The sequence below is a fragment of the Sphingobium sp. DC-2 genome (assembly GCF_000722555.1).
GTDB lineage: Bacteria > Pseudomonadota > Alphaproteobacteria > Sphingomonadales > Sphingomonadaceae > Sphingobium > Sphingobium quisquiliarum.
Window position 1 is genome coordinate 110,974 of the sequence record NZ_JNAC01000165.1, and the last position, 56,001, is coordinate 166,974.

At 65.0% G+C, this 56,001-nt stretch carries 55 protein-coding genes (2 of these 55 cut by a window edge); 30 read left to right on the forward strand and 25 right to left on the reverse strand.

The features are described from left to right. Positions 1-873, forward strand: partial view of a thioredoxin-disulfide reductase gene (trxB, locus tag ET21_RS0124540; RefSeq protein ID WP_030541730.1) — the 3' portion only. Its footprint begins 90 nt before the window's first position; 873 of the gene's 963 nt are visible here — the last part of the coding sequence; its start codon lies off the left edge, out of view; the stop codon is at positions 871-873. Between the two features lie 214 nt (positions 874-1,087). On the opposite strand, the gene ET21_RS0124545 is transcribed toward trxB, so the two are convergent. Together ET21_RS0124545 and ET21_RS0124550 are read right to left on the reverse strand one after the other, a co-directional pair. After that, positions 1,088-1,375: an acyl carrier protein gene (locus ET21_RS0124545; RefSeq protein WP_030541731.1), complete on the reverse strand. Its 288-nt coding sequence runs from the start codon at positions 1,373-1,375 to the stop codon at positions 1,088-1,090. 28 nt (positions 1,376-1,403) lie between these two features. Further along, the gene (locus tag ET21_RS0124550; RefSeq protein WP_030541732.1) at positions 1,404-2,411 is read right to left on the reverse strand and encodes a GNAT family N-acetyltransferase; all 1,008 of its coding nucleotides are present in this window, start codon (positions 2,409-2,411) and stop codon (positions 1,404-1,406) included. A gap of 47 nt (positions 2,412-2,458) precedes the next feature. On the opposite strand from ET21_RS0124550, the gene ET21_RS0124555 reads away from it, so the two are divergent. From ET21_RS0124555 to ET21_RS0124645, 19 genes are all read left to right on the forward strand, one after another. Next, positions 2,459-4,003: an acyl-CoA ligase (AMP-forming), exosortase A system-associated gene (locus ET21_RS0124555; RefSeq protein WP_051768320.1), complete on the forward strand. Its 1,545-nt coding sequence runs from the start codon at positions 2,459-2,461 to the stop codon at positions 4,001-4,003. Beyond that, entirely contained in the window at positions 4,000-5,232 is a 1,233-nt protein-coding gene (locus ET21_RS0124560; RefSeq protein ID WP_030541734.1) for a pyridoxal-dependent decarboxylase, exosortase A system-associated, read from the forward strand. Before ET21_RS0124555 ends, ET21_RS0124560 begins: the two co-directional genes overlap by 4 nt. A 130-nt stretch (positions 5,233-5,362) precedes the next feature. Further along, entirely contained in the window at positions 5,363-6,007 is a 645-nt protein-coding gene (locus ET21_RS0124565) for an XrtA/PEP-CTERM system exopolysaccharide export protein (RefSeq protein WP_021236889.1), read from the forward strand. Position 6,008: 1 nt separating this feature from the next. Next, a complete protein-coding gene (locus ET21_RS0124570) occupies positions 6,009-7,523 on the forward strand; it encodes an XrtA system polysaccharide chain length determinant (protein WP_030541735.1) in 1,515 nt (504 codons plus the stop codon). Between the two features lie 13 nt (positions 7,524-7,536). After that, entirely contained in the window at positions 7,537-8,457 is a 921-nt protein-coding gene (locus ET21_RS0124575; protein WP_030541736.1) for a P-loop NTPase, read from the forward strand. Further along, positions 8,454-10,031: a hypothetical protein gene (locus ET21_RS0124580; RefSeq protein WP_030541737.1), complete on the forward strand. Its 1,578-nt coding sequence runs from the start codon at positions 8,454-8,456 to the stop codon at positions 10,029-10,031. Before ET21_RS0124575 ends, ET21_RS0124580 begins: the two co-directional genes overlap by 4 nt. Positions 10,032-10,053: 22 nt before the next feature. Then, positions 10,054-11,274 (forward strand): XrtA/PEP-CTERM system-associated ATPase, encoded by a 1,221-nt coding sequence (locus tag ET21_RS0124585; RefSeq protein ID WP_030541738.1) that lies wholly within the window; start codon positions 10,054-10,056, stop codon positions 11,272-11,274. Between the two features lie 13 nt (positions 11,275-11,287). Then, complete coding sequence (locus ET21_RS0124590; RefSeq protein WP_193378996.1) at positions 11,288-12,136, forward strand: XrtA system polysaccharide deacetylase; 849 nt, start codon at positions 11,288-11,290, stop codon at positions 12,134-12,136. Continuing rightward, positions 12,133-13,194 (forward strand): FemAB family XrtA/PEP-CTERM system-associated protein, encoded by a 1,062-nt coding sequence (locus ET21_RS0124595; RefSeq protein ID WP_030541740.1) that lies wholly within the window; start codon positions 12,133-12,135, stop codon positions 13,192-13,194. The genes ET21_RS0124590 and ET21_RS0124595 overlap by 4 nt, the downstream gene beginning before the upstream one ends. Beyond that, on the forward strand, positions 13,191-14,417 hold the full coding sequence (locus ET21_RS0124600) for a TIGR03087 family PEP-CTERM/XrtA system glycosyltransferase (RefSeq protein ID WP_030541741.1): 1,227 nt from the start codon (positions 13,191-13,193) through the stop codon (positions 14,415-14,417). Before ET21_RS0124595 ends, ET21_RS0124600 begins: the two co-directional genes overlap by 4 nt. Beyond that, positions 14,414-15,949, forward strand: coding sequence for an exosortase A (xrtA, locus tag ET21_RS0124605; RefSeq protein ID WP_030541742.1), 1,536 nt, complete (start codon positions 14,414-14,416; stop codon positions 15,947-15,949). Before ET21_RS0124600 ends, xrtA begins: the two co-directional genes overlap by 4 nt. An 11-nt stretch (positions 15,950-15,960) precedes the next feature. Next, positions 15,961-17,856 (forward strand): XrtA/PEP-CTERM system amidotransferase, encoded by a 1,896-nt coding sequence (locus ET21_RS0124610; protein ID WP_030541743.1) that lies wholly within the window; start codon positions 15,961-15,963, stop codon positions 17,854-17,856. 70 nt (positions 17,857-17,926) lie between these two features. After that, positions 17,927-19,276, forward strand: coding sequence for an exopolysaccharide biosynthesis polyprenyl glycosylphosphotransferase (locus ET21_RS0124615; RefSeq protein ID WP_030541744.1), 1,350 nt, complete (start codon positions 17,927-17,929; stop codon positions 19,274-19,276). Continuing rightward, positions 19,276-20,409: a glycosyltransferase family 2 protein gene (locus ET21_RS0124620; RefSeq protein WP_030541745.1), complete on the forward strand. Its 1,134-nt coding sequence runs from the start codon at positions 19,276-19,278 to the stop codon at positions 20,407-20,409. Before ET21_RS0124615 ends, ET21_RS0124620 begins: the two co-directional genes overlap by 1 nt. A gap of 65 nt (positions 20,410-20,474) precedes the next feature. Next, positions 20,475-21,221: a methyltransferase domain-containing protein gene (locus ET21_RS0124625; protein ID WP_030541746.1), complete on the forward strand. Its 747-nt coding sequence runs from the start codon at positions 20,475-20,477 to the stop codon at positions 21,219-21,221. A gap of 53 nt (positions 21,222-21,274) precedes the next feature. Continuing rightward, positions 21,275-22,537: a hypothetical protein gene (locus ET21_RS0124630; protein WP_037471856.1), complete on the forward strand. Its 1,263-nt coding sequence runs from the start codon at positions 21,275-21,277 to the stop codon at positions 22,535-22,537. Continuing rightward, on the forward strand, positions 22,537-23,682 hold the full coding sequence (locus ET21_RS0124635) for a glycosyltransferase family 4 protein (RefSeq protein ID WP_030541748.1): 1,146 nt from the start codon (positions 22,537-22,539) through the stop codon (positions 23,680-23,682). The genes ET21_RS0124630 and ET21_RS0124635 overlap by 1 nt, the downstream gene beginning before the upstream one ends. Beyond that, entirely contained in the window at positions 23,679-24,431 is a 753-nt protein-coding gene (locus ET21_RS0124640; protein ID WP_030541749.1) for an FkbM family methyltransferase, read from the forward strand. Before ET21_RS0124635 ends, ET21_RS0124640 begins: the two co-directional genes overlap by 4 nt. Next, a complete protein-coding gene (locus ET21_RS0124645; protein WP_030541750.1) occupies positions 24,431-26,170 on the forward strand; it encodes a hypothetical protein in 1,740 nt (579 codons plus the stop codon). The genes ET21_RS0124640 and ET21_RS0124645 overlap by 1 nt, the downstream gene beginning before the upstream one ends. Positions 26,171-26,233: 63 nt before the next feature. Here ET21_RS0124645 and ET21_RS0124650 read toward each other — a convergent pair whose 3' ends face one another. After that, positions 26,234-27,928 (reverse strand): amidohydrolase, encoded by a 1,695-nt coding sequence (locus ET21_RS0124650; protein WP_030541751.1) that lies wholly within the window; start codon positions 27,926-27,928, stop codon positions 26,234-26,236. Beyond that, on the reverse strand, positions 27,925-28,794 hold the full coding sequence (locus ET21_RS0124655) for an NAD(P)-dependent oxidoreductase (RefSeq protein WP_021237288.1): 870 nt from the start codon (positions 28,792-28,794) through the stop codon (positions 27,925-27,927). The genes ET21_RS0124650 and ET21_RS0124655 overlap by 4 nt, the downstream gene beginning before the upstream one ends. A 98-nt stretch (positions 28,795-28,892) precedes the next feature. Between ET21_RS0124655 and ET21_RS0124660 the strand changes: the two genes are divergently transcribed. Further along, positions 28,893-30,140 (forward strand): threonine ammonia-lyase, encoded by a 1,248-nt coding sequence (locus tag ET21_RS0124660; RefSeq protein ID WP_030541752.1) that lies wholly within the window; start codon positions 28,893-28,895, stop codon positions 30,138-30,140. A gap of 118 nt (positions 30,141-30,258) precedes the next feature. Then, a complete protein-coding gene (locus ET21_RS0124665; RefSeq protein ID WP_030541753.1) occupies positions 30,259-31,077 on the forward strand; it encodes an arginyltransferase in 819 nt (272 codons plus the stop codon). Between the two features lie 262 nt (positions 31,078-31,339). On the opposite strand, the gene ET21_RS0124670 is transcribed toward ET21_RS0124665, so the two are convergent. The 5 genes from ET21_RS0124670 to ET21_RS0124690 all read right to left on the reverse strand — a co-directional run bounded on the left by ET21_RS0124670 (position 31,340) and on the right by ET21_RS0124690 (position 34,462). Beyond that, positions 31,340-31,717 carry a VOC family protein gene (locus ET21_RS0124670; protein ID WP_030541754.1) on the reverse strand — a complete coding sequence of 126 codons (378 nt, stop codon included), beginning with the start codon at positions 31,715-31,717 and terminating at the stop codon, positions 31,340-31,342. A gap of 73 nt (positions 31,718-31,790) precedes the next feature. Then, positions 31,791-32,615, reverse strand: a complete 825-nt coding sequence (locus tag ET21_RS0124675) for an RcnB family protein (protein ID WP_030541755.1) — start codon at positions 32,613-32,615, stop codon at positions 31,791-31,793. Between the two features lie 126 nt (positions 32,616-32,741). Then, positions 32,742-33,227 (reverse strand): GAF domain-containing protein, encoded by a 486-nt coding sequence (locus tag ET21_RS0124680; RefSeq protein WP_030541756.1) that lies wholly within the window; start codon positions 33,225-33,227, stop codon positions 32,742-32,744. Positions 33,228-33,352: 125 nt separating this feature from the next. After that, positions 33,353-33,778 carry an alternative ribosome rescue aminoacyl-tRNA hydrolase ArfB gene (gene arfB, locus ET21_RS0124685; RefSeq protein ID WP_030541757.1) on the reverse strand — a complete coding sequence of 142 codons (426 nt, stop codon included), beginning with the start codon at positions 33,776-33,778 and terminating at the stop codon, positions 33,353-33,355. A gap of 6 nt (positions 33,779-33,784) precedes the next feature. Next, a complete protein-coding gene (locus ET21_RS0124690; protein WP_030541758.1) occupies positions 33,785-34,462 on the reverse strand; it encodes an RluA family pseudouridine synthase in 678 nt (225 codons plus the stop codon). Between the two features lie 86 nt (positions 34,463-34,548). Here ET21_RS0124690 and ET21_RS0124695 point away from each other — a divergent pair, with 86 nt between their 5' ends. Beyond that, positions 34,549-35,517 (forward strand): acyltransferase family protein, encoded by a 969-nt coding sequence (locus ET21_RS0124695; protein ID WP_223308062.1) that lies wholly within the window; start codon positions 34,549-34,551, stop codon positions 35,515-35,517. A 105-nt stretch (positions 35,518-35,622) separates the two neighbouring features. Here the strand turns inward: ET21_RS0124695 and wrbA are convergent, their stop codons facing one another. Both wrbA and ET21_RS0124705 read right to left on the reverse strand, forming a co-directional pair. Continuing rightward, positions 35,623-36,222 carry an NAD(P)H:quinone oxidoreductase gene (gene wrbA / locus ET21_RS0124700; protein ID WP_030541760.1) on the reverse strand — a complete coding sequence of 200 codons (600 nt, stop codon included), beginning with the start codon at positions 36,220-36,222 and terminating at the stop codon, positions 35,623-35,625. A gap of 124 nt (positions 36,223-36,346) precedes the next feature. Then, positions 36,347-37,066: a pirin family protein gene (locus ET21_RS0124705; RefSeq protein WP_030541761.1), complete on the reverse strand. Its 720-nt coding sequence runs from the start codon at positions 37,064-37,066 to the stop codon at positions 36,347-36,349. A 107-nt stretch (positions 37,067-37,173) separates the two neighbouring features. On the opposite strand from ET21_RS0124705, the gene ET21_RS0124710 reads away from it, so the two are divergent. Both ET21_RS0124710 and ctrA read left to right on the forward strand, forming a co-directional pair. Next, entirely contained in the window at positions 37,174-38,067 is an 894-nt protein-coding gene (locus ET21_RS0124710) for a LysR family transcriptional regulator (protein WP_030541762.1), read from the forward strand. 205 nt (positions 38,068-38,272) lie between these two features. Then, positions 38,273-38,980 carry a response regulator transcription factor CtrA gene (gene ctrA / locus ET21_RS0124715; RefSeq protein ID WP_021237218.1) on the forward strand — a complete coding sequence of 236 codons (708 nt, stop codon included), beginning with the start codon at positions 38,273-38,275 and terminating at the stop codon, positions 38,978-38,980. 11 nt (positions 38,981-38,991) lie between these two features. Here the strand turns inward: ctrA and ET21_RS0124720 are convergent, their stop codons facing one another. The 5 genes from ET21_RS0124720 to ET21_RS0124740 form a co-directional block, all read right to left on the reverse strand. Continuing rightward, positions 38,992-39,807, reverse strand: coding sequence for a metallophosphoesterase (locus tag ET21_RS0124720; protein WP_081856864.1), 816 nt, complete (start codon positions 39,805-39,807; stop codon positions 38,992-38,994). A gap of 42 nt (positions 39,808-39,849) precedes the next feature. After that, positions 39,850-40,404: a dCTP deaminase gene (dcd, locus tag ET21_RS0124725; protein WP_021237220.1), complete on the reverse strand. Its 555-nt coding sequence runs from the start codon at positions 40,402-40,404 to the stop codon at positions 39,850-39,852. A gap of 6 nt (positions 40,405-40,410) precedes the next feature. Further along, a complete protein-coding gene (gene cdd / locus ET21_RS0124730; protein WP_030541764.1) occupies positions 40,411-40,872 on the reverse strand; it encodes a cytidine deaminase in 462 nt (153 codons plus the stop codon). After that, on the reverse strand, positions 40,869-41,489 hold the full coding sequence (locus ET21_RS0124735) for a GH25 family lysozyme (protein WP_021237222.1): 621 nt from the start codon (positions 41,487-41,489) through the stop codon (positions 40,869-40,871). The genes cdd and ET21_RS0124735 overlap by 4 nt, the downstream gene beginning before the upstream one ends. Positions 41,490-41,572: 83 nt before the next feature. After that, a complete protein-coding gene (locus tag ET21_RS0124740; RefSeq protein WP_021237223.1) occupies positions 41,573-42,055 on the reverse strand; it encodes a UPF0262 family protein in 483 nt (160 codons plus the stop codon). A 119-nt stretch (positions 42,056-42,174) separates the two neighbouring features. Here ET21_RS0124740 and ET21_RS0124745 point away from each other — a divergent pair, with 119 nt between their 5' ends. Beyond that, the gene (locus ET21_RS0124745) at positions 42,175-43,659 is read left to right on the forward strand and encodes a replicative DNA helicase (RefSeq protein ID WP_030541766.1); all 1,485 of its coding nucleotides are present in this window, start codon (positions 42,175-42,177) and stop codon (positions 43,657-43,659) included. 21 nt (positions 43,660-43,680) lie between these two features. Here ET21_RS0124745 and ET21_RS0124750 read toward each other — a convergent pair whose 3' ends face one another. The 7 genes from ET21_RS0124750 to astD all read right to left on the reverse strand — a co-directional run bounded on the left by ET21_RS0124750 (position 43,681) and on the right by astD (position 49,819). Then, a complete protein-coding gene (locus ET21_RS0124750) occupies positions 43,681-44,076 on the reverse strand; it encodes an MAPEG family protein (protein ID WP_030541767.1) in 396 nt (131 codons plus the stop codon). 246 nt (positions 44,077-44,322) lie between these two features. Continuing rightward, positions 44,323-45,114, reverse strand: a complete 792-nt coding sequence (locus tag ET21_RS0124755; protein ID WP_030541768.1) for a phosphoadenylyl-sulfate reductase — start codon at positions 45,112-45,114, stop codon at positions 44,323-44,325. After that, on the reverse strand, positions 45,107-45,547 hold the full coding sequence (locus ET21_RS0124760; RefSeq protein WP_021237227.1) for a DUF934 domain-containing protein: 441 nt from the start codon (positions 45,545-45,547) through the stop codon (positions 45,107-45,109). The genes ET21_RS0124755 and ET21_RS0124760 overlap by 8 nt, the downstream gene beginning before the upstream one ends. Next, positions 45,540-47,171 (reverse strand): nitrite/sulfite reductase, encoded by a 1,632-nt coding sequence (locus tag ET21_RS0124765; RefSeq protein ID WP_030541769.1) that lies wholly within the window; start codon positions 47,169-47,171, stop codon positions 45,540-45,542. Before ET21_RS0124765 ends, ET21_RS0124760 begins: the two co-directional genes overlap by 8 nt. 1 nt (position 47,172) lies before the next feature. Further along, entirely contained in the window at positions 47,173-47,469 is a 297-nt protein-coding gene (locus ET21_RS0124770) for a DUF2849 domain-containing protein (RefSeq protein ID WP_021237229.1), read from the reverse strand. After that, positions 47,466-48,254 carry a uroporphyrinogen-III C-methyltransferase gene (cobA, locus tag ET21_RS0124775; protein WP_030541770.1) on the reverse strand — a complete coding sequence of 263 codons (789 nt, stop codon included), beginning with the start codon at positions 48,252-48,254 and terminating at the stop codon, positions 47,466-47,468. Before cobA ends, ET21_RS0124770 begins: the two co-directional genes overlap by 4 nt. Positions 48,255-48,385: 131 nt before the next feature. After that, the gene (gene astD / locus ET21_RS0124780) at positions 48,386-49,819 is read right to left on the reverse strand and encodes a succinylglutamate-semialdehyde dehydrogenase (RefSeq protein ID WP_030541771.1); all 1,434 of its coding nucleotides are present in this window, start codon (positions 49,817-49,819) and stop codon (positions 48,386-48,388) included. A gap of 179 nt (positions 49,820-49,998) precedes the next feature. Here astD and ET21_RS0124785 point away from each other — a divergent pair, with 179 nt between their 5' ends. From ET21_RS0124785 to ET21_RS0124800, 4 genes are all read left to right on the forward strand, one after another. Beyond that, entirely contained in the window at positions 49,999-50,868 is an 870-nt protein-coding gene (locus ET21_RS0124785) for an alpha/beta fold hydrolase (protein ID WP_030541772.1), read from the forward strand. Further along, complete coding sequence (locus tag ET21_RS0124790) at positions 50,861-52,003, forward strand: glycosyltransferase family 4 protein (RefSeq protein ID WP_030541773.1); 1,143 nt, start codon at positions 50,861-50,863, stop codon at positions 52,001-52,003. Before ET21_RS0124785 ends, ET21_RS0124790 begins: the two co-directional genes overlap by 8 nt. Before the next feature lie 94 nt (positions 52,004-52,097). Beyond that, entirely contained in the window at positions 52,098-53,501 is a 1,404-nt protein-coding gene (locus ET21_RS0124795) for a nitronate monooxygenase family protein (protein WP_030541774.1), read from the forward strand. Then, positions 53,501-53,710, forward strand: a complete 210-nt coding sequence (locus ET21_RS0124800; RefSeq protein ID WP_021237235.1) for a DUF2093 domain-containing protein — start codon at positions 53,501-53,503, stop codon at positions 53,708-53,710. Before ET21_RS0124795 ends, ET21_RS0124800 begins: the two co-directional genes overlap by 1 nt. 922 nt (positions 53,711-54,632) lie before the next feature. On the opposite strand, the gene purU is transcribed toward ET21_RS0124800, so the two are convergent. Together purU and ET21_RS0124820 are read right to left on the reverse strand one after the other, a co-directional pair. Beyond that, complete coding sequence (gene purU, locus ET21_RS0124815; RefSeq protein WP_030541775.1) at positions 54,633-55,499, reverse strand: formyltetrahydrofolate deformylase; 867 nt, start codon at positions 55,497-55,499, stop codon at positions 54,633-54,635. A gap of 60 nt (positions 55,500-55,559) precedes the next feature. Next, positions 55,560-56,001: the end of a DUF1338 domain-containing protein gene (locus tag ET21_RS0124820; RefSeq protein WP_030541776.1), read on the reverse strand. Its footprint extends 578 nt past the window's final position; only the last 442 of its 1,020 coding nucleotides appear in the window; its start codon lies off the right edge, out of view — the gene reads right to left on this strand; it ends in the stop codon at positions 55,560-55,562.

A 56,001-nucleotide genomic window follows, 5' to 3' on the forward strand; every position in this document is an offset into this window, starting at 1 on the left:
GCGCCGATCGTGGTGCAGGGGATGCAGCCGGGCGGGCAGTTGACCATCACCACGGACGTGGAAAATTATCCGGGCTTTCGCGACGTCATCCAGGGACCATGGCTGATGGAGCAGATGCAGGCGCAGGCCGAGCATGTCGGCGCGAAGATGATGTACGACCAGATTGTCGACGTCGATCTTTCCGATCGTCCGTTCAAGCTGAAGGGCGACAGCGGCACCGTCTATTATGCCGACAGCCTGGTGATCGCGACCGGAGCGCAGGCGAAATGGCTGGGCGCGGAGGGAGAGCAGTTGTTGCAGGGCAAGGGCGTGTCGGCCTGCGCCACGTGCGATGGCTTCTTTTATCGCGGCAAGAAGGTGGTGGTGATCGGCGGCGGCAATACCGCTGTTGAAGAGGCGCTGTACCTCACCAACCACAGTCATGACGTCACGCTGATCCACCGCCGCGATTCGCTGAGGGCGGAGAAGATCTTGCAGCAGCGGCTGTTCGCGCATCCGAACATCAAGGTGCTGTGGAACCAGAAGATCGAGCGCTTCGTCGGCGGCGGCAATCCCGAAGGACTGGTGGGCGTGGACCTGATCGACACGGTCACGGGCAAAGCGTCCCATATCGAGACAGACGGCGCGTTCGTCGCCATCGGCCACCAGCCCGCGACCGAGCTGTTCGCGGGGAAGCTGCCGATGGATGAAGGCTATCTGGTGGTGGAGCCGGGGACGACCCGGACCTCGATTCCGGGCGTGTTCGCCGCCGGGGATGTCACGGACAAGATCTACCGGCAGGCGGTGACGGCGGCGGGCATGGGCTGCATGGCGGCGCTGGATGTCGAGAAGTTCCTGGCCGAGGCGGATTTCGAGGCTCTGGCGGCGGAGTAGGTCTGACGGGGGAGCCTGCGAAGGCAGGAATCCGGTTCTGGCGTTTCAACTGGGCTCCTGCCTGCGCAGGAGCTCGTAGAGCCAGCTTGTAGGCACTGCGCTCGCAGGAGTGAGGTCGCCCTTTGCCGGCGCGCGATGGTGGTGTTCCTGCCCACCCAGCAACATAGCTGGGCGCTCAACCCGCTTACTGTTCATGCGTCAGCGCTGACGCCGCTCAGGCCACCTTCGTTTCGGCAAAGGCGACGAGGGTGCCAAAGGTTTCGAAGGTTTCGCCGTCGATGTCGTCATCCTCGATCAGGATGCCGAGGCGATCTTCCATTTCGGTGAGCAGGCTGGCGACGGCCATGGAGTCCAGTTCGGGAAGCGCGCCGAAAAGCGGCGTATCGGCGTCGAACGCGTCGGCCCGCTCCTGCGGCAACGCCAGCACGTCGCGCAGAAGGGCACGTACTATCGCTGCAATATCGCTTGTCCGGTCGACCGGCATTGACTGTCCCGCCCGCATGATGGGGGCCTACCTAATGGCTCCGCATCTAGCCGACAAGGGCGGAAATGGCGGTGCGCGCGGCGGGCAGCCATGTGGAAGCGAAGCGGGGATTGAAGAAGTCGAGCCGGTGGAGTAGCTCGCGCCGTTCCATCCATTCGGCCTTGTAGGCATTGTCGCCCGTGCCATAGTCGATCCGTTGCACGCCATCCGTGTCGATCGCATGAGCGAACATCGCATGGCTGAGCAAGGTGCCGGGCGATCCGCCGTCAAAGGCGCGATCGTGCGACAGCTTGTGGATGAGGGCGGCGCCGTTTTCCACGGTCCAGAGCTGCGTCGCGACAGGCTGGCCGTTCAGCCGTGCGAAGCCCAGGCGCAGGGCGCCCGCCGCCGCCTCCCGCTCTGCAAGGGCGCGGAGGAAGGGCAGGCCGGGTTCGGGCTGCTTCCAACTGCTGGCATGCACGGTCACATAATCGCGCCACAGGGCGCCAGTGAAATCATGTCTGATGTCGATGGCAAAGCGGCTGGCGCGGGCCTTGCGCTGCACCTGATTGCGCAGGCGGCTCGGCCGGGCGGCCCAATAGGTGGCGAAGTCGCGTCCGTCGAGGTCGAGGATATGGCGGCCGCCCATCGGCCTGCGCACGGCGAACCAGCCAGCGCGGCGGAAGGCGTCGAGCAGGAGACCGGCTTCGTCCGTGACGGGGTAGAAATCAATATGGGCGCTGGTGGTGAGGAGATGCCCGGCCATGACCTCGATCAAGCGCCGCCGCGTGTCTTCATCCGGGTTTCCAAGGAAGATGGGCGACCAGGAGAAGCTGTACCAGTTGGCAAGCGCGCTCAGCCGCCGCGCGCCGGTGGCCAGCAGGAACAGCCAGGCTTCGCTGTCCCCCTGTTTCGTGTGGAGCACGCGCAGGGGGACATGAGGGAAACAATGGGCATGGAGCGATTCGAACCAGTCGATACGGTCGAAAAGCGAGGGGATGAAGGCGCGGTCCAGCCTTCCCGCGAGAGCATCGCGGGCGGCGGCGGCCGTGCTATATTCCCTTGCGATCAGCAAATGACTATCTCCCCGTCACCCTGGCCATGTAGGTGAAAAGTCTGGAAATGGAGTTAAGCAATCTGGAACAGGGGCGCACAGTGATCGACGGAGTGGAGGTGCGGCCGGTCGACCATCTGCTGCTGCGCGGCGATCCGGCGCGTCCGGCGCTGGATGGGCGATCGGGCGCGCAGAGCTACGCTGAACTGGAAGAGGCGCTGGGGCGGCTGGCGGGATGGCTCGCGGGGTTCGGGCTGGAGCGCGGGGCGCGAGTCGCGAGCTGGATCGCCAAGGGCCCGGTTGCCGCGCTGATGCCGCTCGCCGCGCCGCGCGCGGGGCTGGTGCATGTACCCATCAATCCGCTGCTGCGGCATGGGCAGGTCGCCCATATACTGGCCGATAGTGGTGCACGGTTGCTGATCGGCACGGCGGCGCGGCTCGATACGCTGACGGAGGCCGAGGTCCCCGGCGATTGCCGCCTGTTGCGGGAGGAGGATGCCGCCTGCGCGATGAGCGGAGGGGAAGGCATCGGCCCATCCGATGCCGGGCCGCACGATCTGGCCGCGATCCTCTATACCAGCGGATCGACCGGCAAGCCCAAGGGCGTGATGCTGAGCCACGCCAATCTGTGGCTGGGCGCTGTTTCCGTCGCTGCTTATCTGGGGCTGACGCCCGGCGACAGGACGCTGTGCGTGCTGCCGTTCAGTTTCGATTATGGACAGAACCAGCTTCTATCCACCTGGTTCGCGGGCGGATGCGTCTATCCGCTGGACTATCTGACGGCGCGTGACGTCATGAAGTCGGTGGAGCGGCGGGACATCACGACGCTGGCGGGGGTGCCGCCGCTGTGGGTGCAACTGACGGAGTTGAACTGGCCGCCGGAGGTTGCGGGCAGGCTGAGGCGGATCACCAACAGCGGCGGCGCGCTCACCCGGCCGCTGGTGGCGAAGCTGCGCAGCCTGTTTCCCAATGCCGATCTTTATCCGATGTACGGGCTGACGGAGGCGTTCCGGTCGACCTATCTGCCCCCGGCGCTGGTGGACAGCCATCCCGACTCCATGGGATCGGCCATTCCCCATGCGGAGATATTGGTGGTGCGGGCGGACGGCAGCGTCACCGCCGATGATGAGCCCGGCGAACTTGTACATTGCGGGCCGCTGGTGGCGCAGGGTTATTGGCGGGATGCAGCGCGAACCGCCGAGCGCTTCCGGCCCGCGCCGCCTGCTTCGCGCTATGGCGGCACGGCTGTATGGTCGGGTGACAAGGTGCGGCGCGATGCGGATGGGCTGCTTTATTTCATCGGCCGCGATGACGCGATGATCAAGTCGGCGGGCAACCGCATCAGCCCCACGGAGATCGAGGAAGCGGCCGCGGCCGTGCCGGGCGTTTCCGAAGCCGTGGCGATGGGGGTCAAGGACGAGCGGCTGGGCCAGGCCGTGCTGCTGCTGATCCGCTCCGCCGATCCACAGGCCGAAGCGCAGGTGGAGGCGCATTTGAAGGCCGAACTGCCCAATTTCATGCATCCGCGCGCCATCGTCGGACGGGAGGATTTTCCGCGCACTCCCAACGGCAAGATCGACCGGGTCGCATTGGCGAAGGAATATGATCAATGAAGCCCATGGGCCCGATCCCGCCCTTCTTCACGGGCGAAGACGGCATGCTGCTGATCGGCGGCTGCGGCGCGGCCAGCCTGGTGGAGGAAGCGGGTGATACGCCGCTGTTCGTCTATGACATGGGCATTATCGAGCGGCAGGTGAGCGACTGGCGTGACGCCATGCCGCCGATGCTGTCGCTTCATTATGCGGTGAAGGCGAATCCTTTTCCGCCGCTGTTGCAGCGCATGGCGGCGTTGGTGGACGGCTTTGACGTTGCATCGGGCGGCGAACTTGGCCGGGCGCTGGAGGCGGGCATGGACGCGGCGCATGTGAGCTTTGCCGGGCCAGGGAAGCGGGACGATGAACTGACCGCCGCGATCGATGCCGGCGTGACGCTGAACCTGGAATCGGAAGGGGAGGCGCGGCGCGCCGTGGCCATTGCGGAGCGGCGGGGGCGCACGCCCAAGCTGGCGGTGCGGGTGAACCCCGACTTCGACCTTAAAGGATCCGGCATGCGCATGGGCGGCGGGGCCAAGCCGTTCGGGGTGGACGCCGATCGCGCGGCGGCGCTGGCCCGATGGCTGATCGATGCCGGGGCGGACTGGCGGGGCTGGCATATCTTTGCCGGTTCGCAGGCGCTGGACGCAAATGCGCTGATCGAGGCGCAGGCGGCGACGGTCGCGCTGGCGGCGCGCCTGTCCGGGGAGATGGGCGTGACGCCGCCGCTGGTCAATCTGGGCGGCGGCTTTGGCATCCCTCATTTTCCGGGCGACGAGCGGCTGGATATCAGGCCGATCGGGCAGGCGCTGGCGCAGGTGCTGGAGGGGCGGGCCGACATTCTGTCGGGCAGCGCCTTTGCGATGGAGCTTGGCCGCTGGCTGGTGGGCGAGGCGGGGGTCTACCTGACCCGCGTCGTCGATGTGAAGGTGAGCCAGGGCGAGACCTTCGCCGTGGTGGATGGCGGATTGCATCACCAGCTTGCGGCGAGCGGCAATTTCGGCACGGTCGTGCGGCGGAACTATCCGATTGCGGTGGCCAATCGCTTCGGCGAGGCAGCGGCGGATCAGGCGGTGACGGTGGCCGGGTGCCTGTGCACGCCGATGGACAAGCTGGGGGACAAGGTGGCGTTGCCGCCGATTAAGGAAGGCGATCTGGTCGCGCTGTTCCTGGCCGGGGCCTATGGGGCGTCTGCAAGCCCGGCGGCTTTTCTTGGCCATCCCAACCCGTTGGAACTGCTGATCGGCTGACGCTGCTGCGGTGCACCCCTAACCGTATCTTTACCCTTTGACGGCAAGAAGAGGCCCAAAGCCCATGGCTTGATGGCCCGCCCGCCTGTGTGGCGGCCATGCCCATGCGGCTGCACGAAGAGGTGAAGATATGCGTTTCCTGTCGGTATCCCGTGCTTTGATCGGCGCATCGCTTCCGGCGATGGCCCTGGCAGGTTGCGCTTCGGGCGGCGGGGGGCCGCAGCTTCCGCCCGCATCCTTCGTGTCGCAGCAGGAGGGGCCGGGCGAGGAATATGTGATCGGGCCGCTCGACGACCTGACCGTCTTCGTATGGCGCAACCCGGAACTGGGCGCGAAGGTGCAGGTGCGGCCTGACGGGCGCATCACCACGCCGCTGATCGCCGACATGCCGGCCGTGGGCAAGACGCCGAAGCAACTGGCCGACGACATGAAGGTGGCGCTGGGCAAATATATCGAAAACCCGCTCGTGTCCGTGATCGTCAACAATTTTTCGGGCACGTTCAGCCAGCAGGTGCGGATCGTCGGCGCGACGGAAAAGCCAGCGTCGATCCCCTATCGCGCGAACATGACGCTGCTTGACGCCATGATCTCCGTCGGGGGCCTTAGCGAATATGCGGCGGGCAACCGCGCGCGGCTGGTCCGTTTCAACAAGGAAACCGGCAAGCAGCAGGAATATCAGGTGCGCATCGGCGACCTGCTGAAACGCGGCGACAGCAAGGCGAATGTCATGCTGGCCCCCGGCGACGTCATCATCATCCCGGAAAGCATGTTCTGATATGGCCGCCCTTTACGATGAGCTGCTGATCGCGCTCCACGGCATATGGACACGGCGCTGGCTGGCGCTGGCGGTCGCGTGGGGCGTGTGCATGCTGGGCTGGCTGGGCGTCGCGCTGGTCCCCAACAGCTATGAAAGCAAGGCGCGGGTCTATGTGAACACCCAGTCGCTGTTGCAGGACAAGGTGGGCATCACCCAGGTCCAGTCGCAGCAGGACCTCGACCGCGTGCGCCAGACGCTGGCCAGCACCGGCAATCTGGAACGGGTGGTCAAGGAAACCGACCTCAACCAGACGATCAGCGGCCCGCGCGATGTGGCAGCGAAGATCACGGCGCTGCGCGAAGGCATCACCGTCATGGCGCAGATCGACCCCAGCATGATCGACATCAGTGCCAAGATGGCCGATTCGGGCCTGTCGGACGGCGCCAATGCGCGCATCGCCCAGCAGGTGGTGCAGAAGCTGGTCGACATTTTCCAGGAGGCCAACCTGTCGTCCAACCGGGTCGAGACGAAGCAGAGCCTGGCGTTCCTGGACCAGCAGATTGCCGAGCGGGGCAAGCAACTGGCTGGCGCGGAGCAGCGCCGGGTCGAATTCGAGCAGCGCTATGCGGGCGTCCTGCCGGGCGCGGGCTCCATCGGGCAGCGGATGGATGCGGCCCGGATGGAGATCAACAATATCGAATCGCAACTGGCGCAGGCGCAAGGCGCGCTGAGCGCCATGAACGGGCAACTTGCGGGCACGCCGCAGACGCTGCCCGGCGTGGGCGCTTCTGGCGGACCGTCTGCGCTGGCGCAGGCGCAGGCCGACCTTTCGGGCATGCTGGCGCGCGGGTGGACCAGCAGCCATCCCGACGTCATCGCCGCCCAGCGTCAGGTCGATGCGCTGCGCAAGCAGGGTGGCGGCGGAACGGGCGGTGGCACGCCCAACCCCGCCTATCTGTCGATCAAGTCAATGCAGGCCGAGCGGGCCGCGACGGTGCAGGCGCTCCATACCCGCAAGGCGCAGTTGCAGGCGGACCTTGCCGCCATGTCTTCGCGCCAGACGGACGAGCCCGGCCTTGCCGCCGAGCAGGAGAAGCTCGACCGCGATTATGAGGTGCTCAAGACGCAATATGACAAGCTGCTGGCCGACCGAGAGGAAATCCGGCTGCGGGGCGACGTGAAGACGGAGACGGGCGCGGTGCAGTTCCGCGTCGTCAATCCGCCCAGCGTGCCCACTGCTCCGGTAGCGCCCAACCGGCCGCTGCTGCTGGTCGGCGTGCTGATCGTGGGCATTGGCGCTGGTGTCGGCACGGCATTCGCCATGGCGCAGCTCAAAGGCAGTTTCCCGACCGCCGCGCGGCTGGAACGCGCCATCGGCATGCCGGTGATCGGGTCCATCACCCAGACGGTCAATGCCGCGCAGAAGGCGGTCGAAAAGCAGCGGCTGAAATGGTTTGCGGGCGCAAGCGGCGGACTGGCGGCGGTGTGCATGCTGCTGATCCTTGTCGAATTCATCCAGCGCGGCATGGCCTGAAGGAGAGCGGACGATGAATGAACATAGCTCTCGCCTCAAAGGCTCGCTGATCGAGCGCGCGACGGAGATTTACGATTTCTCCGCAGCGTTGCGCGGGCGCGCCGCGCCGGAGGTGGATGTCCCCGCTGACGCGGAAATAACGGTGCCGCCTGTGGACCTGGGACCCGTGGGGGCGCCCGCGCAGCGTTTCCAGGCGCCTGAGTGGACGGGACCGGCGCAGCCGATCGACCGCATCGCCCTGGCAGAGGCGGGCTATCTGCTGCCCGATGGTCCGGTGAGCGCGATGAGCGAGGAGTTCCGCCTGCTCAAGCGCGATCTGCTCACATTGCTGGCGGGCGATCCGCGCGGCAACAGCATCCTCGTCTGTTCGGCCCACAGCGGCGAGGGCAAGAGCTTCTGCGCGATCAACCTGGCGCTCAGCCTGGCGGCGGAGAAGGAGCATGAAATATTGCTGATCGACGCGGATTTCGGCAAGCCAGGCATTCCCGAAGCGCTGGGCCTGACGAGCGGGCCGGGCCTGATGGACGCGCTGGCCGATCCGGGGATCGCGATCGAAAATTGCGTGATCCGCACCGACATACCGTCGCTGTCCGTCCTGCCTGCTGGCCGGCGGAGCAACAATGACACGGAATATCTGGCGTCGAGCCGTACGCAGGCGCTGCTCAACCGGCTGACCGAAGGGCGGCCCGACAGGGTGATCCTGTTCGATTCGCCGCCGCTGCTGGCAGCTTCGGCGGGCGCGGTGCTGGCGAGCCATGCGGCGATCGCGCTGCTGGTGGTGCGCGCCGACCAGACCAGCGAGAGCGCGCTGCGCGATGCGGCTGGCATGTTGAAGGGCGCGGGGCAGGTGCAGTTGCTGCTGAACGGCGTCACCTTCTCCGGCACCGGGCGGCGCTTTGGCAGCTATTATGCCACGAAGGGCGATGTCGAATGAGGTTGCGGACTTTCATGGTGACGGCTGGCGTCATGACGCTGGGCCTGGGCACGCCCGCCGCCGCGCAGGAGCGCAAGGTCGAGGTGACGCCCTATCTGGGCATCGATCAGGTGGTGATGGCGCCGCTGACGGGCGATGGCGAGGTGCTGACCTACACCAATGTCATGGCGGGTGCGACCGCCAGCATCCAGACGCGGCGGATGGAAGCGGTCGCGGACGTGCAATATAATCACAGCTTCGGCTGGGGCGACGCGACGGCCGACCAGGATGTGATCAGCGGCATCATTTCCGGGCAATATGGGCTGGCGCGCGGGCTGACGCTGAATGCAGGCGCGCTGGCGAGCCGTATCCGCACAGATGGCTTTTCAGGCGCGGCAGCGCTGAACGACAGCATGACGACCCAGGTCTATGCGGGATATGTTGGGCCAGCCTATGCAGGGTCCTTCGGCGACATCGACGTCACCGCTTCCTATCGCCTGGGCTATGCGCGGGTGGAGGACGATGCGGACGCCAACTTCGGCGGGGCGGGCCTGTTCGACGAATCCGTTTCGCACAGCCTGATGGGTTCCGTTGGGGTCGCGCCGGGCGTGTGGCTGCCGGTCGGCATCGTCGCCAGCGCCGGATATGAGCGCGAGGATGTCGATCAGCTGGACCAGCGGTTCGAGGATAAATGGGGCCGGGTGGACGCGACTTTGCCCGTTTCTCCTACGGTCGCGCTGGCAGGCGGGATCGGATATGAGAATATCAAGATCAGCCAGCGTTCGCCCTTGCTGGACGTCAACGGCCTGCCGGTCGTGTCGAACGGACGCTATGTCACCGATGACGGTTCGCCGCGCCAGCTGATCTATGAATTTGACGACATCATCTGGGACGTGGGCGTGCTGTGGCGGCCCAATCACCGCACCTCGCTGGAAGCGCGCGTGGGCGAACGCTATGGCGGCATGACCTATAGCGGCAGCTTCGTCTGGCAGGGGCGCAACAGCAGCGTCGCTCTGGTGGTGTTCGACGGCATCGACAGCTTCGGGCGGATCATCACGTCCAACGTCGCGTCCGTGTCGGGCAGCAGCCTGAATGTCGTGCGCAATCCCTTCACCGGCGACTTCACCGGCTGCGCTTTTTCGGAAAGCGGGGGCGGACAGTGCTTCAACGATGCGCTGTCGGGCGTCACCAACGCCAATTACCGCTACCGCGGCGTTGCGGGTCAATATGCCGCGCGCCGGGGCCCGTGGGGGCTGGGCGTCGGCGTGGGCTATTCGCAGCGCAAGTTCGTGACGCCATCGGGCCAGGCGATCCTGGTGCGGGGAGCGAAGGACCAGAACTGGTATGGCACGGCGGCGCTGACCTATGCGATCGACGGCCAGTCGAGCATCGATGGCGCGGTCTATGCCAATTATTTCGACGCCAGCGGATCAAGGCTGGACGTGCTGAACCTGGGCGCGTTCACAAGCTACAACCGCCTCATCAACCGCAATTTGCAGGCATCCGCATCGCTGGGGCTGGACAGCGCCAAGGCGGACGAGCTTGACGCGGTGATCACCGCCATGGGCCAGATCGGCCTGCGATACAGCTTTTAACCCGGCCGGGTGGAGACGACGAATGTACGATCAGTTCTACGGATTTGAGGGCCGCCCTTTCCAGCTGACCCCCGACCCGCATTTCTATTTTGAAAGCGCGACGCACCGCAAGGCGCTGTCCTATCTGGGATACGGCCTGGCGCAGGGTGAAGGCTTCATCGTCATCACCGGCGACATCGGCGCGGGCAAGACGACGCTGGTCGGCCACCTGATGGCGACGATCGACCCGGCGCGGCTGACGGCGGTCAAGATCGTGTCGACCCAGGTGGGCGGCGACGACATGCTGCGGCTGACGGCGCAGAGCTTTGGCCTGAGCGTCGACGGCATGCCCAAGGCGCAGATTTTGCGGCAGGTGGAATCCTTCCTCCATGCGCAGGCGCGGGCGGGCCGCCGGTCGCTGCTGATCGTGGACGAAGCGCAGAACCTGTCGGTGTCCGCCATCGAGGAATTGCGGATGCTGTCCAACTTCCAGCTGGGCGGGCATTCGCTGTTGCAGATATTCCTGCTGGGCCAGCCGGAATTTCGCGACCTCATGAAGTCGGCGCAACTGGAGCAGCTGCGCCAGCGCGTGATCGCGACGCATCATCTGGAGCCGATGCTGGCGAGTGAAGTGGAGCCTTACATCCTGCACCGGCTGTCGGTGGTGGGGTGGAAGGGCGATCCGTCCTTCACGCCCGACGCCTTTGCCGCCATCTATGCCGCGACGGGCGGCGTGCCGCGCCGTGTGAACGTGCTGGCGAGCCGCGTGCTGCTGCTGGGCGCGCTGGATCAGCTATCGGAGATCGACGCCGCGGCGGTGGAGGCGGTGGTGGCCGACATGGGCGCGGACAGCGATGTGGCGTTGCAGCCGGTGCGGCCGTCCGTGCTGGATAGCGTCGAGGAAGAGGATGCGCCCGCAGCGGCTCCGCAACAAAGCGATGCCGCGCCATCGGAAATTGCGTCATTGAAGGCGGAGATCGATGCTCTGCGGTCGCGCGCGCCTGAGCCGCCGGTCACCCTGACCGATGAGATCGCGGCGCTGCGGGCCGAGGTGAAGCGGCTGCGCGGCGAACAGGCGTCGATGCAACTGGTCGATCCCGATGCGCTGAAGGATTGTTTCACCCTGATCGAGGAGCGGTTGTCGTCGCTGGAGTTCCGGGTGGGCGAGCAGGATACGGCGCTGCGCCGCGTGCTGACCTTGCTGGTCGAATGGGTGGAGCGCGAACAGCGCATGGGCGATCCGCAGCAGAGCGCGGCGGCCTGATCCGCTATCGGCCATGATGCAGAACGCCCTTTCGGTCGACGTCGAGGACTGGTTCCATGTCGGCGCTTTCGAGCGCACGATCCGGCGCGAGGATTGGGCGGGCCTGCCGCACCGGGTGGAGCGCAACACGGACAAGGTGCTGGACCTGTTCGCCGAGGCCGGGGTGAAGGCGACCTTCTTCACGCTGGGCTGGGTGGCGGAGCGTTACCCAAGGCTGATGCAGCGCATCGTGGCGGCGGGGCATGAGGTGGCGAGCCATGGCTATGACCATGCGCGCGTCTTCACCTTGTCCCCGGAAGAGTTCCGCGCCGACCTGCGCCGGTCGCGGGCGTTGCTGGAGGATGCCAGCGGGCAGGCGGTCAAGGGCTATCGCGCGCCCAGTTTCTCGATCGACCAGCGAACGCCCTGGGCGCACGCCATATTGGCGGAGGAAGGCTATGCCTATTCCAGCAGCGTCGCCCCGATCCGGCACGATCATTATGGCTGGCCCGAATCGCCCCGCTTTGCGTGGAAGCCGGTGGCGGGATCGCCGCTGGTCGAATTGCCGGTGACGACGGCTGTGTGGGGCAAGCGCCGACTGGCGGCGGGGGGCGGAGGCTTTTTCCGGCTGCTGCCCTATGGCTTTTCGCGCTGGGCGATCGGTCAGGTGAACGGGCGGGACCAGCGGCCCGCCATCATCTACTTTCATCCATGGGAGATCGATACCGGCCAGCCGCGCATGAAGGACGCGCCGCTGCGGTCGCGCATTCGCCATTATACCAATATTCCGGTGATGGCCGACAAGCTGCGGCGGCTGACGCGGGATTTCGCCTGGGACAGGGTGGATGCGCTGCTGCCGCAGGAAGCGGGGCGGGCGGCATGATCGCGGCCGACCTTGCGGTGACGGCGCTTGACCTTGCCGATGCGGTGCAGGCGCGGGCGGCGGAGGAATTCGTCGCTGGCCGGGCGGACGGCACGCCCTTTCACCGGCCAGCCTGGCTGAACGCCATTGAGCGGGCCACGGGCAACCGCGCGCTGATGCTGGCGGCGGTCGCGCCTTCGGGGCAGATCAGGGGACTGCTGCCCCTGACCCATATGAAAAGCCGCCTGTTCGGGCAGGCACTGGTATCGTCCGGCTTCGCGGTGGACGGCGGCATCGTGACGGACGACCCGCGCGCGGCGGCAGCGCTGGGCGCTGCGGCGCAGGACCTGGCGCGTGAGCGGGGCGTGGCGTCGATCGAGCTGCGGGGCGGCCCTGCGCCTTCGGGGGAGTGGACGCTGCATGAAGGCAGCCATCTGGGCTTTTCCCGCCCGATCGCGGCGGATGACGAGGCCGAACTGCTGGCCGTGCCGCGCAAGCACCGGGCCGAATTGCGCAAGGCTCTCGCCAACCCGGCTTTGCATGTGAAGGTGGGGCGGACGGACGCGCTGATCCGCGACCATTATCGCGTCTATGCCGAAAGCGTGCGCAATCTGGGCACGCCGGTCTTTCCCGCGAAGCTGTTCCGACAGGTGCTGGAGCAGTTTGGCGAGGATGCGGACATATTGGCCATTTATGAGGGCGAGCGGCCCGTGTCGGCGGTGCTGACGCTTTATCATGGCGGGCGGGGCATGCCCTTCTGGGGCGGGGGCATAGCGGATGCGCGGCGGCTGCGGTCCAATGAACTGATGTATTACCGGCTGATGGGCCATGGGCGCGCGAGGGGCATGGCGATATTCGACTTCGGCCGGTCCAAGACGGGCAGCGGGCAGGCGGCCTGGAAGAAAAGCTTCGGCTTCGACCCCGTGCCGCTGGCCTATCATAGCTGGTCGGCGAGCGGCGAGCGGCGGGACATCAACCCCAACAGCCCCGCCTATCAGCGGCGGGTGGAGCTATGGAAGAAGCTGCCGCTGCCGGTCGCGAACCTGATCGGCCCGTGGATCGCGCGGGGCCTGGGATGAGCGGCGACGTCCTGTTCCTGTGTCACCGCATTCCCTATCCGCCCGATCGCGGGGACAAGATCAGATCCTATCATATGCTCCAGCGGATCGCGGAGGTAGCGCCGGTCCATGTGGGCTGCTTTGCCGATGACGACCGCGACATGGGGTTCGCGGCGGAGATGGCGCGGCTGACGGCGAGCCAGTGCGTGTTGCGGCGGAATCGATCGCGGGTCGCCGCCGGGCTTGGCGGAATCGCGCGCAGGCAGCCGCTGCTCGTGTCGCTGTTCGATCATCCGGAGCTGCACCGCTGGGTGGGCGAGGTGCTGCGCGAGCGGCCGATCCGCGCCGTCTTCGCCTATTCGGCGCAGATGGCGCATTTCGTGCCGGTGCTTGGGCCGGACATCCGGTTCCTGATGGATTTCGTCGATTTCGATTCGGCCAAATATGCCGCCTATGGCGCACAGGGCGCCGGACCGATGGCCTGGATCAACCGGCGCGAAGGACGGTTGCTGCTGGATTTCGAACGCGCGACGGCCGAGCGGGCGGACATCAGCGCCTTTGTGAGCGAGGCCGAAGCGTCGCTGTTCCGCGCCGCCAGCGGGCTGGACGCGGACAAGGTGCGCGCGGTGGAGAATGGCGTGGCGCTGGACTATTTCGATCCGGCCGCGCGCTTTCCTGCCGTTGAAGGTGGCGAAGGGCCGTTGATCGTCTTTACGGGGCAGATGGATTACCGCCCCAATGTCGAGGCGGTGGAAGGCTTCGCCCGGAACGCCTTGCCGATCGTGCGGGCGCGTTATCCGCAGGCGCGGTTCGCCATCGTCGGACGGAAACCGGCGGCGCAGGTGCAGGCGCTGGGCAAGCTGCCGGGCGTCATCGTCACGGGCGCGGTGCCGGACGTGCGCGGCTGGCTGGCGGCGGCGGACGTGGTGGCCGCGCCGCTGACGATCGCGCGCGGCATCCAGAACAAGGTGCTGGAGGCGATGGCCATGGCGCGGCCGGTGGTCGCTTCCTCCTGCGCGGCGGAAGGCATCGACGCCAGGGACGGCGCGCACCTGCTGATCGCCGACAATGCGGCGAAGCAGGCGGCGAAGGTCATGGGGCTGATTGCCGACCCGATGGCGGCGACAGCGCTGGGGCAGGCGGCGCGCGCGCGGATGGAGCAGCGTTACCGCTGGTCAGCGACGCTGCGCGATCTGCCCGCCATGCTGCTGGACGAAACGCCTGCCCGCGTGCGCGCGGCATGATTGCGCGCGCGCTTTTCCTGCACGGTTCCGGCGGGGCGGCGCTGTCCGGCTGGCGCGGGCATCTGGCGGCGATGGGCCTCGTCTGGCTGGCGATCGTGGCGCTGTTCCACAAGGACGCCATCGGCATGGCGTCCATCTGGTGGACATCATCGACGTTCGAACATTGCCTGTTCATCCCCTTCCTGATCGCATGGCTGGTGCAGCAGCGCTTGCCGGACCTTCGCCGGATGCAGCCCGCCGCCTGGTGGCCCGGCCTGCTTTGGGTGGCGGCCGGAGCCTTTGCCTGGCTGCTGGGCGCGGCGGCGGGCGTGGCGCTGTTCCGCCACGCCGCGCTGATCATCATGATGCAGGGCGCGGTGCTGGCGCTGCTGGGCCCCGCCGTGTCCCGCGCGCTGCTGTTCCCGCTTTTCTACGCCTTTTTCATGGTGCCATTTGGCGAGGAGATCGTCGCGCCGCTTCAGATCGTGACGGCGCGCCTGTGCATGATGTTCCTGGGCCTGTCGGGCGTGCCCGCCCATATGGACGGCATCTTCATCACCACGCCCACGGGCTATTTCGAAGTGGCGGAGGCCTGTTCCGGGGCGAAGTTCGTCATCGCCATGACGGCCTATGGCGCGCTGGTCTGCAATGTCTGCTTTGCGAGCTGGACCCGCCGCATCCTGTTCATGACGGGCGCGCTGACGCTGTCGGTGCTGGCGAACGGGGTGCGGGCCTATGCGACGATATTGGTCGCGCATCTGACCAATATCGATGCGGCGGTGGGATTCGACCATGTGCTGTACGGCTGGATCTTCTTCGCGATCGTGATGGCCGCTGTGATGGCGGCGGCTTGGCCCTTTTTCGATCGCAGGCCGGGGGACCCCTGGTTCGATCCTGAGCGGTTGAAGGGGCCTGCTTCCGGCTTCGCGCCGCCTGCTGCCGCGATGCTGGGCGCGCTGGCGCTTGTCTGCGCAGCCCCGGCGTGGCTGGCGGTGAGCGCCGCCGCCAGCGAGCCGCTGCCCGGCGCGCCCGCTGTGCCGGTGGTGAAGGGCTGGACGCTGACGAGCGAGGCTCCGCGCTATCCGTGGAGGCCGCGATTCGATGGAGCCGATCATCTGGTGACGGCGCGGTATCGCAACCATGAGGGGCAGGCCGTCGACCTCGCGATCGCCAGCTTCGCGCGGCAGGAGGAAGGGCGCGAGCTTGTGGGCTTCGCGCAGGGCGCCGCCGATGCGGAGCAGCATTGGACCTGGTCCTCGCCCGCCAGGGCGCCGGGCAGCGCGCGGGGGGAGCAGATTACTGCGCCCGGTCCCGTGGTCCGGCATGTGGTGAGCTTCTACCGGGTGGGGCAGGGGCCGCTGACCGGCAGCGCGCCGCGCGTCAAGATCGCCACCATGAAGGCGCGGCTGCTGGGGCAGGACCAGCGGGCGGCGGCCATTCTGGTGTCGGCGGAGGAGCGGCAGGGCATGCCCGCCGATGCCGCCGTCGCCGCTTTCCTCGCTGATCTGGGCGATGTGAAGGATTTGGCTGACCGCAGCCTTGGCATTCGCTAAAGCCGTTTCGCATGTGCGGGATAGCGGGCATCTTTCACCTTGAAACGGCCAAGCCGGTCGATCCGGCGCGGGTGCGCGCGATGCTGGACGCGATGCCGCATCGCGGGCCGGACGGCAGCGGCATCTGGACAGCGCCCGGCGTCGGGCTGGGGCATGTCAGGCTGTCCATCATCGACCTTGGCGGCGGCGCGCAGCCGATGCTGACGGAGGATGAGAGTCTGGCCGTCACCTTCAATGGCGAGATATACAATTTCACCGAAGTCCGCGCGGAACTGGAGGCGAAGGGGCACGTCTTCCGCACGGACAGCGATACCGAAGTCATATTGCACGGCTATCGCCAATGGGGCGAGGCCTGTGTCGAGCGGTTCAACGGCATGTTCGCCTTCGCCCTGTTCGACGCGCGGGCGCAGGCGCTGTGGCTGGTGCGCGACCGGCTGGGGGTGAAGCCGCTTCATTATGCGCTGCTGTCGGACGGCAGCCTGATCTTCGGATCGGAACTCAAGAGCCTGCTCGTCCATCCGCTGCTGCGCCGGTCGCCCGACCTGTCGGCGGTCGAGGATTATATGGCCTATGGCTATGTGCCCGACGATGCCTGCCTGGTCGCCGGGGTGCGCAAGCTCGGGGCCGGGCAGACGCTGCGGCTGGTGCGCGGCCGTCCCTTGCCACTGCCGCAGCGTTATTGGGACGTCAGCTTTGCCGAACGGAGCAGGGCGAAGCCCGAAGCGCTGGAGGAGGAGCTTGTCGCGCTGATGCGGCAGGCGGTGCGATCGCGCATGGTGGCGGACGTGCCGCTGGGCGCTTTCCTGTCGGGCGGGGTCGACAGCAGCAGCGTCGTCGCCCTGATGGCGGAGGCGTCGGCGCAGGCGGTGAAGACCTGCACCATCGGCTTCGATGTCGCGTCGCTGGACGAGACCGCCTATGCCGACCGGATCGCGCGGCGCTTTGCCACCGATCATAGCGTGCGCATCGTGTCGCCGGACGATTATGGGCTGATCGACAGGCTGGCCTTTCATTTCGACGAGCCTTTTGCCGACGCATCCGCGCTGCCGACATTCCGGGTGTGCGAGCTTGCGCGGGAGAAGGTGACGGTCGCCCTGTCGGGCGATGGCGCGGACGAAGCCTTTGCCGGATACCGCCGTCACCGCTTCCAGATGCAGGGGGAGCGGGTGAGGGCGTTGATCCCGCCATCGGTGCGCCAGCCTCTGTTCGGCGCGCTGGGGCGCTGGTATCCCAAGGCGGACTGGGCGCCGCGCGCCTTGCGGGCCAAGTCGACCTTTCTGGAACTGGCGGGAGAGGGCGGGGAAGCCTATGCCGCTTCGGTCGGAATCACGCCTCATGCGCTGCGCCAGCGGCTGTTCAGCCAGGAGATGCGGTCGCGGCTGGGCGGGCACCGGGCGGAGGACCGCTATGTCCGCGCCATGGCGGAAGCGCCCGCGCGCGACGCGCTGGACCGCGCCCAATATGCCGATATCCGCATATGGCTGCCCGGCGACATTCTGACCAAGACGGACCGGATGAGCATGGCCGTCAGCCTGGAGGCGCGCGAGCCGCTGCTCGACCACAGGCTGGTGGAATTCGCCGCGCGGTTGCCGGTCGCCCAGCGCATCCGGGGGAATAGCGGCAAATATATCATGAAGAAGGCGATGGAACCCTATCTGCCGCAGGACATATTATACCGCCCGAAAATGGGGTTCGTGACGCCGATCAGCAGCTGGTTCCGGGGCGGGCTGGCAGGCGAAGCGAGCGCGATCGCGGGCGGGTCGGCGCTGGCGAAGACCGGCTGGTTCGACACGAAGATGCTGGCGAAGGTAGCGGCGGATCACAAGTCGGGCGTTTCCGACCATGGGCGGCTGCTGTGGCAGTTGCTGATGCTGGACAAGGCGCTGGGGCGGCTGTTCGGGATATAGCCACCCGGCACTTGCAAGCCGCGCGCCCCGGTGCCACGGAGCGTTCGGCAATGGGCTTTCAGGGACGCAGGTGACAGTTTCCAAGGAAATCGTGCGGGCGCGCCTTTACCTGCTGTGTCTCCTTGGGGATCTGGCGGGGCTGTTCCTGTCCTTCCTGCTTGCCAACAGGCTGGTGCTGGGCGCGTTCATGGGCGAGCCGGGAAAGCCGCATGGGCTGGTCATGTTCGCCATGGTCGCGCCGCTTTACATCCTGCTGGCGGTGCAGGGCGGGGCCTATGGCATCCACATGCTGGCCAATATCAGGCGCGGCATTTTCCGGGGGCTGCTGGCGCTGGCGCAGGCGGCGCTGCTGATGCTGCTGATCGTCTATCTCGGCAAGATCGCCGAGCAGTTGTCGCGCCTTACCTTCATTGCGGGACTGGCGCTGTCGGCGGTCAGCGTGGCGCTGGTGCGGATCGCGATCAGCCGTCTGGGCGCGCGGTTGCTGGGTGAAGTGCCGCATCTGACCGCCGTCATCATGGATGGGGTGGAGATCGAGACGCGCCCGCAGATGGAGGTGATCGACGCGGATGCCGCCAATCTGCACCCTGAACGGCATGACGCCGCCATGGCCGCGCGTCTGGCCGCTGCCGTCGGCATGGCGGAGCGGGTGATCGTCGCCTGCCCCATGGAGCGAATGGGCGAATGGTCGGTGGCGCTCAAGTCGCTGTCGGCGCGAGGCGAGATCGTGGTGCCCGAACTGCTGCGCTTCGCCCCGGCGCGGGTGGACGAGTTTGACGGACAGCCGACCATCATCGTCGCGGGCGGGCCGTTCCAGTTCCGCGACCGCATCATCAAGCGCATCTTCGACATCGTGCTGGCGACGGCGGCGACCATCGCCCTGTCGCCGGTGCTGATTCTTGCCGCTCTCGCGGTGAAGCTGACCAGCCCTGGCCCCATATTGTTCCGCCAGCCGCGCATCGGGCGTGATGCCCGGCCGTTCAACATCTACAAATTCCGGTCGATGCGGACCGAAGCGAGCGACCGCACGGCCGACCGGCTGACAACGCGCGACGATGACCGGGTGACTCCTGTCGGGCGCTTCCTGCGGCGGACCAGCATCGATGAACTGCCGCAGCTTTTCAATGTGTTGCGGGGCGACATGAGCATTGTCGGGCCGCGCCCCCATGCGGCGGCGGCGAAGGCGGGCGACAGCCTTTATTGGGAAGTCGACCAGCGCTATTGGGAACGCCATTGCATCAAGCCCGGCATGACGGGGCTGGCGCAGGTGCGTGGGCATCGCGGATCGACGGACCATCATCAGGACCTGATCGACCGGCTGCAATCCGACCTTGAATATGTGACGCAATGGTCGATCTGGCGCGATCTGCGCATCATCGTCGCGACCATCGGCGTGCTGGTCCATCACAAGGCCTATTGATGGAAGCGCCGGACCTTTTGCTTGGCGCGATCCTGCTGTTGTGCGTGGCCGGCCTGTTGTGGCCGTTCCTCTTCTACCCGCTGATCCTGCGCCTGTTGCCCAGCCGTCCCGAAGCGCCGGGAGGGGGTGCGCCTCCTTCGGCTTCGCTGCTGTTCTGCGCCTATAATGAGGCGGCGGCGATGCCGGAGAAACTGGCCAATCTGGCGATGCTGAAAGAGCGCCACCCGGAACTGGAGATATTGGCCTTTGACGATGGATCGTCGGACGACACCGCCGCGCTGATCGAGGCGCGGGGCGATCTGGTGACGCTGGTGCGCGGGCCGGGGCGCAGCGGCAAGGCGCATGGGATGAAGCGGCTCGCGGCGATTGCGCGCGGGGATGTGCTGATCTTCACCGACGCCAATGTGATGCTGGACCCGGAGGCTGTCGGCAACCTGCTGGCGCGCTATGGGGACCCGGATGTGGGCGGGGTGCTGGGATCGCTTCATTATGTGGGCGAGGGGGAAAGCGCGACGGCGTCAGTGGGCTCGCTCTACTGGCGGATCGAGGAGCGGTTGAAGGACGAGGAGTCGCGCACCGGCAATGTCCTGGGGGCGGACGGGTCGATCTTTTCCATCCGGCGGGCGCTTTATCCGCAGTTCCCTGACAGCGTGCTGGATGACCTTACCGTGTCGATGGCAGTGGTCTTTGCGGGCAAGCGTCTGGTGAAGGCGAGGGACGTGATCGCGCGCGAGCGGCTGGTGACGGGCCGGGGCGACGAATATCGGCGCAAGGTGCGCATCGCCGCGCGCGCATGGCATACCCATGCCTATCTGCGGCCGCAGTTGAGGCGGATGGCGGCGGTCGACCGGTTCAAATATGCTTCCCGCAAGATCGTCCGCTGGTTTGGCGGGCTGTTCCTTATGGCCGGGGCTGTCGCGGCGCTGCTGCTCGCCATGCGGATATCGCCCTGGCTGGCATTGGGGGGCGTGTTGCTGGCGGTGGTTTTGCTGATCCTGGGCTGGCGGGCGAAGGGCGGTCCTCTGGCGGCGATCGTGGATATATTGATCGCCTATGCGGCGACATTGCAGGGCGTGGTCAAAGCCATGAGCGGGCGGACGGTCACCGTCTGGAATCCGGCCAAGTCGCGCTGATCCCCCCTCGCCAAAGCGGCGGCATATTGTATAGGCCGTCCCTGTTTGTGCATCGGAGCCGAGGCGTGATTACTTTTCAGCGGGTGGCGAAGGCCGCCGGCAAGCATCTGACCCGCGCCATGCTGGCGGCCCGCAAGGCCATGGGCGCGCGCGCCAATCGGGCCTGCCCGGCGTGTGGGAAGGCCGTGGTGGGCTTCTTCCGCTATGGCGGCAATGCCGAATGGGGCTGCCCCGATTGCGGCGCGTCGCCGCGCGAACGGCTGATGAACCATCTGATTGCAACCAATGTGCTGCGGGTGCCGGTGGAGGGCGCGATCCTGCACATGGCGCCGAACGAGGGAAGCCTGGTCCGCCGCTTTTCCGCTGCGTCCGACTATGTGCCCGCCGATCTGGACCCCGGCCGCTACAGCGTTCCGGGGATGCGGCAGGTGGACCTGATGGCGCTGGCGGAGGCGGATCGCTACGACCTGTTCTACGCCAGCCATGTGATGGAGCATGTGCCGGACGATCATCATGTGCTGCGCAATATCTGGCGGGCGTTGAAGCCGGGCGGGGAAGCCTGGCTGATCGTGCCCCTGTGGGACAAGCCGACCGAGGATGGCAGCTTCGACATCCCCCCGCGCGAACGGGAGCGGCGGTTCGGCCAGTGGGACCATGTGCGCCAATATGGCCCCGATTTCGCGGACCGCATCCGCGCGGCCGGATTTGACCTGGAGGAGATCGACGCGAGCGGCATCGACGCGGACGTGCGGCACCTCTTCGCGCTGGACGACCGGCTGTTTCGCGCCCGCAAGCCGGGCGGAACCGCATAGCCGTGAACCAGCCTTCCGGCACGGCGGCGGCCCGGTGGGAAGGGTCGGCCCGGATGCTTGCCCTTATCAAGCTGGTCAATGTCGGCTTGACGCTGATCTGGGGCTTTGCCGTCACCTATGTGTTCGTGCGCGCTTTGCCGCTGCGGGAGTTTCAGGCCTTCCTGCTGCTGGTCGCGTTCGGCAACTTCACCATTTCGGCGGAGTTCGGCTTGACCAGCATCATCTACGCCCGGCTGCGGCGGCACTGGCTGGGCGTTCAGGATGACGGGTCAGGGCAGTTCCGGCTGGAGGAAATGGGTGTCCTGTTCCTGTTTCTGGGCCTGCTGATCGCGGGCGGGCTCGCCATATTGATCATCGCGCTGGTTTCGGGCGGGATCGGCACGACGATGCCGATGCTGTTCATCCTTTTCTTCCTGTCCGCCTGCGTCAACCTTCCGGCGTTGCTGGCGAAGCGGGCGCTGGCGGCGGTGGACGGGAATTTCCTGTGGGAAGCGCTCGATTGCATGCGGCGGGTGGTGACGATCACGCTGCTGCTGTTCATCCTGCAAGGCCTTGACCCGCGCGTGTCGGTGGCGCTGCAACTGGGGGTCAGCCTGTGCGTGATCGGATGGGCGATCATGCTGGTGCATGCGCGGCTGGGCATGACGCTGCGCCACTGGATGGCGTTTCGCGTGGGCGGCGGGCATGTGCGCGCCCATTATCTGCGCGATATCGGCGCGTCGGCGATGTTCACCATTTCGGAAATAGTGGCCTATAACGCGCCCTATTTCACGATCGCGGCGGCGACGCAGGACGCGCGGCCGATGCTGCTGTTCGATTTTTTCTTCAAGATGTCGCGGGCGCTGTCGATGTTCGTCCGGGCGGCGGTGGAAGCGGCGCTGCCGCGCATCACGCGCGCTTTTCATGCGGATGACCGTGCGCGGCTGAGGCAGCTTTTGACGCGGGCGCTGGGCGTGGGGTTCGTGTTTGCGCTGGGCGCGTCGGCGGCGCTGGCGGTCGCGGGGCAGTGGATTTTCGCGAAGCTGTTCGACGGACGGGCGGCCATCTCCGCCGTCGAGTTGCTGCTGGTCGATGTGGCGCTGATCGCGCTGACGGTCATTTGCGTGTCTGTCTATGTTCAGGCGGCGTTGGGGCGGTTCAGCCATCTGCTTGGGCGGTCGCTGCCTTTCCTCGCGGGATCGCTCCTCAGCGTGCCGCTCGCGCTGTTGCTGCGGGACCGGTTCGATATCGCTTTCCTGTGCTTCTATACGGCGGCGCTGCTGCTGGCGGCGATGCTGCATGGCCTGTCGCTGCGGCGCTTGATGAAGGGCCGGTGATGAAGGTCGCGATGGTCGATCCCTCGCTGTTTACCGGGCGCTATGACGACAGCCTGTGCGCGGAACTGGCGGCGGCGGGGCAGGAGGTGACGCTGTTCGCCCGGCCGATGCGGGCAACCGACGCGATCGTTCCGGAGGGTTATGCCTATGCGCCTCGATTTTTCCGGCATAGCGAGGCGTTGCGCGGGAGGATTGGCGAAGGGCGGGCGTTCCGGCTGGTCAAGGCGGCGGAATATGGGGCAGCGGCCGCGTTCGGGAAGCTGGATGCGCTGGAGCGGGCGGATGTGGTGCATTTCCAGTGGCTGCCGCTTGCCCCTGCCGACCGGATATTGCTGCGCCGGTTGCAGGGGCGGACGGCGCTTGTCCATACGGTGCATAATGCGCAGGCCTATCATAGCGATGCGGGCGTGCAGGGGCGGGGCTATCGCGGGTTGCTCGACCTGTTCGATGCGCTGGTCGTGCATGGGGACACGACCCGGCGAGCGCTGGAGGCACAGGGAGTGCGGCGCGAGCGCATCCATGTGACGCCGCATCCGCCCATGCGCCTTGCCAAAGCGGGCGTGGAGGAGTTGGCCGCCATCAGCGATCCCTCCGTGCCGCGTCTCCTGTTTTTCGGGACGATCCGGCCTTACAAGGGCGTCGATGTGCTGATCGAGGCGTGCCTGTCGCTGTGGCGGTCGGGCGTGGGTTTCGAACTGGTGCTGGCGGGCAAGCCGTTCATGGATGTTGCGCCACTGGCCGATGCCGTGCGGGAGGCCGGGTTCGGCGATCGGCTGGTGACGGATTTCGGCTTCCTGACCGAAGCGCGGCTGGATGCGCATATGGCCAAGGCGGACATGATCGTCTTTCCCTATCGCCACATTGATTCCAGCGGCGCTTTCCTGTCGGCGCTGCATCATGGCAAGGCGATGGTCACGTCCGATGCGGGCATGTTCGCGGCGCTGCCTGCGAGCGCGGCGGTGCGCGCGCCTGCGGGAAATGCGCCTGCCCTTGCGCAAGCCCTCTTGCGGCTCATCGAAAGCCCCGCCATCAGGCAGGCGGCGGGCGCGGGCGCGCGCGCCTATGGCGAGACGATGGGCAGCTGGAAGGACATGGCCTTGACGACGATCGGCATCTACCGCTCCGTGGCGGCGTCGAAGGCATGAGCCGTTACCGTCGCGAGCTGACCGACCGTGCGCTGGCGCTGCGTCTCGCCTTTGCCGGGCGCATTCACCAATATCCCGAAATTCAGGCGCTGCGCCGGTTCCTGTCGGCCTTCGATGTCGATTGCGTGATCGATGTGGGCGCCAATCGCGGCCAATATGCGGCGATGCTGCGCAAGGATGCCGGGTTCAAGGGCACGATCCTGTCCTTTGAACCCAATCCCGACATCTTCGCCATATTGTCCCGCCGCGCGTCGGGGGATGCGAAGTGGCATGTCTTCAACATGGCGCTGTCGGATTTTGACGGGGCGGCGAGCTTCAACATCATGGCGGCCGACCAGTTCAGCTCGCTGGAAAAGCCATCCGAGGGGCAGGACGCGATCTTCGCCGATCGCAATCGCGTGAGCCGGACGGTGGAAATGCAGTGCCGCCGGATCGACAGCCTGCTGCCCGAACTTCAGGCGGCGCATGGCTTTGACCGGCCGTTCCTCAAGATGGATACGCAGGGGCATGACCTGTCCGTCTGCGGCGGCGCGGGCGATCTGCTGGCGCGGATGGCAGGGGTGCAGACGGAGCTTGGCGTGCGGCCGATCTATGAAGGCGGCACGAATTACCGCGCGATGATCGACTGGCTGGCGGAGCGGTCGTTCCTGCCCTCGGCTTTCTTCGCGAATAACAAGGGGCATTTCCCGCTGCTGGTCGAGATGGACGGCATCTTCGTCAATCAGGCGCTGCTGCCGCAGGCCGCCTGATGGGGACGGTGGCCCGCTTCGTCGATGCGCGGCGCCTGTTTCTGGCAGGCGCGATCGGACTGACGCTGTGGCTGGGCGCGACATTCCTGTGGCATGTCACCTACCGGCAGGGGATCAGCCTGGCGGTGGTCCTGTTTCTGGATCAGGATTTTCCGGCCTTGCTGGGCGGCCTGCTGCTGCTGACGCTGGCCGCGCCCTTCGCCGAAGGGATGGGCTGGCGCCTGCCAGCGCCGCGCGCGCGGATCATCGTGCCGCTGATCGTCCTGTTCGGCCTCGTCGCCTGGGCGGGGCATTATTGGCTGTTCCAGAATTACGCGATTTCACGCGATGAGGAGGTCGCTCGCTTTGCCGCCGCCTATATGCGCGAAGGGCTGTTCGCGCGGCCCATTCCGGCGGAGTGGGAGCCCTATCGCCGGGCGATCATGCCGGAATTCTTCTCTCCCTTCGGCGCTGCGGATTATTGGACGGCGGCCTATCTGCCGGTGAACAGCGCGATCCAGGCGCTGTTCTGGCAGTTGGGCGATCCGAACCTGGCGGGTCCGGCGCTGTTGATCGCTGGCCTGTTCGCCTTGTGGAGGGTGGCGCTGCACCTGTTCCCGGACCGGCCGGACGCGGTGTGGGTGACGATGCTGCTTGGCCTGTCTTCCGCGCAGCTGTGGGTCACGGCCATGACCCCCTATGCGATGACGGGTCATTTCGCGCTGAACATGGTCTGGCTGGCGCTGGTCCTGCGCGGCGGCGTGCTGGGGCATGCGGGCGCGGGGGCCGTGGCGCTGGTGGCGGCGGGGCTGCATCAATGGCATTTTCCGCCGATCTTCATCGCCCCCTTCATCCTGTGGATGCTGCTGGCGCGGCGGTGGACGGCGGCGGCGTTCCACATCGTCGTGCTGGCGGCGATCGTCATCGTGTGGGCCAAGCTGTGGCCGGGATTTCTGGTGCAGGTGCTGGGGCCGCCGTCGGATGTCCGGCCGGCGGCGGGAGTGGCGGACAAGGTGGGGAGCCTGTTCGAACGGCTGGGCGACCGCTGGCAGCCGCTGGTCAATCTCAGCCGGTTTGCGGCCTGGAACAATATATTGATGGTGCCGCTCGCCACGCTGGGCGTGTTCGCGATGCAGTGGCGGCGCGCGGTCAGGGGGCAGGAGATCGCGCTGCCGCTGGCGCTGGGCTGCTTTGCCGGATGCGCGCTGGCGCTGGCGCAGGGCTATGGCTGGGGCTTTCGCTATGCCCATGGGTTCATCGGTCCCTTCTGCCTGCTGGCGGGGCTGGGATGGGCGCGGTTCCGCCCGGCGGCGATGCGGCCCGTATTCCTGGGGGTGGCGATCACCCTGATCAGCAGCGCTTTCCTGGTGTGGCGCACCCACCTTTTCGTCGCGCCCTATGCCGCGAGCCACCGGATGATCGACGCGTCGCAGGCCGATGTGGTGCTGGTGGACCCGCGCGGCGGCCTGTACGTGACCGATCTGGTGCGGGGCAGGGACGGCGTGCCGGGGCGGCCCATGGTCATGAACCTTGCCATGCTGTCGCTGGAACAGGTGGACCAGCTTTGCGAAAAATATGTGGTGGAGCTGTTCGACCGCGCCGAGTTCCGGCCGCTGGGCATACCGCTGGCGCGCTGGAACCTCAGCCGGATGGATGCGCTGCGGGCGCATATGAAGGAGGAAGGCTGCGACAAGCCGGTACTGCCGCCGCTGCCGGAGACGATCGAGGATGCGTTCAACGCTTCGGGCGATGTGTTGTAAGCGGACGCCGGAACCGGATTCCCGCCTGCGCAGGAGCATGGGTGGGCCTAGACCGGACGGCTTCTAAGGCTTCACGCCCTTCATATAGACGCGTTTGCCGCCGATCCATGTTTCCAGAACCTGCGTGGAGCGGATGTCGGACGGGCGCGCGATCGAGATGTCGCGGTCGATGATGACGAAGTCGGCGCGCTGGCCCGGTATCAGGCTGCCGAACCTTTTTTCCGCGAAACCGGCATAGGCCGCCTGCCGGGTATAGCCGTCGAGCGCCGCTTCGAAGCTGATGCGCTGTTGCGGCATCCAGCCGCCTGCGGGCTGACCCTCGCCATCCTCGCGGCTCATCGCTGTCGCCATGCCGATGAAGGGATTGGGCGTTTCCACCGGCACGTCCGACCCGAAGGCGAGCGGCACGCGATTGTCGAGCATCGCCTTCCAGGCATAGGCGCCTTTCAGCCGGGCTTCGCCAAGCCGCGCGGCGGCCATGCGCCAGTCGGACGCTTCATGGGCGGGCTGCATCGATGCGACAATGCCATTTTGCCCGAAGCGCGGCAGGTCGGCAGGATCGACGATCTGCGCATGTTCGATGCGCCAGCGCCGGTCGCCCTTATAGGTCTGGACGAGTTCGGTGATCGCATCGAGCGCTTCGCTGTTCGCGGCGTCGCCAATGGCGTGAAGGGCGATCTGGAAATTGTCCATCGCCGCGCGGCTCATCATGTTGCGCATCTGGGTGGAGGGAATGAGTTCAAGGCCGCGCTGGCCCGGCGCATCGGCATAGTCCGCCTTCAGCCATGCGCCGCGCGATCCCAGTGCGCCGTCCAGCACCAGCTTGAGGCCGCCCATGCGCAGATGATCGTCATAGAGCCATGGCGTCGGTTCCGGCCCGGCGATCATCACCATATTGTCGAGGCCGAGCGCGTAGGAGATGATACGCACGCGCAGCGCGCCACGGTCAGCCGCCCGGCGGAAGGCCTGCCAATCCTCGATGCTGGTGCCCATGTCGGCGATGCCGGTGACGCCGTTCGCGAGTAGCGCCTGCTGCGCCTTTTCCAGCGCGATGTCGCGGTCCTTGGGCGCGGGCGGCGGGGCGGCTTTCTGGATCAGGTCCATCGCCTTGTCGATGAATATGCCCGATGGCTTGCCGCCCGCCATCTCCATGCGTCCGCCCGCAGGCGACTTGGTCGCGGCGGTGACATTGGCGGCGCGCATGGCGAGGCTGTTCGCCCAGCCCGCATGACCGTCGACCCGTTCAAGCCAGACCGGCACGTCACTGACCGCTGCGTCCAGTTCCGCCGCTGTCGGGAAGCGGCCAAGGCCCCAGGCTTCCTGGTTCCAGCCGGTGCCGATGATCCATTTGCGCGCGGGGTTGGCGGCCGCATAGGCGCGGATCTTCGCCTGCGCCTCCGACAGCGAGCGCGTGCCGGACAGGTCGAGCGTGATGAACGAGAGGCCAAGGCCCATGACGTGGCCATGGGCGTCGATCAGGCCGGGGATCAGAGTCCTGCCGCCGCCATCCAGCTTGAAGTCAGGGCCCTTGGGCCAGGTTTCACCCTTTTTCAGCTTCTTCTTGCGCGGCGGTTCCTGATAGCGGCCGGGCAGCAGCTTTTCGACCTTGCCCTCATCATCGATCAGCATCGCGCCGAAGCGCACGGCCTTGCCCGTCGCGTCGAGAGCGATGCCGTTCACATTGTCGATGACGCCGGACGCCAGAACGGGCGCGGGCAGGACGAACGCGGCGATCGCCGCCAGCAGCCTTGCCCTCATGCGCGGGTGATCCGCCGGACCAGAGCGCTCGTATCCTGGCGGTTGCCGCCCATGGCCTGCACATCGGCGTAGAATTGGTCGACCAGCGCGGTGACGGGCAGGGTCGAGCCGTTGGCGCGCGCTTCCTCCAGCGCCAGCCCCAGATCCTTCCTCATCCAGTCGATGGCGAAGCCGAAATCGAAACTGTCCTGTGCCATCGTCTTCCAGCGGTTGTCCATTTGCCAGCTTTGCGCCGCGCCACCGGATATGGCGTCGAACACCTTGTCGAGGTCGAGTTCCGCGGCCTGGGCGAAACGCAGCGCCTCCGACAGACCCTGCACAACGCCCGCGATGCAGATCTGGTTCACCATCTTGGTGGTTTGGCCAGCCCCTGCCGCGCCGACATGGACGATGCGGGCGGCATAGGCCTGCATCACGATCTTCGCCGCTTCCACGGCGGGTTCCGTTCCGCCGCACATGATGGAGAGCTTGCCATTTTCAGCGCCCGCCTGTCCGCCCGAAACGGGAGCGTCGACGCAGTGGAGGCCAAGGCTTTCCCCTTCCACGAACAACTGCCGCGCGATCCGCGCCGATACCGTGGTGTGATCGATGAACAGGCCGCCGGGCTTCATGGTGCGGAACGCGCCCTCGCGGCCCATGGTCACTTGCGACAGGTCATCGTCGTTGCCGACGCAGCTGACGACGATTTCGGCGTCCTCGGCGGCCTTGGCCGGGCTGACTGCGACCTGACCGCCATAGATTTCGGCCCAACGCTTCGCCTTGCCGATGGAGCGGTTGTAGACGGTCAGGCTGTGTCCCGCCTGCGCCAGGTGCCCGGCGATCGGGCCGCCCATGACGCCCAGGCCTATAAACGCGATGTTAGCCATATGCCTCGTACAGTTAAGCGCGTGCCCTTGCCGCCATAGGGCCAGTTTTCCGCGAGTGCCAGTTCCTTCCGCCGTAAATTTCCGCTAGGGGGCGACGCATGAATACCTTGAGCAAGATCGAAGGCGCATTGCCGCTGCCCGTCAGCGTGGATGACATATTGGCGGCGCGCGTGCGGATTTCGGGCGCGATCGTGCACACGCCCACGCTCATCAGCCAGACGCTTTCGGACATGCTGGGCTGCAAGGTGTATCTGAAGTTCGAAAATCTTCAGTTCACCGCGGCTTACAAGGAACGCGGCGCGCTCAACCGGCTGCTCCAGCTGGGCGAGGATGCGAAGCGGACGGGCGTGATCGCGGCGTCGGCGGGCAATCATGCGCAGGGCCTGGCCTATCACGGCCGCCGCCTGGGCGTGCCGGTCACCATCGTCATGCCCACGACCACGCCGACGGTGAAGGTCACGCAGACCCAGGGGCATGGCGCGACGGTCGTGCTGCATGGCGAGAAGTTCGACGACGCCAGCGCCTATGCGCGTCAACTGGCGAAGGAGCAGGGCCTGACCTTCGTCCATCCCTTTGACGAGCCCGACATCATCGCCGGACAGGGCACCGTCGCGCTGGAAATGCTGGAGGATGCGCCGGAAATCGACACGCTGGTCATCCCGATCGGCGGAGGCGGCCTGTTTTCCGGCATGGCGACGGCGGCGAAGGCGATGAAGCCCGACATCCGCGTTTATGGGGTGCAGGCGGATCTCTATCCGTCCATGTACAGCCACATCAAGGGCGAGGACATGGCGTGCGACGGCGACACGCTGGCCGAAGGCATCGCGGTCAAGCAGCCGGGCGAGCTTACGCGGCGGATCGTCGAACGCTTTGCCGATGACGTGCTGCTGGTCAATGAACGCCGTCTGGAAGAAGCGGTCAGCCTGCTGCTGCAAATCGAAAAGACGGTGGTGGAAGGCGCGGGGGCGGCGGGCCTTGCCGCGCTGCTGACCCACAGGGAACTATTCGCGGGGCGCAATGTCGGGCTGGTGCTGACGGGAGGGAATATCGATACGCGGCTGCTTGCCAATGTGCTGCTGCGCGACCTTGCCCGGTCCGGGCGGCTGGCGCGGCTGCGCATCATCCTGCAAGACCGGCCGGGCGCGCTGTTCCATGTCGCGCGCATCTTCGATCAGGAAGCGGTCAACATCCTGGAATTGTCGCACCAACGCATCTTCACCAACCTTCCGGCGAAGGGGCTGAGCCTGGACGTCGAGTGCGAGACGCGGGACGGTGCGCATCTGGACCGGCTGCTCGCGGCGCTGCGCGAGGCGGGGTATGAAGTGGCGCCGATCGAGGTGGCGTGACGGCGTGAGGGCGGGCACTATCCTTTTTCGTGGTAAATGATCTTTTCACGGACGGCGGCGGGCGGCATAGTTGCCTTATGAATCAGGCTTCACGCAGCGTTGGGACGGAGATAGTGGCGTGACCGCTCCATTTCGCTTTCCGCGCTTCTTCGTGACGAATCCCAGCCCGTGCCCTTATCTGCCGGGGCGCAGCGAGCGGAAGGTCTTTACCGAACTGAGCGGCGACAATGCGCCGGAACTGAACGACGCGCTGGGCCGCATCGGCTTTCGCCGCAGCCAGAATGTCGCCTACCGCCCAAGCTGCGCGGATTGTTCCGCCTGCGTTTCGGTGCGCGTGGTGGCGAACGAGTTTCAGCCCAACGCGACCCAGCGCAAGCTCATCCGGCGGAACAGCGACCTGATCGTCACCGCTTGCAAGCCATGGTCGACGGAGGAGCAGTTCGAACTGCTCCAGCGCTACTTGCGCGCGCGCCATCCGGGCGGGGGCATGACCGAGATGGACGAGATGGACTTTGCCGACATGGTCGAGCAGACTCCGGTCGAAAGCCATGTCGTGGAATATCGCGAACCGGGCGAGAATGGCCGCCCCGGAAAGCTGGTCGGCGCTTGCCTGACCGACCGGCAGGGCGACGGACTGTCGATGATCTACAGCTTCTTCGATACGGAGCTGGAGCATCGCAAGGGCCTCGGCAATTACATCATCATGGACCATATATTGCGATCGGCGAAGGCGGGGCTGCCTTACGTCTATCTCGGCTATTGGGTCGAAGGATCGCAGCGGATGCAATATAAGGTCCGCTATCATCCGCTCGAAAAGCTGAGCCGCAGCGGATGGGTGCGCTTCGATCCGCAGGAGCAGGCGCAGGCGATCCGCGGCGTCGTGTCGCGCGACGAACCGCCGCTGCCGATCGAACTGGCGGGCATTTTCAGAAAGTAGAACTGCTTCGGCAGATCGCGGGACAATGTGCTCCTGCGCAGGCATTTGAACGGGACGAGTTGCTCGCGAGGGCGCGGTTCAGGCCTGTGTCGGGTGCTTGAAGGGTCATGCCGCCGCGCTGGACCTCCTCGCCCTGTGTGAATGTGGAAGCCTCTTCGCTTCCCTGAAAGGAACTGCGCTCGTGTGGCGCCGGTCTTCGGTCTGATCCCGTCAGGCGAACGGCGGCATTTCCGGCTTTAGGCACGATATCAAAATCCACGCCCTATTTGGCCGAGAAGGTCACCGCCTCGACCTTGTTGCCATCGGGATCGCGAACGAAGGCGCCGTAATAATGCGCGTCGTAATTCGGCCGGACGCCGGGCGCGCCTTCGTCGGTGCCGCCGAGTTCCAGTGCAAGGCGATGGAATTCCTGCACGGCGTTGCGGTCCGCCGCCTCGAAACAGACGTGGGTGCCGTTGCCTGCCGTGGCGCGCTCTCCGTCGACCGGGGTTTCGACGCTGAACATGACGTCCGTGACGCCATAATCGAGCGAATGGGGATGATCGCGCAGGCTGCGATAGCCGAGCAGCGCCATCAGCGGGTCATAGAAGGCGCGCGCCCGCTCCACATCGTTGGTTCCGACCGAAACATGATGGATCATGCGGTTTCTCCTGCCTGATGGCAGGACGGAAGCTGCGGGAGCGTTCCGCCTGCGACAGGCTAAACCGATGCGCCTATTTGCAGTTGCACGTCCGGCGGATCTTCCGGGGCGCTTTGGCGCGCGGCGCGGAGGTCGTCACATAAGTGCGGGTGGTCGTCATCGCAGGCTGAACGACGATGGTCGTGGTGGTCGCGCCCGGATAATAATAGCCGTTGGCATAATAGCCCGGCGCGTGGGTGGTCGTGACCGATGGTTCGCCCGGCCCGCCATGATGCGTCACCGGCGGCGCATAGGCGTAGGGCGGCGCGTCATAATCGACGCCATAGTTGCTGCGCGCTTCTCCTTCGAACCGGCCTTCATATTCGCCGCTGTAGGTGCGGCCCTTTTCATCGCGCCAGGTGCCGGTCCACCGCCCTTCATATTCATGGGGAGGCGGCGCGTCCGGCATGGTGACATCGTCATCATAGTCCGTGCCATAGAAGGGGGCGCGCCGGTCATCCCTGTCCCACGCGACGCCGCTGCGATGATCCCTGACGCGGCCATCCCGGTCGATCATCACGGCATCGTCATAATAGCGTGACCAGCCATAGCCCGCCACCGGCGCCGGCAATCCATAGGCGGCATAATTGCCGACGCGATAGGACGGGCTGATCCAGTAGGAGGGCAGGACATAGCCGATGACCGGGCGGCGATAGCCCGCCCAGCCGCCCGGCGCGCGCCATCCGGCATGCCAGCGGCCCTGAACGCGCGGCCCCCAATGATGGAAGCTCCTGCCCGAAAAACCTTTGCCCATCACCGGCCGCGACGCGCCGGTGGAAGCTCCGCCGCCCGCCAGCGCGGGAGCGCCAAGGCCCAGCGTCATGGCCGCGCCCGCCAGCAAGATGCTCCAGTTCCGCATGCTCAACTCCCCGTTCGATCGGACGCGCGTCGGAGCGCGCGCAGTTAAGAGATTGTTTAGCATGGTGATCCGCTGTGATCCACGCGGCCGTGGCGGCTACCCTGTCCCGAAACGGGTCAGCGCTGTTCAGGCGAGGCGAGCGGCGATGCTGGCAACCAGCGCTTCCAGCCCGGCCTGATCGGCGGCGTCGAAGCGGGCGGGGCGGGGGCTGTCCAGGTCGAGGACGGCCAGAACTACGCCATCGCGCATCACCGGCACGACGATTTCCGAAGCGCTGGCGGCGTCGCAGGCGATATGGCCGGGGAAGGCATGGACATCCTCCACCAGTTGGGTCTGGCCCGATGCCGCCGCCGTGCCGCAGACGCCCCGGCCCAAGGGGATGCGGATGCAGGCCGGCTTGCCCTGGAAGGGGCCGAGGACCAGCCCTCCTTCAACCATGCGGTAGAAGCCCGCCCAATTGAGATCAGGCAGAAATTGCCAGATCAGCGCGGCCACATTGGCCATGTTGGCGACCGGGTCCGGCTCGCCGCGGGTAATGGCTTCGGCGGCCGAGAGCAGGTCGGCATATATGGCTGCCTTATCGGCATGTTGCGGGGCAGCGAAATCGAACATGCGGCGGATATAGGGATGGAGCGGGGCGGCCGCCAGCGTGGAGAAGATGGAAGAAGCTTCCCGGAAGAAGGGAGGGTTCGACAGGCCCGAACGGGTTGGGTGAGCCTGATTAAGGCATGATCGCCCTAATCGAATTTCACCTTGCCCCGGCCCTGTTTGACGGAACTGCGCGCTTTCTTGGCATCGACCCGGCGGGCCTTTGCCGCCTTCCCGGGCTTGGTCGCCTTACGCGCCTTTGGCACGATCGTCGCCTCGCGGATGAGGTCGATGAGGCGCGCCAGCACCTCCTGCCGGTTCATCAGTTGCGACCGGGACCCTTCCGACCGCAGGATCAGCACGCCGTCAGCGGTCATGCGGCGGCCAGCGATGCGCGCCAGCCGGTGCTTCACCGCTTCGGGCAGCGAAGGGCTGTTGGCGACGTCGAAGCGCAACTGCACCGCGCTGTCGGTCGTGTTGACATGCTGGCCGCCCGCGCCGGTGGAGCGGACGAAGCTTTCGGACAGCTCGTCCGTGTCGATGGAGATCGTCCGGGTGACGGTAATGAGCGGCAAGGGGCGCTAAAGCTCCGCTTCTTCCAGATATTCCGGGCCAAATCCGGCGGCGGCGAAGCTGGGCGGCAGGGGGGGCGTAGCCTCGGCTGAAGGTTTCGCGCCGCGCGGTATGCTCAGGAAACGGCTGTGGAGCAGCATCGGGCCTGTGCCGCTGCCATAGACGGGATCGCCCGCTATGCCGAAGCCCAACCCGTGCAGGGCGTGGGCGCGGATTTGATGGGTGCGCCCGGTCTGCGGCGTGAACAGTATGAGCGCGCGTCCATCCTTTTCCGCCAGCTTGCGCCATTGGGTCAGCGCCGCCTTGCCGTCCTTCGCCGCGATCATGCGCCAGCCTTGCGCGGCGCTGCTGACTTTTTTCAGCGGCAGGTCGATCGTGCCGCTGGCCTGATCGGGAACACCCTCCACCACCGCGACATAGCGCTTGACGACCGTGCCAGCCTCGAACGCGGCGGCGTAGCGCTTGTGCGCCTTCGGATTGCGGGCGAGGGCGAGGCAGCCGCTGGTGTCCCGGTCCAGCCGATGGACGGGCAGGGGCCAGCGCTGGAACCCGAAAGTGAGGGAGGAGAGGTGATTTTCCAGGCTCAGCGACCCGTCGCGCGGCGCATCGACCGGCAGGCCCGCAGGCTTGTCCAGAATGATGGCCTCGCCATCGATAAACAGCACTCGGTCGTGGAGCAGGGTCAAGGAAGATGGTCCGATCGCAAGGCAAGGGTGATTGACGCGCCAGCGGCTTCCTATAGGGCGTCACACCCATGGACAATAGGGGGCACATGGCTGACGCCAGCGCAGCGCCGCCGGAGCGGGCGCTGGGCGGCGGGCGTCTGGAATGGATCGATGTCGCGCGCGGCGCCGGTATCATCGCCGTCGTCATCGGCCATGTGTGGACGCGCGGGCCGGTGCGGGACGCGGTCTACAGCTTTCACATGCCGCTGTTCTTCCTCTTGTCGGGCCTGCTTTCCCGCGTGCAGCCGCCCGCCACATTCGCGCTTCGCCAGCTCAAATCGCAGATGCGGCCCTATGCCGCCTTTCTGCTGCTGCTGATCGCCGTCGACCAGATCATCGAGCCGTTGAAGGGCCATCGCCCGATCTTCGACGACTGGCCGCAAGATATGCTGCCGGTGCTGCTGGGCGGGTCATGGCTGCGCGGGCCTTATACCATATTCTGGTTCGTGCCCTGCCTGATGACCGGGCGCATCCTGTTCAACATGCTGCTGAAGCGCTGGCCCGATCCGCTGGACCGGCGCTGGGCCTTGATGATGCTTGTCCTGTTGCCAGCGGCTTATGCGCTTGGCTGGTGGATGGATGCTTCCGTCCTGGGGATGCTGAGCGTGCCGATGGCGTTGATCCTGCTGTGGATCGGCGCGGCCTGGCAGAAAGTGGCCTGGCGGCCATGGATGTGGTGGCCGCTCGCCGCGCTGTCGCTGGGCGGGCTGTCGGGGCTGCTGCCGACGCTGAACCTGAAGGCGGGGGATTATGGCGCGCCATTGCTGTCGATCGCGTCGGCGGTGGCGACGTCGCTGCTGCTTTTCCGTTTCTCGGTCAGGGTTGCGCCGGTTGCCGGATGGCTGGCGGCGGTCGGGCGCGCATCACTCGTCATCATGTATCTGCATGTGGCGGTGATCCATTATCTTGCGCCGCTGCTGGGAAAGCCCGGCGTGCTGGTGCTTGCGCTGCTGCTGCCTATCGGCGTCTATCAGCTTTTGCTGCGCATTCCCGGCGCGCGCCGGATCTTCCTTTAGTCACAACAGGAAAGGGGCCGGCCATCCTTGCGATGTGCCAGCCCCTCGCCAACGCCTTGCGACCCAAGGCTCGACGGCTGCGTCCTTCACGTGGCGCAGCTATGCTTATCCGTGCAGCTTGATCGCCGTTTCCGCGATCCGGCGTCCCTGGTAGCGGGCGCCTTCCAGTTCGTCTTCGTCGGGCTGGCGGCTGCCGTCGCTGTCCGCAAGGGTGGTCGCGCCATAGGGCGCGCCGCCACGCACCTTGTCGACGCCGGTCTGGCCGCTGTGGCCATAATCGAGGCCGACGATCACCATGCCGAAATGCAGAAGGTTGGTGATGATCGAGAATAGCGTCGTTTCCTGCCCGCCATGTTGGCTGGCGGTGGAGGTGAACGCGCCGCCCACCTTGCCGTTCAGGGCGCCGCGCGCCCACAGGCCGCCTGCCTGATCGAGGAACGCCGCCATCTGGCTGGACATGCGGCCGAAACGGGTGCCGGTGCCGATGATGATCGCGTCATAGCCGGCAAGTTCGGCGATTGTCGCGACCGGCGCTTCCTGATCCAGCTTGAACCCGGCATTTTTCGCGACGTCCAGCGGCGCGGTTTCAGGCACGCGCTTGATGTCGACCTGCGCCCCGGTCGAGGCAGCGCCTTCCGCAACGGCCTTCGCCATTGTCTCTATGTGCCCATAGGACGAGTAGTAGAGAACCAGCACCTTCGTCATATCGCGATCTCCATTCACTGTAATGCCTTGATCCAAGGATGGTTTCTGAAAAAGGTGGCCGCTCGCCCCAAGGAGGGAGGGGGAGAAGAGGCGAGCGGCCGGCCCGCTCAGGGAGCAGCGGGCCTTATTGGCTGTCGACCAGGACGATCTCCGCATCCTCCAGCGCCGTGATCGTAATGGGCTTGCCACCGATGATCGCCGCGCCATCGCGCGCTTCGAAAAGCTGGCCGTCAATTTCGATCCGGCCGGTCGCGGGCACCAGATAGATGTGACGTCCCTCCGCGCTTTCATAGGTCACGCTTTCGCCCGCCTTGACGGTGCCGCCCAGCAGGCGGGCGTCGGCGCGGATGCGCAGCGCTTCCTTGTCCTCGTCATGACCGCTGGCCAGAACGACCAGCTTTCCCGACCGGTCGCCCTTGGGAAAGGGCTTGGCGCCCCAGCTTGGCGATCCGCCCGCGACCGTTGGGATGACCCAGATCTGGAACAGCGTCGTCGTTTCGTCTTCCAGATTATATTCGGCGTGACGAATGCCGGTTCCGGCGCTCATCACCTGAACGTCGCCTGCTTCCGTGCGGCCCTTGTTTCCCAGGCTGTCCTGATGCGTGATCGCGCCGGTGCGGACATAGGTGATGATTTCCATGTCGCGGTGCGGGTGCGGCGGGAAGCCGGACTGGGCGGCGATCTCATCGTCATTCCATACGCGGATCGCGCCCCAGCCCAAGCGATCGGGATCATGATAGTCCGCGAAGGAGAAATGATGCCGGGCGTTCAGCCAGCCATGATTTGCATGGCCCAGGGAGTTGAACGGACGGCGCTCTACATGCGTCTGCACGATGTTGCTCATCTTCTGTGCCTTTCAATGCGTTGCCGGAGCTTCCGGCTTGCTTTCCGCCAATTTAGGCATCAGGGTCGTTTCTGAAATAAGCAGCATCGAAACGGATTGTTTCCTTCATGCGTCTCCCTGATCTGGAAGCCTGGGCCATCTTCGCCGCCGTGGTGGAGCATCGCAGCTTCACCGACGCAGCCAAGGCGCTCAGCGTGTCGAAAGCCACAGTGTCGAAGGCGGTGACCCGGCTGGAACAGCATCTGGAGACCAGCCTGTTCAGCCGCACCAGCCGCCGCCTGGCGTTGACGGAAAGCGGCAAGCGGCTGGCGGAGCATGCCGCCCGCATCCTGGCCGAAGGGCAGGCGGCGGAGGAAGCGGCCCGGCAGGATACGGAGGAATTGTCCGGCACGGTGCGGCTGGGCGCGCCGATGACGTTCGGGCTGTTGCGGGTCGCGCCGCTGATCGCACAATTCACCAAGCAGCATCCGGGCGTGAATGTCTTTCTGCACCTGTCCGATGCCCTGATCGACATGATCGAAATGGGCCTGGATGCCACCATTCGCATTGCCGACATGCCGGACAGTTCGCTGCGGGCGCGGCGGCTGGGGGATGTCAGGGTGCATCTGGTCGCGTCTCCGGCCTATCTGGAGGAGCGCGGCCGTCCGGTTCATCCCGTGGACCTCAGCGATCATGACTGTCTGTGCTATTCGAACGTCACCACGCCGGACGTGTGGCGCTTTTCGGGGCCGGGGGAGCAGAATGTGGCGGTGCAGGTGCGCGCGCGGATGACCGTGAACAGCGGGGACGCGATGCTGCCCGCCTTGCTTGCGGGGGTGGGGATCGCCCGGCTGCCCGATTTCATCATCGGTGACGCCATGGCGGCGGGCGATCTGGAGGAGATATTGGTCGACTGGCGGGCTCCGCCGCTTGGCCTCCACCTGGTGACGCCGCCGTCCAGATTGCGCCCGGCGCGCGTCGAGGCGCTGCTCGATTTCATCGCGGCGAACCATGGCTGCTGAGGCCGATCGGGATCAATTTAGCGCTTGCGCCGTCTGAATCTCTTTCGCGTCAAGTTATTGTAAATAGATTCAAAACGCCGCGACTCGTGGATTTCTGCGGGTTAGCGAAAAATTAACCTTTGTCCTTCAGAAGTTTTTTGGTTAATGAATTGGAGCAGACGCCGTTCTGAGGGGTTGACGGGATCTGCAAGGACAGGGGCTTCATATGCGCGTTCTGCTAATCGAAGACGAACCGACTACCGCCAAGGCGATCGAGCTGATGCTCACGACCGAAGGCTTCAACGTCTACACCACGGATCTGGGCGAAGAGGGGCTCGATCTGGGCAAGCTGTATGATTATGACATCATCTGCCTGGACCTGAACCTGCCGGACATGCACGGTTATGACGTGCTCAAGAAGCTGCGCGCGGCAAAGGTGCAGACGCCGGTCCTGATCCTTTCGGGCATTGCGGAAATGGACAGCAAGGTCCGTTCCTTCGGCTTTGGCGCGGACGATTATGTGACCAAGCCGTTCCACCGCGAAGAACTCATCGCCCGCATCCATGCGGTGGTCCGCCGGTCGAAGGGTCATTCGCAATCGGTCATCCGCACCGGCAAGCTGGCGGTCAATCTTGACGCCAAGACGGTGGAGGTCGATGGCAATCGCGTCCACCTGACCGGCAAGGAATATGCGATGCTGGAGCTTCTTTCGCTCCGCAAGGGCACGACGCTGACGAAGGAAATGTTCCTGAACCACCTGTATGGCGGCATGGACGAACCCGAACTCAAGATCATCGACGTGTTCATCTGCAAGCTGCGCAAGAAGCTGGCGCTGGCGTGCGGCGGCGACAATTATATCGAGACCGTCTGGGGCCGCGGCTATGTGCTGCGCGATCCAGACGAAGCGATGGAGGTGGCGACCAAGGTCGCCTGATCCATCAGCTTTCAGGGCTTTTGAAAAGGTCGGCTGTCCATCGGATGGCTGGCCTTTTTCCTTATTAAAGGCGTTCGGGTCTGGAGGAACCAGCGTTCCGTGCCTTGCAGGCCGATGGCGGTCAGCTTGCCGCTTCGCCATGCGCCGGTGTCGATGCCGATGCGGTTGGACCGTTCGTCCACATCATCGGTGATGCTGTGACCGTGGATGACCATGCGGCCATGATCGCCGCCATATTTAAGGAAATCGCCCCTGATCCAGTGCAGGTCGGCAGAAGCCTGCGCTTCCAGCCGGACACGCGGGCGAATTCCGGCATGGACGAACAGATAATCGCCAACGATGGCCATGTCTTCGAAATCATCGGCAAAATCGACATGGCCGCGCGGCACGTGAGACAGCATCCATTGGGCGAGTTCGTCTTCGTCCATCGCCGCGCACTCCTGCGTCGGCAGTCCGTAGCTTTTCAGCGTTTCCGCGCCGCCTATCCGCCGGAAAGCGGCCGCATTCGGGGCGCTGCCACGCGCCGCTGCGACGAAGACTTCCTCATGATTGCCCTTGAGGAAGCGGACATTAGCGCTGGAGCGAGCGAGAGCGATGGCGCGGTCGATCATCTGAGCGGAATGCGGGCCGCGATCGATCAGGTCGCCCAGCAGGATCAGCAGGCGGGGAAGGGGCGGGCGCGCTGCCTCGTCCTGTGCGATCATATCCATCAATTGGTCGAACAGGTCGAGCCGCCCGTGGATGTCGCCAATGGCATAGACCCGCACATCCTCTCCGATGCTGGACGGCGTGGTTCGCGGCTTTGGGCGGCGCAGAAAGTTCAACATGGCGGCGACCGCATGAGCTTCATGGCCCAATGTCGCACGGCTTTACAGCCGAGGCAATGTCACCCCCTGCTGTCCCATATATTTGCCCGCGCGATCCGCATAGCTGACCTCGCACGGCTCATTGCCTTGCAGGAACAGGAACTGGCATGCGCCTTCATTGGCGTAGATTTTCGCGGGGAGGGGGGTGGTGTTGGAAAATTCCAGCGTCACATGGCCTTCCCAGCCCGGTTCGAGCGGCGTCACGTTCACGATGATGCCGCAACGGGCATAGGTGGACTTGCCAAGGCAGATCACCAGCACGTCGCGGGGCACGCGGAAATATTCGACCGTGCGGGCCAGGGCGAAGCTGTTGGGCGGGATGATGCAGCAGTCCGTCTTGCGATCGACAAAGCTGTTGGACGCGAAATCCTTCGGATCGACCACGGCGCTGTCGACATTGGTGAAGATCTTGAACTCGTCGGCCACGCGCGCGTCATAGCCGTAGGAGGACAGGCCGTAGCTGATGCAGCCATCGCGCCTCTGGCTTTCCACAAAGGGTTCGATCATCCCGCTGGACAGGGCCTGTTCGCGAATCCACTTATCCGACAAAATCGACATGACTATCTAGCTTTTCCTGTGAGAAGTGGTTCCCAAGTCATTGGGGTTGAAAGCAAAGGGCAGCAATGCGGCGACGCTATGTTCGACCACCGCGCTGCCTTTTCCATCAGCGCAATAAATGGAAATGGAGCGGCCCGCCACCTGTTCGGCTTCGTTCAATATCTGCCTGCACCGGCCGCAGGGCGTGATGACCGGACCATCCGGGGCATCGGCGGGTCCGCCTGTCACCGCGATCGCTTCGACATCGGCCAGGCGGCCCTGGGCGTTTGCCGCGGCCAGCGCCACGGTTTCGGCGCAGAGCGACAGGCCAAGGCTGGCATTTTCGAAATTGGCGCCAGCGATGATCTCGCCATCCGTCAGGCGGACGGCAGCGCCAACGGTGAAGCGGCTATAGGGCGCATAGCCATTGTTCCGGGCCATGCGCGCCGCTTCGATCAACTGGCTGATCGGGCCTTCTGCTCGACTCATGGCGCGACGACACCCCATCTGACGGGTCCTTCGACACCGTCGATATGCCGCATGTCATTGGCTGTCCACATCACCCATTTACGTGTCGCATAGTCAGGCGGGAAGAAATTGCCGTCCAGCCACAGCGTGCGATTGATGCCCGATGCTATGTCGTAGCGCTCCTCGAAATCGGGCGAGATGTTGAGCAGCGCTGGCTTGCGCGCATTGCTTTCGACCAGATTGACCAGCGTATTGAGTTCCGACAGCACGGCATCCCGCTCCGGCCGGGCGCTGCATGACGGGTCGAAAGAAAGCCGGATGACCGGGGGCAGGGCGGCATTGTCGCGCGGCACTGTCGTCACGAAGCGCGTCGCCTGTTCGGCCGCGCGCTTGCACAGGCTGAAATCAAGCGAAGCGCCGTAGCGCAGACCCGCCGACCGCGCGGCCGACCAGTTGCGGGCAAAGGCGGGATCGCGCCCATCAGCCCCCTTCGCCGCGCGGATATAGGCGAAATCCACGCCGTTGGCGGCGAGCGTCCCCCAGTCGATAGCGCCGTTATCGGCGCTGATCGTCACGCCCTGCACCGGATAGACGCTGCGGTCGGGCGCCCACCCGCGCGCATAGAGCCACAGCGCCATCGCCAGCAGGGCGAGGACGGCCGCGCCCGCCAGAAAGCGGGCCAGATACTGGCCTGTTGAAAGCTGACGGATGATGAGCCCCCTTACCCCTTGATATGCAGCACGCAGATGAGCGTGAACAGGCGCCTGGCCGTATCGAAATCGACCTTTATCTTGCCGTCCAGCCGTTCGATCAGCATTTCCGCAGCGTCATTGTGGATGGCGCGGCGGGCCATGTCCACCGTTTCGATCTGCTGCGGCGATGCGTTGTTGATCGCCTGATAATAGCTGTCGCAGATGGCGAAATAATCGCGAATGGGCCTGCGGAACCGGCCGAGGCTGAGGATGATCGCCTCCAGCGGTTCGCCATCCTCCCGCTTGATCTCGATCACCAGCCGCCCCTCCTCGACGCGCAGCAGCACGCGATAGGGGCCCGCATAGCCGTCGGCATGGACGCGCTGGGGAGCGAAGAAATTCTCCTCCAGCAGGTCGAATATGGCGATGCGGCGCTCCTGTTCGACATCGGCGCTGCGCCACAGGATCGTCCGCTCGTCCAGCGTGATATCGATGATGCGCGGGTCGGCCATTAAGCCTATGGTCAGTGCGGCGGGCGGCGGCGAAAAGCAAGGGGAGTTCTCCACAGCTTTGCCCGTGGCGGCACAGCTTCCCGCTTGCGCTGGCGGGCTGCTGGCGCGATGAGGAGCGCATGGTCGAACTGGTGCAGATTAACCCCGCCGTGGAAACTGGCGTCACTGAACTCCCCCGCAATGTCGAGGCGGAAGCCGCGCTGCTGGGCGCGCTGATGATCGACAACCGCATTGCTGAGGATGTGCAGCTCAAGCTGAAGCCGGAACATTTTTTCGAGCCGCTGCACGGCCGCATCTACGAAGCGGTGATGAAGCTGGTGGAGCGCGACATGGTCGCGAACCCGGTGACTCTGAAACCGTTGCTGGAGCAGGACCCGGCGCTCAAGGAATTGGGCGGCGTCGGTTATCTGGCGCAGCTGACGGGCAATGGCGCGGCCCTGCTGGGCGCGCGTGATTTCGCGAGCCAGATTTACGATCTTGCTCTGCTGCGCCAGCTTGTGAATGTCGGGCGGGAACTGGTTGAAAATGCTTTAGATACAAGCGAGGACGTCAACCCGCGCGAGCAGATCGAGCAGGCGGAAGTCGCGCTTTACAAGGTGTCCGAAGGGGAAGGCGAAGTCGGCTCGGTCAAGAGCTTCGCCACGGCGACGACCATGGCGGTGCAGGTGGCCGAACGCGCGCTCAACAGCGGCGGCCACGTGTCGGGGATCACCACCGGGCTTAACAGCCTCAATGAAAAGATCGGCGGCCTTCACAATTCGGACCTCATGATCCTGGCCGGGCGGCCGGGCATGGGAAAGACGTCGCTGGCGACCAACATCGCCTATAATGCCGCTTCCCGCTGGATGCGTGATCATGCCGATGGTATTCCGCCGGAAAAGAATATGGGCGCGAAGACCGCCTTTTTCAGTCTGGAAATGTCGGCCGACCAGTTGGCGACCCGCGTGCTCGCGGAACAATCAGGCATCAGCGGCGAAGCGCTGCGCATGGGCAAGATCAGCCGCGCGGATTTCCAGAACCTGTCCCGCGCCGCGCGTGAGCTTCAGGAACTGCCGCTGTTCATCGATGACACGCCCGGCCTGACGATCGCGGCATTGCGCACGCGCGCGCGCCGTTTGAAGCGCCGCCATGACATTGGTCTGGTCATCGTCGATTATCTCCAGCTGCTGCAAGGCACGGGCAAGGGCGGCGACAATCGCGTTCAGGAAATTTCGGAAATTTCCCGTGGTTTGAAGACCTTGGCGAAGGAACTTAACGTTCCGGTTCTGGCGCTGTCGCAGCTAAGCCGCGCGGTCGAGCAGCGCGAGGACAAGCGCCCGCAACTGTCGGACCTGCGCGAATCGGGATCGATCGAGCAGGACGCGGACATGGTCTGGTTCGTGTTCCGTGAAGATTATTATGTCGCCGCCAAGGAGCCGGGGAACAAGGAAGGTTCCGAGCATCTGGAATGGGCGCAGGAGATGGAGCGCATCTACGGCCTGGCCGAACTGATCGTCGCCAAGCAGCGTCACGGCTCCACCGGGCGCATCCGAATGAAGTTCGATGCCAAGATCACGCGCTTCTCCGATCTGGCCGAAGGCGGATATATGGCGGATTACGAGTAGGGGGCAGCCCCGCCGCGTGGCTCAGCCCGAAACGAACGCCTGAAAGACCAGCGCCAGACCGACCATGCTGATGCCATAGACCAGGGTGCGGACGACCGGCACGCCCATGCCATATAGCGGCAGATAGACAGCGCGCGCACCGAGCCACAGCCAGCCGCCAACAGCCGTAGGGCCGCTCGTCTTGCCGGCGATCACCACGCCCAAAAGGCAGATGATGGCGATGGGGTATGTTTCCAGGAAATTGGCCTGCGCGCGCACGAGCCGTCCGCCCACCGGATCGAGCGGCGGCAGCGTTTCGTCCCGTGCGCCCATATTCCACTTTGTCCCATATTGCTTCGTCTTGATGTGCGCTGCGGCGAAGATATGGACCAGCAGAAGCACGCAGCTCCAGGCAAGGATCGTGAGTTCGACAGCCATGGCATTCCTCTGTTCGAAAAGCAGATGTCAGCCTTAGGTCCGGCTGGGCCTTGCGTCATCATGCTTGGGAGGCATGTCGTAACCGGCTATGGAGCCAGGGGGCAAGTCCGGCTTTGGGGAGGGCGACTGCCAAAGCCTTTGGTCGACCCGGACGTGCTCATGCGCGGACAGGAGCCCAGTTCCCGCCGCTGAACTGGGCTCCTGCCTTTGCAGGATCACGTTGCGCTTATTCCAAACTGCCTGAGCTTAGAAGACAGGCTGGTTGGCCGGGTCTTCGGGATCGGCCACAGGCGCAGGAATTGGCGTCACGGGCGAGTGGATGCCGCATTCCACCTTGTCCCAGCCGCGCCAGCGGCCTGCGCGCGGGTCCTCGCCGGGCAGAACCTTGGACGTGCAGGGTTCGCATCCGATCGACAGGTAACCCTGTGCTTCGAGCGGATGGCGGGGTAGTTGATGCTCCTCGAAATAGGCTTCCAGGTCCGACTTGGTCCAGTCGCCGAGCGGGTTGATCTTTAACCGGCCGTCCTCGATTTCGAAGCGGGGCAGGTTCTGCCGCGTCACGGACTGGAAGGCCTTGCGCCCCGAAATCCAAGCGTCGAGCCCTTCCTTGGCGCGATGCATCGGCTCCACCTTGCGGATTTCGCAGCAGCCATCGGGGTCATAGGACCAGCGCAGGCCCGTCTCGTCCTTCTTGGCAAGCACATCGGCCAGCGGCGTGACCGTGCGGCTGTCGGTAAAGCCGAAGCTGTCGATCAGCGTGTCACGATAGGCCAGGGTCTCGCCGAACATCTTGAGCGTATCGACGAAGATCACGGGCACATTCCTGTCCGCCTTGGCCACAAGGTCGAGCAGCACGGCGCTTTCCGTACCGAAGGACGAAACGACCGCGACATTCCCGGCCAGCCCTTCGGAAAAGACGGTCTTCAACATCGTCAGCGTATCGACGCCTTCGAAACGCGTATTGAGGGCGTCCGCGTCCGCCTGGGAAAAGGCGGGCCGCGCGTCGATCACGTCAAGCTGGCGGGCAGGTTCAGCCATTCACATTCTCCGGGTGCCGCTTTGCCCAGACCGGGCTGCGGCCATCGACAGTCTTTTGATAGACGTCGGCATAACGATTGAGGGCGCGTTCCACGGCGGCATCGTCCAGCGCCTTGTCGGGCCGGAAGCTGTCAAAGCCGCAGCGCCGCATGGCGACCAACTGGTCGACGAGCACGTCGCCGACCGCGCGCAATTCGCCCTGATATCCTGCTTCACGCAGGATACGCGCCGCCGAATAGCCGCGGCCGTCGCCAAAGGCGGGGAAGTTCACTTCGACCAGCGACAGCCGGTCGAGATAGGGCAGAAGTTCGCGCGCATCCTCGCCCGCTTCGATCCGCACGGCGGTCGAATTGGACTGGCCGGTGAAGGATTCGACCGTCACCGCCGGTTCCTGCGCGGCTTCGCCTTCGCGGAAGGTCAGGAACTCAACCATAGATCGCCTCCTTGAAGGGCTTCATGCCGAGACGGCGATAGGTGTCGAGAAAGCGTTCACCGCTCTGCCGCTCAGCGAGATAGACGTTGGTCACCTTTTCAATGGCGTCGACCACGCCGTCCTCCGAAAAGCCCGGCCCGGTGATCTGCCCCAGCGAGGCATCCTGCGCGCCCGATCCGCCCAGCAGCAGCTGGAAATTCTCCACACCCTTCCGGTCCACGCCCAAAATGCCGATATGCCCGGCATGGTGGTGGCCGCAGGCGTTGATGCAGCCGGAGATTTTGAGCTTCAATTCGCCCAGTTCCTTCTGCCGCTCCGGCGATCCGAACCGATCCGACAGCTTCTGCGCCAGCGGGATCGACCGCGCATTGGCAAGGCTGCAATAGTCTAGACCGGGGCAAGCGATGATGTCGCCGATCAGGTCCAGATTAGCCTCCGCCAGTCCGGCTTCATCCAGCTTCTGCCAGATGGCGTAAAGATCCGCCTTCTTCACATGCGGCAGGACGAGGTTCTGCGCATGGGTGACGCGCAGTTCGTCGATCGAATATCGCTCCGCAAGGTCGGCCACCAACTCGATCTGTTCGGCCGAAGCATCGCCCGGAATGCCGCCGCGGGGTTTCAGGCTGATGTTGACGATGGCGTAACCGGGCTGCTTGTGCGCCGCGACTTGCCGGTCCACCCATAGGGCGAAGGCCGGATCACTGCGGTCGATCTCGTCGCTCAACCCTTGCTCATAGGCCGGATTGGCGAAGTAGGGCCGGATTCGGTCAAGTTCTTCCGTGGGCGGGTTGAGGCCGAGCGTTCGCATATGGGCGAACTCCTCCTCCACCTGGCGCTTATATTCCTCGACGCCGAGTTCATGGACCAGGATCTTGATCCGCGCCTTGAACTTGTTGTCGCGGCGGCCATAGCGGTTGTAGACACGCAGGCAGGCCTCCAGATAAGACACAATCTCATCTTCGGGCACGAAGTCCTTGATAAGCGGCCCGACCATGGGGGTCCGGCCCATGCCGCCACCGGCATAGACTTCCGCGCCGATCCGTCCGTCGCGCTGCACCAGCTTGAGGCCGATGTCGTGCAGGCGCATCGCCGCACGGTCTTCCTCGCTCGCAATCACGCAAATCTTGAACTTGCGCGGCAGATAGGTGAATTCCGGGTGGAAGGTCGACCACTGGCGCAGCAGTTCCGCCCACGGGCGGGGGTCCGCCACTTCATCGGCCGCGACGCCTGCATATTGGTCAGACGAAATGTTGCGGATGCAATTGCCGCTCGTCTGGATGGCATGCATCTCGACGGTCGCCAGCTCCGCCAGAATGTCGGGCGCGTCAGCCAGCTTGATCCAGTTATATTGCAGGTTGGTGCGCGTGGTGAAATGGCCGTAGCCCTTGTCATATTTGCGCGCGATTTCGCCCAGCTTGCGCATCTGCCGCGCATTGAGCGTGCCATAAGGGATGGCGACCCGCAGCATATAGGCGTGCAGCTGGAGATAGAGGCCGTTCATCAGCCGCAGCGGCTTGAACTGATCCTCGGTCAGCTGGCCTGCAAGGCGGCGCTGCACCTGATCGCGAAACTCCTCGACGCGGGCATCGACGATGGACTGGTCATAGCTGTCGTAACGGTACATTTCAGATCACCCAATTGCCGGTGTCGGCGTCATTCGGTTTCAGTGTCAGGTCTGGGCGCACGGTGGGGCCGAGAGCGCGTATGCGGTCCTTGATATGCGCGGGCCGCACGCCTTCGTCCGTCACGGTGGCGTCGATCACGTAGGGGGCGACCACGCGCAGCGCGGCTTCTTCGGCCCGCGCCAGTTCCTCGCCCTTGTCCGCGACGTCGACCGAATCGCCCACATGCCGCGACCAGCCGTCGCCTGCCCACCAGATGACGTCTCCGGTGCCCAGGTCATTGCCTGTCAAAATCTTCACGAATGCATCTCCGCCCCATTATTCATCTGCGCGGCCCAGCCGGGCAGCACGTCCTGCGCCAGCGCATAGGCCGCCACGTCGCCCACGACAATCAGCGCCGGGCTTCTCACCTTCTCCCGCGCAACCATGTCGCCGAGGTCGGCAAGCAAGGTGCGCAAGGTCCGCATGTCCGCACGCGTGCCATTTTCCAGCACCGCCACCGGAATGGCGGGCGAAACGCCGTCAGTGATCAGCTTGTCGGCAATGTCGGCCGCCGTTGCCACGCCCATGTAGATAACGAGCGTGCGCCCATGACCCGCAAGGCCGGACCAGTCCTGATCCGTCAACCCCTTGCACTGGCCAGCGACGAAGGTGACTGCGCTCGCCGCATCGCGATGGGTGAGCGGAAGCTGCGCCTGCGCCGCGCAGCCGATCGCCGCGCTGATGCCGGGCACAATTTCCACCGGCACGCCAGCGGCCCGGCATGCCTCCATTTCCTCGCCGCCCCGCCCGAAGACGAAGGGATCGCCGCCTTTCAGCCGCACCACGCAGCGGCCGGCCAGCGCCAGTTCGACCAGCAGGGCGTTGATCCGGTCCTGCGGCATGGAATGGCGGCTGCGCTGCTTCGCGACGGAGATCAGTTCCGCCTGTGGCGAGGCCAGCGCCAGTATCTCGCCCGACACCAGTCCATCATGCACGATCACCTGCGCCGCGCCGATCAGCCGGGCGGCGCGCAGCGTCAGCAGCTCCGGGTCGCCAGGACCCGCGCCGACGAGGTAAACGGTGGAAGGTGCAATGTCAGCCATGATGGCCAGATGGCGGAAGCGCATTCGCCTTTCAATTCAGAATGCTTTGCCAGCCGCGTAGGAAAATTTTGCGCGGGGGTGACAGAGCGCGGAACCGGCTCCTGCCTTCGGGGAGCGCGGGGGGCCAAGGATCAGTCCCCCATGGCGCTGGTATCGATTTCTTTGAGGCCAACGCCAATGGACGCGCGGGGCTGCTCGATCTCCGCCGATGCGACGGGATAGGCGCAATAATCCGCCGCGTAATAAGCGCTGGGGCGATGGTTGCCCGAAATGCCGAGGCCGCCGAACGGAGCGGAGGATGATGCGCCGTTGGTCGGGCGGTTCCAGTTGACGATGCCCGCGCGGACATTGGCCCAGAACTGGTTATATTGTTCCGGCGATCCCCCGACCAGCGAGGCCGACAACCCGTAGCGGCTGTTGTTGGCTTCCGCGATGGCCGCGGCGAAATCCGGCACGCGGATGACCTGGAGCAGCGGCCCGAACAGTTCGATGTCGGGCCGTTCTTCCATGGCGGTCACATCGATGATCGCGGGGCTGAGGAATGGGCGATCCTGCACGGGGCGCACCATATGTTTGATGGGGCGGCCGCCATGACTCATCAGGTAGAGGAAGCTTTCGGTCAACTGGTCCGCCGCCCGGTTGTCGATGACCGGCCCCATGAAAGGCGCGGGGTCGGCATGGGGATGATCGACGATCAGGCGGTCGGCGATCTTCTTGACCTCGGCAATCAGCATGTCGGCCAGTTCCTGCTTGACGATCAGGCGGCTGGCCGCGGTGCAGCGCTGCCCGCTCGACAGGAAAGCGGACTGGACGACGAGCACGGCGGCGCTGGCAATGTCCGGTGTGTCCCATACGATGATGGGATTGTTGCCGCCCATCTCCAGCGCCAGTATCTTGCCGGGATTGGCCGCGAACTGCCGGTTTATGGCGATGCCGGTTTGCGCGGAGCCGGTGAAGAGGATGCCGTTCACGTCCGGGTGCGCGGTCAGCGCCTTCCCCTCACCCGGCCCGCCCAGAACGAGGCGCAGGCTGTCCTGCGGCACCCCTGCCTCATGGAAGAGGCGGACCAGCATTTCGCCTACCGCCGGAGTCTGTTCGGACGGTTTGAAAACCACGCCATTGCCCGCGAGCAGCGCCGGGACAATATGCCCGTTAGGCAGATGCGCCGGGAAATTATAAGGGCCAAGCACCGCCATGACGCCATGGGGCTTGTGCCGGACGGACTGGCGGGCGCCCATCGCGGCTTCCAGACGGCGCTGGCCGGTGCGTTCTGAATAAGCGGCGACGGAAATGTCGACCTTGTTCATCACGGCGGCGACCTCCGTGCGTGCGTCCCACAGAGGCTTGCCGGTTTCGCGTGCGATCAGATCGGCCAGAGCATCTTCATTGGCGCGGACGACATTGACGAAGCGGCGCAGCGTTTCGATGCGGTAGGCGACAGGTTGCGCGGCCCAGCGCGGCCATCCGGCACGCACGTGCGCGACCTCGGCCTCCACGTTGCTTGCGGCGCCTTGCCACAGGAGGGCGCCGGTAGCCGGTTCGATCGAAGTCAGGGATGCGGACATAGCGCCGATATGGAGGATAACGGCGCTTTAGGGAAGGGAGCGAGATGCGTTTGATGCGCTCCTGTCCGTCGAGCGGCGGCGCTTCATCTCTTTGACTTGCGGCTGCTGCCCGTGGAGCGATATGAGCCATCGGGCAAGCCGGAGATGGGGCGCTTGATCATGCTGAGGATAGAGGGCCGTTGAGCAACTTCACGGACGGATATTGGTGGTCCCCTGACGGCCTCCGCCTTCACTATCGCGATTATGATGGCGGATCGGATGGGCGGCCGCCACTGCTTTGCCTGCCGGGGCTGACCCGCAATGCAAGGGATTTCGAACCGCTTGCGCAAAGGCTTGCCGGGGAGTGGCGGCTGATCTGCCCGGAAATGCGCGGGCGCGGAGAAAGCGCGCAGGCCAAGGACCCGATGACCTATGTCCCCTTCAACTATCTACAGGATATAAGCCGGTTGCTCGGCGACCTTGCGATCACCCGTTTCGTGGCAGTCGGCACGTCGCTGGGCGGCTTCATCACCATGCTGATCGCCGCGACCCATCGCGAATGGCTGGCCGGGGCCTTGCTGAACGATATCGGTCCCACGCTTGAGCAGGCGGGCCTTGCGCGGATCAGGGCGCAGGTCGGCACGGGGCAGTCGCATCCAAGCTGGGTTCATGCGGCGCGGGCATTGGAAGAAGCGAACCGCGACATCTACCCGGCCTATGGGCTGGAGCAATGGCTGGCGATGGCGAAGCGCCTCTATCGCCTGAACAGCGGAGGGCGGATCGTGCTCGACTACGACATGCGCATCGCCGAACCCTTGCGGGTGGCCGGAGCGGAAGGCGGGGTCGATATGTGGCCCGCCATGGCGGCTTTTCGCGGCATTCCGGCATTGATATTGCGCGGCGAGCGTTCGGATATTCTGAGCGTCGAAACGGCCGAACGGATGGTGCGGGACATGGGCGGCGGGGCTGAACTGGTCACCGTGAAGAATGTCGGCCATGCGCCGGTGCTGGATGAGCCCGAAGCGGCGCGCGCCATCGACCAGTTGCTGGCGCGCGTCCTCCATGGCTGACTTCACCGGGCGACGGCCGCGGCTGCTCCACATCCATGGCAGTTTCAGCCTGGGCGGCAAGGAGGCACGCGCCGTCCGCCTCATGAACCTGTGGGGCGATCGCGCGCATCATAGCATCGTCAGCGCCGATCCTGATGCCATGGACGCGCGCGCGGCGATCGATCCTGCCATCCGGGTGGACTATCCTTCGCCGCCGCAATTGAAGGGGTGGCCCGGTTTGGCCCGCTTTCGGAGCATCGCCCGCTTCCTAACGGGTTTCGACCTGATCCTCACCTATAATTGGGGGGCGATGGACGCGGTCATGGCGCATCGCATCTGCGCGCCGTTCATGCGCCTGCCGCCGCTCATCCATCATGAGGATGGCTTCAATGTGGATGAGGCGGCTGGCCTCAAGCCGGAGCGGAACCTGTACCGCCGCATTGCCTTTCAGGGCAGCTGCGCCATCGTCGTCCCTTCGACGAAGCTGGAGGGCATTGCCCAGAGTGTGTGGCGGCAGCCTGACCGGAAGGTACGGCTCATCCGCAACGGCATCGATGTGGCGCGTTATGCGGTTCCACCCGCTCCAGAGGCAATTCCCGGCCTTGTTCGCTCGCCGGGCAAGCTGCTGGCTGGCACGCTCGCCGGTTTGCGCCCGGTCAAGAACATTCCCCGGCTGGTCCGGGCGATTGCTCCGCACAAAGAGCGGTTGCAGCTGGTCGTCGTGGGAGAGGGCCCGGAGAAGGACGCCATCCTTGCCGAAGCAGGGCGACAGGGTATCAGCGATCTGCATCTGGCGGGCTTCCTGCCCGATCCATGGCGCTATATCGGGCTGCTGGACATTTTCGCCCTGTCTTCCGACAGCGAGCAATTCCCGATTTCGCTGGTGGAGGCAATGGCGGCAGGCCTGCCGGTCGCGTCCATGGACGTGGGCGACGTCATGCAGATGGTGGCGCCTGAAAATCGCGGCTTCGTGGTCAAGGATGAGCATGCTCTGGCCGATGCGCTCGCTGTCCTCGCGTCCGATGCGGGGTTGCGCGCGCGGCTGGGGGAAGCCAACCGGCTGCGTGCCCGGCGCGATTTTGACGAGACAGCCATGGTGGACGCTTATGCGGCGCTATACGGACGGGCACTATCCAGCCCGGATATTTTGCGGTAGGGCGCGCGCGTAACTTTCGTCATGCGGGCCAAAGCTGCTATAGGGCAGGTTTGAAATTGCCCGCAGACGCGGCTGATTTGCGCGGGAGATAGCGTTGTTCAAGGGTTTGAAGCCCATCATTTACGGTGGCCGTGAAGTGTGGCCGCTGGTCGAAGGCGGCAAGGGCGTGGCCGTTTCCAACCATGCCAGTTCCGGCGCATGGGCTGCGGCAGGCGGCATCGGCACCGTGTCCGCCGTCAATGCCGACAGCTATGACAGCATGGGGAATATCATCCCGCAAATCTACCATGGCCGCACCCGCCGCGACCGTCATGAAGAACTGGTCGCCTATGCAATCGACGGTGCGGTCGAGCAGGTGAAACGCGCGTTCGAGATTGCGGGCGGCAAGGGTGCGATCAACATCAACATCCTGTGGGAAATGGGCGGCGCGCAGCGCGTGCTGCATGGCGTGCTGGAAAAGACGCGCGGCATGGTGGCGGGTGTCACCTGCGGCGCTGGCATGCCCTACAAGTTGAGCGAAATCGCCGCTTCCTATGGCGTCAATTATCTGCCGATCGTCAGTTCCGGCCGCGCATTCCGGGCACTGTGGAAGCGCGCTTATTCGAAAGCGTCGGAATGGCTGGCGGCGGTGGTCTATGAAGATCCCTGGCTTGCGGGCGGGCATAACGGACTGTCCAATGCGGAGGACCCCCGCGAGCCGCAGGATCCCTATCCCCGCGTCAAGGCGCTGCGCGACACCATGCGCGAAGGCGGCATTTCGGACGAGGTGCCTATCGTGATGGCGGGCGGCGTATGGCACCTAAAGGATTGGAACGACTGGATCGACAATCCCGAACTCGGCACGATCGCATTTCAGTTCGGCACGCGGCCCTTGCTGACGCAGGAAAGCCCTATCCCGCAGGAATGGAAGCAGCGGCTGACGCAGCTTGAGCCCGGCGACATCCTGCTGCACCGCTTTTCGCCGACCGGCTTTTACAGTTCAGCAGTGCGCAACCCCTTCCTGCGCCAGTTGGAAGCGCGGTCGGAGCGCCAGATTCCGTTCAGCACCGAGCAGGCGGGCGATCATACGCATCAGCTCGACGCGGGCGTCAAAGGCAAGAATTTCTGGGTGACGCGCGGCGACCTGCTGCGCGCGCGCGAGTGGGTGGGGCAAGGCTTCACCTCCGCACTCAAGACGCCGGACAACACGCTTGTCTTCGTTACGGAAGAGGAGAAGGCGGAAATCCGCAAGGACCAGACCGACTGCATGGGCTGCCTCAGCCAGTGCGCCTTTTCCAGTTGGATGGACAGCGAGACCAATTCGACCGGCCGTCTTGCAGATCCGCGCAGCTTCTGCATTCAAAAATCATTGCAGGAAGCGGTCCATGGCGGTGATCTGGACAAGAATCTGCTGTTCGCGGGGCATGGCGCCTACAAGTTCAAGCAAGACCCATTCTATTCCAATGGGTTCGTGCCCACCGTCAAACAGTTGGTCGATCGCATTCTGACGGGCGACTGATGGCCGATATTCAAGGTCTTGCCGTGCTGAGCTATCACACGCCGCATTTCGATGTCGTGCGGCCGGGGCAGTTCGTGCTTTGCGCCGTATCCGGTGAGCGAATCGACCTGGATGACTTGAAATATTGGAGTGCGGAGTTTCAGGAGGCCTATCGCGGGCCGGTGGAAGCGACGCAATCCATCCTGCGGCGGCGTGAAGGCGCGGCTTGAACTGCCGTGAGGCAGGCTTTTAGGCGCTTGGTGGACGTTTATCGTTAAAAAATGCCATTATGTGGGCAGTTTCCCCTGCTTTGACGGTTCCTTTTTCCGCGTCGGTCGTTTATACTTTCTATCAGGCGACAAAGATCGCCTTAAGGAAGGATGCTCAACAATGTCGCGGATCGATATTTTTGGCGATCGTTTATGTGTAGCCACCAGCCTGCTGATCATGGGGTGGTTCATCTACAACGTTGCATTCTGAACGTCCTGGGCCTCTAATTTCGACGAGGCGTTGACGCGAGCTTCTTTTCATACCGGCTGCGATCATGCGAGCCGTTGTCCATAGTTGATTGGCCATATCGGTCCCAGGCTGTCGCGCGCTATCGTGCATCTCATCTGCATTATCTAACCTTCATCCATCCGGAGCTTGTGCAGCGGCAGGCGTGGTGCCGGCGGCTTTATTTTCTCCACACCGAAGGGCATCGACTGCTGCTTCCATATTCGAACGGGGCAGGTGGCGCGTTCGAGCAGCGGGTCGGGGCGAATTGAGTGCCAGCGCTATAGGAGTTGCTGGAGACTTTTGCGGGTCGGGACAAAAGATCATCCGCAGCCTTAAAGCAAAGCTATCTTTCCTTTCTCCACGCGCAGAGTAGAGAAGCCCTGAGCCTAGGCTCCGCGGCTTTTGAAGGATGACAGCTTGCTCCGCGTCAACAACGGCTAAAGCGCACGGCACTGACGCGACGACGCAAGGTATCGTGTTCCTCCGAGCAAGGAGAAGACGATGACCAGCAGAACCAGCAGACGCGCCCGGCCCCGGCATTCACAGCGGCAGGCCGCGATTCATATCCCCCATTCAAGCTGGTCGCGCGTGCAGCGGCCAACGGCTGCGGCATTGATCGCGCCGGATGATTTCTGGGCGAGGCTGGGTATCTGATCAGCGGAAGACGACGGTCTTTCCGCCGTTCAGCAGCACGCGGCGGTCCGCGATCCAGCCGACCGCCCGTGCCAGCACCTGCGCTTCGATGTCGCGGCCGATACGGATCATATCCTCCGCCGTGGCGCGGTGATCGACACGCTCCACGGCCTGTTCGATGATTGGTCCTTCATCGAGGTCAGCCGTCACGAAATGAGCGGTCGCGCCGATCAGTTTCACGCCGCGATCATGCGCGCGGTGATAGGGACGCGCGCCCTTGAAGCTGGGCAGGAAGCTGTGATGGATGTTGATGCACCGGCCCGCGATACGCGTGACCAGCGCATCCGACAGCACCTGCATGTAGCGTGCGAGGATGAGATAATCGGAGCGTGTCCGGTCGAAAATATCGAGTAAACTAGTCTCTTGCACGGCTTTGTCGCCATTGGGCGGCAGCTCATGATAAGGGATGCCGTGCCATTCGGTGATCCGGCGCATGTCGGGATGGTTGGACACCACGCCCATGATGTCGATGGCGAGCATGCCGGTCTGCCAGCGATGGAGCAGGTCCGCCAGGCAATGCGATCCTTTTGATACGGCGATCAGCATGCGCGGGCGGTGGTTCGACGGCGTCAGGCTCCAATCCATGCTGAATTGAGCGCCAATGCCAGCGAACTCGGCGCAAAGCCGGTCCGTATCGGCCATGCGATCATCGGTCGCTTCGAACGCGACCCGCATGAAGAAGCGCCCGGCTTCCCGGTCGGCATATTGCTGGCTGTCAGTGATGAAGCCGCCTCTTTCGGCCAGGAACTGGCTGACGGCGGCGACGATGCCGACGCGGTCCGCGCAGACGAGCGTCAGTATCCAGGAAGGAACAGCCGGATTGTTCAAGAAACCCCTCCGCCAATATTGCGATAGCGGTTGCCTTATACGGCCGGCATGATCAAGCCGTTAAGGCTGCGGTGACGGCTGAGCGCTGGTCATCGCGAAAATGCCGGTGGCGTTGCCCGTATCGAAGCTGAGGTCCAGGCGTCCTGTCGCCGGGTCGATATCGCGGCTGATGAATTCATAGAAGGAGCCCGGAACGCGGCGCACTTCCTTGTCGGCGAACAGCCGTTCGACCGTGTCGGCGCGGAAGGCGGTCTGGCGCACGCGGCCCGTCCGGGAAATCTCTATCCTGTCCTTGATGGGCCAGCCTTCCTGCCGCAGCCGCGCCGCCAGCGCTTCCACATCGGCCACGCGATCGGTCGCATGGTTGAAGGCATTGCCCTCCGTCGCGATCCACGCCGCCTCATGGGATCGGGACAAGAGCAGTTCGTAGTCCGAAAGCGTGACGGGGTCATGCTGCCTGTCGAACGCGGTGACGATGACAGGGAGAACCGCCGCTGCCTGA

Coding starts and splice junctions, on each gene's coding strand:
- ET21_RS0124545 (WP_030541731.1), bottom strand. CDS start 1,375: ATGCGGGCGGGACAGTCAATGCCGGTCGACCGGACAAGCGATATTGCA.
- ET21_RS0124555 (WP_051768320.1), top strand. CDS start 2,459: ATGGAGTTAAGCAATCTGGAACAGGGGCGCACAGTGATCGACGGAGTG.
- ET21_RS0124560 (WP_030541734.1), top strand. CDS start 4,000: ATGAAGCCCATGGGCCCGATCCCGCCCTTCTTCACGGGCGAAGACGGC.
- ET21_RS0124565 (WP_021236889.1), top strand. CDS start 5,363: ATGCGTTTCCTGTCGGTATCCCGTGCTTTGATCGGCGCATCGCTTCCG.
- ET21_RS0124570 (WP_030541735.1), top strand. CDS start 6,009: ATGGCCGCCCTTTACGATGAGCTGCTGATCGCGCTCCACGGCATATGG.
- ET21_RS0124575 (WP_030541736.1), top strand. CDS start 7,537: ATGAATGAACATAGCTCTCGCCTCAAAGGCTCGCTGATCGAGCGCGCG.
- ET21_RS0124580 (WP_030541737.1), top strand. CDS start 8,454: ATGAGGTTGCGGACTTTCATGGTGACGGCTGGCGTCATGACGCTGGGC.
- ET21_RS0124585 (WP_030541738.1), top strand. CDS start 10,054: ATGTACGATCAGTTCTACGGATTTGAGGGCCGCCCTTTCCAGCTGACC.
- ET21_RS0124590 (WP_193378996.1), top strand. CDS start 11,288: ATGATGCAGAACGCCCTTTCGGTCGACGTCGAGGACTGGTTCCATGTC.
- ET21_RS0124595 (WP_030541740.1), top strand. CDS start 12,133: ATGATCGCGGCCGACCTTGCGGTGACGGCGCTTGACCTTGCCGATGCG.
- ET21_RS0124600 (WP_030541741.1), top strand. CDS start 13,191: ATGAGCGGCGACGTCCTGTTCCTGTGTCACCGCATTCCCTATCCGCCC.
- xrtA (WP_030541742.1), top strand. CDS start 14,414: ATGATTGCGCGCGCGCTTTTCCTGCACGGTTCCGGCGGGGCGGCGCTG.
- ET21_RS0124610 (WP_030541743.1), top strand. CDS start 15,961: ATGTGCGGGATAGCGGGCATCTTTCACCTTGAAACGGCCAAGCCGGTC.
- ET21_RS0124620 (WP_030541745.1), top strand. CDS start 19,276: ATGGAAGCGCCGGACCTTTTGCTTGGCGCGATCCTGCTGTTGTGCGTG.
- ET21_RS0124630 (WP_037471856.1), top strand. CDS start 21,275: ATGCTTGCCCTTATCAAGCTGGTCAATGTCGGCTTGACGCTGATCTGG.
- ET21_RS0124635 (WP_030541748.1), top strand. CDS start 22,537: ATGAAGGTCGCGATGGTCGATCCCTCGCTGTTTACCGGGCGCTATGAC.
- ET21_RS0124640 (WP_030541749.1), top strand. CDS start 23,679: ATGAGCCGTTACCGTCGCGAGCTGACCGACCGTGCGCTGGCGCTGCGT.
- ET21_RS0124645 (WP_030541750.1), top strand. CDS start 24,431: ATGGGGACGGTGGCCCGCTTCGTCGATGCGCGGCGCCTGTTTCTGGCA.
- ET21_RS0124650 (WP_030541751.1), bottom strand. CDS start 27,928: ATGAGGGCAAGGCTGCTGGCGGCGATCGCCGCGTTCGTCCTGCCCGCG.
- ET21_RS0124655 (WP_021237288.1), bottom strand. CDS start 28,794: ATGGCTAACATCGCGTTTATAGGCCTGGGCGTCATGGGCGGCCCGATC.
- ET21_RS0124660 (WP_030541752.1), top strand. CDS start 28,893: ATGAATACCTTGAGCAAGATCGAAGGCGCATTGCCGCTGCCCGTCAGC.
- ET21_RS0124670 (WP_030541754.1), bottom strand. CDS start 31,717: ATGATCCATCATGTTTCGGTCGGAACCAACGATGTGGAGCGGGCGCGC.
- ET21_RS0124675 (WP_030541755.1), bottom strand. CDS start 32,615: ATGCGGAACTGGAGCATCTTGCTGGCGGGCGCGGCCATGACGCTGGGC.
- ET21_RS0124680 (WP_030541756.1), bottom strand. CDS start 33,227: ATGTTCGATTTCGCTGCCCCGCAACATGCCGATAAGGCAGCCATATAT.
- ET21_RS0124695 (WP_223308062.1), top strand. CDS start 34,549: ATGGCTGACGCCAGCGCAGCGCCGCCGGAGCGGGCGCTGGGCGGCGGG.
- wrbA (WP_030541760.1), bottom strand. CDS start 36,222: ATGACGAAGGTGCTGGTTCTCTACTACTCGTCCTATGGGCACATAGAG.
- ET21_RS0124705 (WP_030541761.1), bottom strand. CDS start 37,066: ATGAGCAACATCGTGCAGACGCATGTAGAGCGCCGTCCGTTCAACTCC.
- ET21_RS0124710 (WP_030541762.1), top strand. CDS start 37,174: ATGCGTCTCCCTGATCTGGAAGCCTGGGCCATCTTCGCCGCCGTGGTG.
- ctrA (WP_021237218.1), top strand. CDS start 38,273: ATGCGCGTTCTGCTAATCGAAGACGAACCGACTACCGCCAAGGCGATC.
- ET21_RS0124720 (WP_081856864.1), bottom strand. CDS start 39,807: ATGTTGAACTTTCTGCGCCGCCCAAAGCCGCGAACCACGCCGTCCAGC.
- dcd (WP_021237220.1), bottom strand. CDS start 40,404: ATGTCGATTTTGTCGGATAAGTGGATTCGCGAACAGGCCCTGTCCAGC.
- cdd (WP_030541764.1), bottom strand. CDS start 40,872: ATGAGTCGAGCAGAAGGCCCGATCAGCCAGTTGATCGAAGCGGCGCGC.
- ET21_RS0124735 (WP_021237222.1), bottom strand. CDS start 41,489: ATGGCGCTGTGGCTCTATGCGCGCGGGTGGGCGCCCGACCGCAGCGTC.
- ET21_RS0124740 (WP_021237223.1), bottom strand. CDS start 42,055: ATGGCCGACCCGCGCATCATCGATATCACGCTGGACGAGCGGACGATC.
- ET21_RS0124745 (WP_030541766.1), top strand. CDS start 42,175: ATGGTCGAACTGGTGCAGATTAACCCCGCCGTGGAAACTGGCGTCACT.
- ET21_RS0124750 (WP_030541767.1), bottom strand. CDS start 44,076: ATGGCTGTCGAACTCACGATCCTTGCCTGGAGCTGCGTGCTTCTGCTG.
- ET21_RS0124755 (WP_030541768.1), bottom strand. CDS start 45,114: ATGGCTGAACCTGCCCGCCAGCTTGACGTGATCGACGCGCGGCCCGCC.
- ET21_RS0124760 (WP_021237227.1), bottom strand. CDS start 45,547: ATGGTTGAGTTCCTGACCTTCCGCGAAGGCGAAGCCGCGCAGGAACCG.
- ET21_RS0124765 (WP_030541769.1), bottom strand. CDS start 47,171: ATGTACCGTTACGACAGCTATGACCAGTCCATCGTCGATGCCCGCGTC.
- cobA (WP_030541770.1), bottom strand. CDS start 48,254: ATGGCTGACATTGCACCTTCCACCGTTTACCTCGTCGGCGCGGGTCCT.
- astD (WP_030541771.1), bottom strand. CDS start 49,819: ATGTCCGCATCCCTGACTTCGATCGAACCGGCTACCGGCGCCCTCCTG.
- ET21_RS0124790 (WP_030541773.1), top strand. CDS start 50,861: ATGGCTGACTTCACCGGGCGACGGCCGCGGCTGCTCCACATCCATGGC.
- ET21_RS0124800 (WP_021237235.1), top strand. CDS start 53,501: ATGGCCGATATTCAAGGTCTTGCCGTGCTGAGCTATCACACGCCGCAT.